Source organism: Luteibacter jiangsuensis (assembly GCF_030812295.1).
GTDB classification, from domain to species: Bacteria; Pseudomonadota; Gammaproteobacteria; order Xanthomonadales; family Rhodanobacteraceae; genus Luteibacter; species Luteibacter jiangsuensis_A.
This window is the reverse complement of record NZ_JAUSSK010000004.1, coordinates 283,840-341,510: the sequence shown is the minus strand read 5'-3', so window position 1 is coordinate 341,510 and position 57,671 is coordinate 283,840. Positions and strand designations below refer to the sequence as shown.

The following is a 57,671-nucleotide window of genomic DNA, read 5'->3' as shown; positions in this document are numbered from 1 at the left end:
GCCGCTACCGAAGAAAGATGAGTTGCTGGTCGCGCTGTTCCCGCGCGACCATCCGCATCCGCTGGCCATGGAAGAGGCCGCACAGGTGCTCCAGCTGGAACTGCGTAAGCTTGGCAGGGACATCTACACCGACATCGCCGCCCAAGTGTCCGGGCTGACACTTGGCAAAGGCAACGAACCTATTCAGGCGTTCCTGTCAAAGCACGAGCTAAGCGCAATCACGACCAATTACGACAAGCTACTCGAGCAGCTTGCGGGACTCCAAGCGTGTCACTCGCTCACGCCAGGCCTCCCGGTGCCCCGCTCCAAGGCGCGCATCACGGTGTACCACGTTCACGGCTCGGTAGATTCTCCAGACAACATGGTTGTGACCTCGGAAGACTACTTCCGCTTCATTAACGGGCAGAGCTACTTTTCGCGCAAGCTGAGCACCATCCTGCACGAGAACACAGTCGTCATCCTCGGATACTCCTTGGGTGACACGAACCTGAAAGCCATCTTGAGCGACTACAAGGGATTCTCCCGCGCACAGGTGCTCGGATCCAACATTTTCTTGGTCTCTCGTGAGGCAGTGAGCCCCCACATCAAGGACTACTACGCCCATTGTTTTGGCATCCGCGTGATCGACGAAATGGAGGTCGTGGACTTCTTCGCGGAGGTCAATGCGGACCTGCCCAGCGCAGAGAAGGTGGAACGCTCCGTCGAAAACATCCGGAATGTCATTCAAAACAAGCACGTCTCTTATGCATCGGCGTACTTGAAGCTTGAGCATTCGTTCTATGAGATTGTGGCGTCCATAGGCGCCACGGGCATGAGCATCAATGACTCGAAGGTCGTTGCAACCTTGGGACGCGTGCTGGACGACAAGACCAAACTCACGGGTGACGATGGCGCCTGGGAGCAATACGAGCATCTGGCCAAATGGCTTGTGTACCTGGCCAGCATCCTGGAACTCAGAGGCACCGCCATCGAAGCATCCTTCCTTGCCGCAAGCAAGCGGTCCATGGATACCATGGCCAGCAATTGGAAGCGGGGCTATTCATGGGGTGCCTACAAGGCGTGGGCACATCAGTGGCCGTCAATCCTGGTGTCCAACCGGATATTGATCAAGGCCTTCATTTTGGCCAATGAGCCAACGAGCGATGCCCTGGCCGTGGTGTCGCGAGACTGAGATAACGTCATGGGGCTCGTCGGTTATCCTCAGGCTATCAACACCGCGTGCGATGACCTAAACCATCCTAAGACCTCAACCCGCCGCAACAACCTCCGCCACAAACCCCCGATACGAATGAAGCGGCCGCCCCAGCAGCGCCACCAGCCGCTCGACATCGCCAGCCTCCGGAACCATCCCCTCCGTGACAAACCGCTCACCCATCAGGCGCATGTCGAAAGCCATCCAGCTGGGCATGTACTGGCGGAGGCTCTTCTCGAATCCATCCATGTCTTCACCCAGGTAGGCGACCGGCCGGCCAAGCACGTCCGTCCAGATCGCGGCGACATCCGCTCCGGTGAGCGTGTCAGGGCCGACGACATTGATCCGGTTGAGCGGCAGCGGTTCGGCCGCTTGCTCGCGGCGGAGCAGTTCGATGGCCACGATCTCGCCGACGTCCCGCGTATCGACCATCGCCAGGCCCTTGCTGCCGATGGGCATGGGGTAAACACCATACCCGGTGACCACATCCTTGATCGAAAGATCATTATTGATGAAGTAGGCCGGACGCAGGATCGTCGCGTGGAGGCCCATGTCCTCGATCATGCGCTCGACGCCGTACTTCCCGGCGAAGTGCGGAACGTTCACGTAGACGTCGCTGTGGATCACCGACAGGTAGACGATGCGTTCGATGCCTGACTCGCGGGCGATGTTTAGCGCGATGAGTGCCTGGGTGTACTCGTCGGCGGTCACGGCATTGAGCAGGAACAGCGTGGAGACGCCCGAGAAGGCCGCCCGCAGGGAGTCGACGTCGAGCAGGTCGCCTTGAGCGACGGCAACAGTTGCCGGGAAGTTCGCCTTCGAAGGATCGCGTACGAGTGCGCGGACGTCGGCGCCGCGCTTCGCGAGCTGCTCGACGACGTGGCGGCCGACATTGCCTGTGGCTCCGGTAACGAGGATGGTCATGATGATTACTCCGGTTATTTAAGCGAGTGGTGGGGAATACGGATTCAGAGGGAGAAATGGACGGCGACCGGTGAGGTACGAACCAAACGATAGAGGGTTCCACATTCGATACACAGACCATAGAATCGAGACACCTGGTACTAAATATGAGACACCATGGATCTCAATGCGCTCGATGATTTCCGTCTCGTGGCAACCCACGGAGGCTTTGGAAAGGCCGCTCGTGCCACGGGCCGATCCAAGGCGACGCTGTCGCGTCGGGTTGGCGATCTGGAAGAAGAGCTAGGGGCTCGTCTTATCGAGCGCGGCACGCAACGCCTGGAGCTGACGGACGCAGGCCAGTTGTTGGTGGGGCGCACGGAAGGGCCCATGCGCGAAGTTGCCGAAGCGTTCGCGGCCGTGCGCGATGGGCTTGCCATGCCACGCGGTCGTTTACGTATCGCGGCACCGCAGTTGTTCTCGCAACTCGCCTTGGGAGGGCTGGCCGCGAAATTCCTCGAGCGTTACCCGGAAGTACAGATCGAGACCGTGTCGGAGGATCGTTTCGTCGACCTGGTCGATGAACATTTCGATGTGGCTATCCGCATCAATCCGCAGAAGGACAGCGACCTCGTCGGGCGTTGCTTCGCCCGGGATCGGTTGGTCCTCATCGCGGCGCCATCCGTCCCGATGCCCAAGGGTCGCCGGGACGGACTTTTCAAAATGCCGGCCGTGGTCATGTCCACCTATCGCGATGGCGATGTGTGGACCGTTCGCAATGGCAAGCTCGCCATCGAGCCGCAACCCGTGCTGCGCCTGTCGTCGCTCCTGATGGTCCGCGATGCCGTTGCCTCGGGCGCGGGTGTTGCCTTGCTGCCGCAATCGATCGTGGGAAGCCTGCTCGAAAGCGGAGACCTCGTGACATGGGGGATCGCGGGTGATGACGTCGAGCTTTGGGTGTTGCATACGTCGCGACGTCTGCAAAGCCCGAAAGTACGGGCTTTCGTGGAATTCATGGCGCAGCAGTACCCCAGCGGATCGTTCACCGTACCGCTGAGGTAGATGGGGCTCGGCTCTTCCATGCTGTCGACCGGGCGATACCCGGAGACGTGTAGATCGACGATACCGCTCGTCCGGGTGGTTTCTTGGCCACCTATCTGGCGGTCGCGTTCCCAGTCAGCCACGGCTGCGGTTCGACCAATTCAAACACGCTGGACTCCACCGCGTCTTTACGCAAGTGCGGCCCATGGCCGGCGCCATAGACGACGAGCACGCGGTCCCCTGGCTTCGTCGCCAGCGCGCGGATATGCGTGAAGATGCGCAGGTTGCGCGCATACCATTGGCCGACCCATGCCGCGCCCGGATTGTTGGTGTCGTCGCCGAAGAGCGGTAGCTCGAAATAGCCTTTCTGATCCTGATTCATGCATTTGGGATCGTTCCACATGAGGTACCAGTCGGTCACGCTGTGGCCTTTCAGGTACTCGGTCTCCTTCGCCGCCGTGGCTTTCCACGGGGCGACGGTGTTTTCCAGCAGGTCCGCCTTGCCATGTGCCTTCGCCCATGCCATCCAGTCGTAGTCGGCATCCTTGCCTGGGGCATCTCCATTCCAGTCGACGGCATCGACACGCGGTAGTCCCAGCTGTTTGGCCAGCCGCAATCCGATCTGGTCGGTTTCGTCTGCCGTCAAGATGTAACGGCCGGCCCGATAGTCCGCGTAACGCTTATCGAGCTCGGCTTGCTTGGCATAGGGGTATTCGATCGCGATGTGCGTGGGCTTCCAGGCCGCGAGCCGCGCGACCATCTGCTCGATCTCGGCCTGGCGTGCCGGCGTCCGCACGTCCTCCACATGCGTATTGGCCACGTCGCGATTGTGGTTGGCCAGGTGGCCCGAGCCGAGGAACATCATTTTCGGCACCTCCTGCGCCGTGGCGGCGAGCGACGCCACGGCCAGGAGGGTGGCGGATATCCAGCGATGCATGTGATCCCCTGCGCTGATGAGTGAGCAGGTGGGATGCCTGGCCTGCCTGGATGGTTGGCATGACTGATGGCATGACCAGCGGACTCGGCTATGCCAGGCAAGGACGGCTAAGTCGCCACCACGTCGTACTCGTGAGCCGTACCGTGCGAAGCTATGGCCACGCGATACTCCATCAGCAACGGCGACGGCATCCGGCATGCCGGGTGCATCCGGGCCAACTGCAGGATCGATCCCGAGACCCCACTCATCAGGCCTGGGGTAAACGCATCGCGTGCCAGGCCACCGACGATGCCGTGCTCCTCGATGCTGGACAGCACGATGGCGGCGGCTGGCAGTCCCGTGTCCGGCACGAGGGACGGATCGAGCCGCGCCGCACGCGTCAGCAACTCCCAGGTGCTGAGATCACCGTGGCACAGGGTGTGACTGTGTCCCCAGCCACCTTCGGCGGCGGCGCGCACCGCGCGGCGCAGCGTGTCCAGGTGGCGTGGGTGCCGTGTGCGCTCGTAGAGGTCGCATGCCGCCAGTCCGATGCCGACGCTGCCGTGGCACCAGGTGTTCGCGAAGTCGTCGCTGTCCGGTTTGCGTACGTCGATCCAGTTGCCCGCCTTCGTATCGTATAGCGATTCCTCGAAATCGAAGGCCAACTCGGCGAGGTTGAGCCAGCGGTGGCGGTCGATGGCGTTTCCGGCATCGCTGAGGCCGAGGCGTGTGAGTGCCCAGCCGGTACCCGTCGCGCCATGGGCGAACCCCCCGATCGGTTCGCTGAAGATCGACGCGGGCCAACGCGCGCCACGCTCGTCGACGATGGCTGTCGCCTCGAGATGCCTGCCCGCCCGCTCCGCGAGGGCCAGCCAGCGCGGATCGCCGGTGGCGTCCGCGAGGTTGAGCAGGGGAACGATCGCGCCGCCCACGCCTTCCAGGATGTCGAGCACGCGTTCGTTCTCGATATCCCAGCGTTCCATGCGTGTCGCCTGCGCCACGGCGCGGGACAGGAATTCCTCGCCCGGGTGCAGGTAATCGAGGGTCAGCCACGTCTGTACCTGCGAACCCAGCCCGATGAAACCGCCGATCGCCTCGGCTTCGTCGGTGTCCTCGGCGGCACGCAGGATGCGGAGCACGCCATGCAATGCCTCGGTGACCCCGGCGACTTCGTCGACGCGGCCATGCCGCATTTCCTCGGCGTATCCGGCGAGTGCCAGCGCGATACCGCCCAGGCCGACGTAGACATTGGACTGCAGCGTGCGCATCGTCCAGCCGCCACGGCCGAGGATCGGGCTGATCCAGGTCATGGTGCCGTCGTCACCGCGCACGGACAGGCGAAGGAGTTGTTCGAGCGTCTCCCGGGCCATCGCCCGCCGCCGCCGATCGAGATCGCCGGCATGAGCGTTCCGGGCGGAAAGATCGTAGGGCGAACGCTTGTCGTCGTTGAGCCGCACATTGAGGTGGGCGGTAACGAGGGCGCCGCGAATGGTCAGTTCCTCCAGCTCGATACGCATGTCCAGCCAGGCCTGGAACACCTCGTCCCGCTGCGACTCATCCAGAACATTGGCGAAGACGGGAACGTCGCCATGGCGCATGTCGTCGATCTCACCGGCGATGATGGCCGGATCGGAAGGGGCGACGGGCGAGACGGCGGCATTCCGCGCCAGGAGATCGCGCGCCCGCTCGATGGCGGCCGGTTCGTCGTGAAGTGATGCCGGATGCCAGAGCATGCGCATCACCTCGACATACGCCTGGGTCGGCCGCCGGATGCGTCGTATACGGCAGCCGACGAAGGCTTCGAGCAAGGGCGTGAGCGCTCCATTGTGGTGCCGTTCGGCGAGCGCATCGCTCATCGTGCGGAAGCCCGTGACGATGTCTTCCCAGAAACGTGAGATGTCGGGGTTGGTGCAGGGATGGTTCTTGCCGGTCTCTATCTCGACGCTGACCAGTCCGACCCGGGCGTCGGTCGTCCCGGCATCGACGATCTCCGGAACGCGGACCTTCGGTTGCTCGCCCTGAAGCGCGCCGATGGCGGAGATGTCGACGCCGTCCAGGCCCAGCACTGGCGCACGGAAGGGGACGAGTCCCGTGCGCAGCACCGAGGAGCGGATGAGCGCCTGCGCGAGGTCGACGGCTTCGCCCTTCTGCGAGGGCGGAAGCGGAATCTCCGTGACGAACAGGCTTTCGACATCGACCACGTATGGGATGGTGGACGACGCGATCAGGTTCTCGTAGTGGATGTCGGTGCCGCCGAGCAATCGCATGACCGCGAGCCAATGCCCGATGTTGCGATAGAAGACGGCAAGCTGCGCGTCGTCGGTGCAATGAACATGGTCGACGTGGCGGCTCCATCCATAATCGCCCCGGTCGAGCACCGCGGGTACGCGTATGCGCGAAGGATCGTCGTGCAGCACCGTGTCGAGAAAACGATCCAGTACGGCGTCGACGCGTAGCGACCTCGGCTTGTACATGACCGTGCCGCCGGCGAAAGTCAGGCGTGCCACGGACTGTCCGCCCTCGTGGACATCGCCCTCGCCGAGGTAGAGCGAGCGCAGCTCACCAAGATCGGTCCCCACGAAGAGGGACAAGGCTTCGCGGTCGGCGGCCAGCCGCGAAAGCATGGAAGCGATGGCATGGCGTTGCTGGTTCAACACCCGCGCGAGGCGGGGGATCAGCACGGGATAGCGGCGATCGATCGCCGCGACGAAAGCGGGCGTCATGGCTTGCGCGACGAAGGCGGCGAAACGCTCGGCTTCGGTTCCCTCGGGCAGATCACCGGAGAGCTTTGCCGCGTGCAGTTCCAGCAGGAGTACGCGGTTGAGCTTTCGCTCCGCGTTGTCGAGCAAGGCGCGTTCCGCGACCTTTGCGACGAGGAGGCGTTCCATGTCATCGAGCCCGGATTGACGGGCGATGTCCTCGGCGAGTCGCCGGCGTGCGTCGTCCGCAAGGAAGGCGATGACTGGGGCGAAGGCGTTCTGCGACGCGGTTGCATCCATGGGCGGTCCCGACGATACCGTTGTGGTTTCTAGGATGGCGAAGGGATAGCCGTGGTGTTGGCCACGGCTATCGCGGCTACCGCGAGTTAGCAGCAGACGCCCGGCCGGGAGGCCGTACAGGAACTACAGTTGGAAATCAGTGCGATGTCCGTGCTGGTCATCGCCATCACCGTCTGGGCATGGCCCTCGGTGTAGAGCGAACCCGCCGGATTGTCATACCCACCTACGCTGTCGGCGCCACTCAACCATCCCGCCAGGATCTTGTCGGTCTGCATACGAGTACTCCTCAGGTGTTACGAATGTGCGCCCGGACGTTGAAGAAGCGCGTCGCGGCGGGCGCGTCCACGACGACGCCACCGGAGCATTCTGATGATTCCGGGACGAGGATTTGCGTTGTTTGCCGAATTTGCGCGCAACAGGCGACGCATGCCGGTGTCCGGTGTCTGGCACCATGCGATGACGTCGCCACGACGGGTGGAAGGACGCATCGATGATCCTCAAGCGCTTCATCCTTCGACACCGTGCCCTCGTACTCGGTGCCGTGGCCCTGTCCGCCGCGAGCGCCCTGTCCACCATGGCCCTGCTGTCGTATATCAACGAGCTGGCGGCCAACGGCGTGCATGCCGGCCGCGCCACGTCCCTGCTGGAGGGTGCGGGCTGGCTGGTCGCCGTGCTCGCGACAGGCGCGATGTCGCAGTTCATCCTGGCCCGTCTGGGTGGCGATCTCGTCGCGCAACTGCGGATCGACCTCTCGCGGCGTTTCATCGACCTGGAGTACGAGAAGCTGGCCAACGAGAAGCACGCGATCTTCGGTTCGCTCATCGAGGACGTGGCGAGCATCGCGCCGCTGGTGCTCGTCGCACCCTTGTTGGCGTACAACGGGCTGCTCGTCGTGCTCTATGCGAGTTACCTCGCCAGCGTTTCGCCGCCGCTCCTGGGTATCCTCGCCGCCTTTCTCTGCGTCACGGTCGTGGCGTCGCTGGTGCTGGAGCGGTTTCTACGCCGCCGCTTCGACGCCTTGCGCGAAGCGAACGAAAAGGTGTTCGAGTACTTTCGCTACCTCAGCGAAGGAAAGAAGGAACTGGCGCTCAATGCCGCGCGTGCCAGGCATGTCGCCGATGAGCTCATCCGCCCGGCCATCCACCGTTCCCGTCGCTTGATGATCCAGGTGCACACGGGTCTTGGTTTCAATGAGGCGTGGTCGTCGGCGGTGATCTACGCATCGGTCTTCGTCATCGTCTATGTCGGTTACGCGAGCCTGGCATTGCCTCAGGCGACGATCATGCGCTTCGTGATCGGCGCACTGTTCCTCAGTGGCCCGGTCGCGTTCATCGTGAGCGCGGCACGGCAGGTGGGCGTCGGCACCGCCAGCTTGCGACACCTCCAGCGTGTCGGCCTGGATCTTGGTGGTGAGGTCGATCCACCCGCACACGGGGCGGACCCGGGAATCGGCGACGAATGGCGCAGCATCGCGCTCAGGGGCGTCAGCTACGCCTATGCGGGCGATGAGGATGGACGAATAGCACTCGGCCCGGTCGACATGGAAATCCGGCGCGGCGAACTCCTCTTCATCGTCGGAGGCAATGGCAGCGGCAAATCGACCTTGTTGCTCCTGCTCGCCTCGCTGCTCACGCCACGCACAGGCGAACTCGTCGTCGACGGCGTGCCGTTAGAGCTGGACAGACAGCGGCATCGTGAGCGTTTCACGGGCGTGTTCGGCGATTTCTTCCTCTTTCCGCATGTCCTCGACGTGGCGGGACATCCCCTACCCGACGAACGTATCCGGGCGCTGCTGGTATCGCTGGGCCTGGGCTCGCAGGTCCAGGTGACGCAGGGGGAATTGTCGAAGCTCACCCTTTCCACCGGGCAGCGAAAGCGCCTGGCGCTCTTGCAGTGCTATGCGGAAGACCGCGATATCTTCTTCTTCGACGAGTGGGCCGCCGATCAGGACGCGCACTTCCGCGACTATTTCTATCGCATGCTACTGCCGGAACTGAAAGCACGGGGCAAGACAGTCGTGGCGATCACTCACGACGACCGTTATTTCTCGCTGGCCGATCGCGTGGTGAAGCTCGAAGCCGGGCGCATCGTTTCCGATACCCGCCGCAGAGATGGCGGCGCGGCGTATGCCGCGCGCGACCCCGCAGCGGGGCATCGCGTAAGCTAGAAACGACAGGGCCACCACGCAGATGCATGGTGGCCCTGCATGACCTTCGCCTTTACTTCCGCAGGTCGAACCGGTCGAGGTTCATCACCTTGGTCCAGGCGGCCACGAAGTCGCCGACGAACTTCTCCTGCGCGTCCGCGCTGCCGTAGACCTCGGCTAGCGCGCGCAGGATGGAGTTCGATCCGAAGACCAGGTCCACACGGCTGCCGATCCACTTCAACTTGCCCGTGCCGCGCTCGCTGCCTTCGAACGATTCCCTGGCGGGGGAGGTCGGCTTCCACACCGTGCTCATGTCGAGCAGGTTGCGGAAGAAATCGTTGGTCAGCGTACCCGGTCGGTCGGTGAAGACGCCTTGCTTGCTGCCCTCGACATTCGCGCCGAGCACACGCAGGCCGCCGACGAGCACCGTCATTTCCGGTGCGGTCAGGGTCAGCAACTGCGCCTTGTCGATCAGCAACGCTTCGGCTGGCACGCTGTAACGACTCTTGACGTAGTTGCGGAAACCATCGGCAACGGGCTCCAACGGCTCGAAGGAGGCAACGTCGGTCTGCTCCTGCGAAGCATCGGTGCGACCCGGCGCGAAGGGCACGGTGACGGCATGGCCGGCATCTTTCGCCGCTTTCTCGACGGCCGCGCTGCCCGCCAGCACGATCAGGTCGGCCAGGGAGATCTTCTTGCCGGCCTGCGCGCCATTGAATTCGGCACGGATGCCCTCCAGACGGTCGAGCACCTTCGCCAGCTGCGCAGGCTGGTTGACCTTCCAGTCCTTTTGCGGCGCGAGACGGATGCGTGCGCCGTTGGCTCCGCCGCGTTTGTCGCCACCACGGAACGTGGAGGCGGAGGCCCATGCGGTCGAGACCAGTTCCGACACGGTGAGGCCGGAGGCCAGCACCTTCTCCTTGAGTTGTTTGATGTCGTTCTCGTCGACCAACGGGTGGTCGACCTTCGGCACCGGGTCCTGCCAGATCAGTTCCTCGGCGGGCACCTCGGGACCGAGGTAGCGCGAGCGCGGCCCCATGTCGCGATGGGTCAGCTTGAACCAGGCGCGCGCGAACGCGTCCGCTAATGCTTCCGGATGCTCGAGGAAGTGGCGGGAGATCTTCTCGTAGGCGGGGTCGAGGCGGAGCGAAAGATCGGTCGTCAGCATCGTGGGCTTGCGGTTGGGGCCGCCATGCGCATCGGGGATGACATCGCCGCTGTCCTTCGCCACCCATTGGTGCGCGCCGGCCGGGCTCTTCGTCAGCTCCCACTCGTGCTTGAAGAGATTTTCGAAGAAGAGATTGCTCCACTTCGTCGGCGTCTGCGTCCAGGTCACTTCCAGGCCGCTGGTGATGGCGTCGCGACCGACGCCACTGCCATGGCTGTTCTTCCACCCCAGCCCCTGCTGTTCGAGGTCGCCCGCCTCGGGTTCGGCCGCGACGTTGGCGGCGTCGGCCGCGCCGTGGGTCTTGCCGAAGGAATGGCCGCCTGCGATCAGGGCGACGGTTTCTTCGTCGTTCATCGCCATGCGCGCGAAGGTCTCACGGATATCGTGCGCCGCGGCGATCGGGTCCGGCTTGCCTTCAGGGCCTTCCGGATTGACGTAGATGAGACCCATCTGGACAGCCGCGAGCGGGTTCTCCAGGTTGCGTCCGCCTTCGGTGCGGTCTTCTTCCTCGCCGTGCAGCTCGGGATCGGCGACCAGCACGCCTTCGCTCTTCGGCGTGACCTTGCCATAGCGGTTATCGCCACCGAGCCATTCGGTCTCGTTACCCCAATACACGTCCTGGTCGGGTTCCCACGTGTCCTCGCGTCCGCCGGCGAAACCGAACGTCTTGAAGCCCATGGTCTCCAGGGCGACGTTGCCGGTGAGAATCATGAGATCGGCCCAGGAGATGCTGCTGCCGTACTTCTGCTTGATCGGCCAGAGCAGGCGGCGCGCCTTGTCGAGGCTGACGTTATCGGGCCAGCTGTTCAGCGGAGCGAAGCGCTGCTGGCCCCGGCCACCGCCGCCACGTCCATCGCCGATGCGGTAGGTGCCCGCGCTGTGCCACGCCATGCGGATGAACAGCGGGCCGTAGTGGCCGAAATCGGCCGGCCACCAGTCCTGTGAGTCGGTCATGAGGTCGGCGAGGTCTTTCTTCAGCGCCGCGAGGTCGAGCTTCTTGAACGCCTCGGCATAGTCGAAGTCCGGCGCCAGGGGGTTCGAGCGGGACGAATGCTGGTTAAGGAGGTCGACCCTCAGGCGCTTCGGCCACCAGTCGTTATTGGTCGTGCCGCCGCCGGCGGTGTGATTGAAAGGGCATTTCGCTTCGCTCGACATCAGGAGGTCTCCTCTGGCTTGCCGGAACGAAGGATCGAGCGCCGGCGACTCGTGGTGTACCTAGTGCCTGGATCATGGCCCGATTGCGAGCATTGCAGAAATTGATTGATCTTATGATGACAAGAGGCTGCGCCTATCGAGAATTAGCGCAACTCCTGCAATCGGATCAGGTTTCCTGCCCTTTTTCCCAGAAGCTTACAAGCGTTGCGCACACCTTAAGCACTTCCCAAGAAGTTCATGAATGGTGCGGGTCCGCAGGCGCGGCCTGCGTTGCGCCGGGGTTGAATCTTATAACGGCGATAGCCCGCCCGCCGGGGAATAAACCGACATCGACCCGCGTCTACCCCCATGGATTCATTTGGGCAGACGCTGGAATGCAAGATATAGATGAGGCCGAATTGCGACCCTTGCTCTTGCGATTACGGAGCTTCGCCCTCGGATTGGCGCGAGACATGCACGTTGCCGACGACCTCGTGCAGTCGTGCATCGAGCAAGCGATCGTGAAGTGGTCGAGCCGTCGCGTGGATGGAAACCTTTACGGATGGCTGTGCGCGATTCTCTACCGCCAGTTCCTCGATGGGCGTCGCGCGAGCGCGCGATTCAACCGATGGATGGATATCCTTCGCGGCGACGATGTCGACATGGCGCCGTCCGCTGAAGAAACCTGGGAGCACCGTTCGTCTATCGAGCGACTCGACGACCTGTCGGCGGAACAACGGGCGGTGCTTCTGTTGGTCTCCGTCGAAGGCATGACCTACCAGGACATCGCCGAGTCGCTGGGCGTCCCCATCGGTACCGTCATGTCGCGTCTTTCCCGGGCACGCAAGGCATTCCGTCAGGCCATGGATGCAACCAAGAAACCTACCAAGTTCAGGATAGTACGATGAACCAGCGGATCCCTCCGAGTGAAGAAGAACTCCACGCCTATGTCGACGGTGAGCTGGATACGTCTCGCCACGCCGAGATCGAGGCCTATCTGCAGCGCCATCCGGCAGTTCTCGAGCGCGTGCTCGAGTGGCGCCATACCGCACACCTGCTTCGGTCGGATCTTTTACATACGGTGGCGAGTCGCCCCAATCCTCGACTGGATGTGAGCCAGGTGCGCCGGCGATTGATCCTTCGCGCGCGCGTACGCATGGTTGCCGCCGCGATCCTTGTGGTCGGTGTCGCTGGTGGCGTGGCCGGTGGGTGGCAGTTGGGACGCGAGAGGGCAGCGGTCGCGCCCATGGCGGATGCGGTGGAGGCATACCGCGTATTCGCCGCCGATGCGAATCGCCCCGTCGAAATCGGAGCCGACAACGAAGCCACGCTACAAAAGTGGCTATCCAAGCGACTGGGACGTTCGATCACGTTCCCGGATCTGCATGGAGAGGGTTTCAACCTCCTGGGTGGCCGTTTGCTCGCGACAGCGGAAGGACCGGCTGCGCTGATCTTCTATCAGGACAAGTCCGGGCAACGCGTGAGCCTGTACATCCGTCAGAGCAATCGTTTCGATCGCGGAACACGGGGAAGTCGCAACGAGGACGGGCTCCTTACGCACTACTGGTACGAAGGCGGGTATGGTTTCGCTGTCGTCAGCCGGGCCGATGATCCTCGTGCTGCCGCTATCAACGCCGCCATGCGTAGTGCTGGCTGACAAGACACGGATTCGTCGCCCTTAGGGGAGGCGAACCCGCAAGGAATAAAGCGGCGGACGACGCCGTCTATCTACGAGCGATAACGACGCAACACGGACCCGGCACGCCGCCGCGGTCGGCGTTCGTCGATTCCGCGCTCGCTGCTCACGCTAGATCCCTATCTCACTGTCGCTTGCATGTTGGGTCCGACCCGGCAGGGAGTCCTCTTGCCCGCTTTCGGCGAAGGGCTTCATCGAGGTTGTTCACACGACACCACTGGCGGAGCGCCAGCGGCGGCATGCACCTAACCTTTGGAATGGACATGAATCGAATCTGCTTCACTGTTTGGAACGCTTCACTCGATGCACGGGTTGTCGCAAATGAAATTGCGCCGTCGCCTGCGAAGAAGGCCCTCGGACTCGCGACATCACTTGCGGTGGCCGCGATGCTTCTCGCCTCCCCGCTCGCAGCCAGCGCACAATCCACGACACCATCCTCAGGCCTGCTCCAGACAAACGGCGCCAGCGACGGTAGTGACGGTGTCATCGTGACCGGTTTGACCGGCGTGGCGATCGGCGCGAAGGCCAGTGCGACCGGAGACAGTGGCGTCGCCATCGGTGGCCGCGCGGTCGACGCCAACGGAAATCCTCTCGTCACCGATGCCAACGGCGACCCCGCGCCGGGCGCCAGTGCTTCGGGAACGGGTGCGACGGCCATCGGTGCGAGTGCGAACGCGGTGGGCCAGTCTTCCACCGCGCTCGGCATAGGCAGTGCCGCGACAGGCGACGCGGCGACCGCTCTGGGTGGTGCCGCCACCGCCAACGGCGCCCGATCGCTGGCGGCGGGATTCCACGCCAGCGTTACCGCCGACGACGGCCTGGCGCTGGGTTCCGACGCGCAGACAGTCGCGACGAATGGCATCGCGATCGGCAGTGGCGCGCAAGCCGGTGTGCCCTTTTCGGGTGTCGATGCGACGAATGCCATCGCGCTTGGCTTTCGCAGCGCCGCGATGGGTGCGCAGTCGGTAGCGCTCGGCGCCGCAGCCATCGCCTCGGGCGAGCACTCGGTGGCACTGGGCACGGACAGCTTTGCGGACCGCGACGCCAGCGTCTCCGTGGGCAACGCTATCTTCGGTCTCAAGCGGCAGATCACCAACGTGGCCGATGGTACCGACGACACCGATGCGGCTACGGTGGGTCAGGTCAGGCAGGTGTTCGCCACCGGCGTTCAGCAGGCCGCGGGTTTTGCTTCGTTCCTCGGAGGTGGCTCCATCGTGGGTATGGATGGTGTCGTACAGCCGCCGTCTTACCTGATTCAGGGGAATACGTATCATGACGTCGGTTCGGCCCTGAGCACTTTGGATGGTGCGGTCTCGCATGCCCTCGACGGCGTCCGGACATTGCAAGGACAGGGTGGTAGCGGAGCCATCGCCGTCGATGGCGCGGCGGGTGGTCGCCAGGCATCGGTTCCGGTGGGATCCGGCGGCGTCGCGGTCGGCAGTGACAGCGTCGTGAGCGCCGCCAGCTCGGTCGCGCTGGGGCAGGGATCCGTTGCTGATCGCGCGAACACCGTTTCGGTGGGAACGGTCTCGAATACACGTCAGATCACCAGCGTGGGCGCCGGTGCGCTCGCCACCGATGCCGCCAATACGGGACAGGTGGACCAGGCCCTGGCGACGGCGCGCAGCTACGCGGACGCAGGGGACCAAAATACCCTGGACCAGGCACGCAGCTACACGGACAGCAAGCTGGGCAATCTGGTGAGCCGTGGAGACTTCGACAACTACCGTCGCCAGGTCTCCGACCAGTTCCAGCAAGTCAACAAGCGGCTTGATCAGGTGGGTGCGATGGGTACGGCCATGGCGCAAATGGCATTCAGCACGCAGGGAGTGGCCGACGAGAACCGGTTGGGTTTCGGAGCAGGTGCCTACGGTGGGCGATCCGCCTTCGCCGTGGGCTATTCGCGGCAGCTTACCCGTCATGCCAACGTGACCTTCGGAGGTGCCGTCAGCGGAAGCGAAACCTCCGCCGGCGTGGGTGTCGGCATGGGTTGGTAATGCACGCTCCCTGGAATAAGCAGCGATTTCTTCGCGTCTAGATGATGAGGCTGCGATGCCATGCGTCGCGTCGCCTCGCAGCCCCCCCCACCACTTATATTGGAGTCTCCATGTTCAGCACGAACATCCGGAAGGCCGTTCTCGGCCTCTCGCTGATCGCACTTTTCGTTTCCTCGGCTCAGGCGGTCGATGACTTGCCCACCGACCCCGCCGGTCGGGCCACGCTTCTTCGCCTGCTTGCCGACAGCAAAATGTCGATCGCAAGCAACGACCTCCCTCCCATCGTGCGCATCGTGTCTCCGCTTGCCGATTCCGCCGTAGCCGGCGGAATCTCGTCGACGCAGGCGGGTAGCTTCAGCGGCACGAATCTTCTGCTCAATCTCGAGGTGATCACGCGCGACAGCGTGCCTCTCGTGGTGCGTGAGGCCACGGAAGCGGCTCCCGTGTTCGGTATCCGTCACGTCGACCGGCTGCTCAAGGGCCAGTCCAATCCCGACGCGCCGGGCCTGTATGTGTTCTTCGATCAGCCCCTGATCATGCCCGATGGCACCGTCATGCCGGCATTCACCAATTTCGCGTCGGCATTCAACGTGGCGGGCACCGACGATACGCCGGGAGGCGGGCGCACCACGTGGCTTGGCTGGCACGTGCTCGAATCCCTGCCGGCGACGGCGCAGAACGTCACCATCACCGTCGCTGTCGTTGATGCGGCTGGCCGTGTCGCCACGGACCAGGTCCGCGTGCCGGTGACGCGGACCGCGCCCTCGGGACAGGATCTGACGCCTCCGGCCGAGTCGTTCCCCGGTCCGGCTGGCACGACGTCCGATGGCCAGGGGCCGGAGGTATCGATGATCGCGCCACGAGTGCCGACCTCGATCGCGGTGGGTCCAACCGACAATAGCCTCACGGCAAGCAATGGATCGCTATTCTTCATCCAGGTGTCCAGCCTCGATCGCAACCATAACGGTATCGCGATCAGCGAAACCGGGCAGACGTCGGCAGGACAGCCACTCAACGCGGCTATTCCGGTTGGCCTGATACTGGATCCGTCCGCCATTCCCACACCAGGCAAGGCGGGCGGTCCCAATCGCAACTTTCCGGGGTTGACGCTGACCTTCGACGTGCCGCTGCGTCAGCCGAATGGGAATATCGTGCCCGCCGGCACCAACCTGGCGGGACTTTTCGACGTCGCCGGTAGCGAAGTCGACGCGAGCGGAGCGGTTCGCGTCACGGCCGACTGGGTCGTGGGCGGTTCACTGATGCTTACGGACGGGAAGAAGAACGTCACGGTCACTGCAAGCGTCACCGACAACAAGGGCCACACTGGCAGCTCGACCAATGTGCTATCCGTGAGTTCCACGGTGAGTGGTCAGGCTCTTACGCTGGACCCGAAATAGGCGAAGCCAGGGAACGAAGAGCACCGCGCATGAGGTGCTCTTCGTTCTATCGAATTCAGTTCGGCCTGTTGACGCTGTCGCCGTGGCGCGCTTTCATCGAGATCTTTGCCCGAGGATGCCCTCCCGATGCCCCAGCGCATGCGCCGTCTCCTGGCCGGCATGGCCACCGTTCTTGTCACCGGCATGGCCATGGCCACTCCTCACGCGGGTTCGCCGTGGTGGAAACACTCGTTGATCCTCGAGATCTACCCACGCAGCTACGGTGACAGCAACGGCGACGGTGTCGGCGACCTCAACGGCATCACGGCCCATCTCGACGACGTCCGCGCGCTGGGCGCCGATGCGATCTGGATCGCGCCGATGTATCCCTCGCCCCAGGTCGATTTCGGCTACGACATCTCCGATTACCGGGCCGTGGATGCACAGTACGGCAACCTCGCGGATTTCGACCGGCTGCTGGCCGAGGCGAAGAAGCGCCACGTCCATGTGATCCTCGACATGGTGCTGAACCATACCTCCGACAAGCATGCCTGGTTCGTGGAGTCGGCCAGCTCGCGCCAGAACGCGAAGGCCGACTGGTATGTCTGGAACGATGGCATGGACGCGAACGCACCGGGCGTGACCGCGTTCCAGAAGCGTTTCGTCCATGACGGCAAGGTGCCGCCGAACAACTGGGAGTCCGTCTTCGGCGGTTCGGCGTGGGAGTGGGTGCCGGCACGCAGGCAGTTCTATTACCACCGCTTCTATCGGCAGCAGCCGGACCTGAACTGGCGTAATCCCGCCGTGGAAGCCGCGATGTTCGACGCGATGCGCTTCTGGCTCGATCGCGGCGTTGCCGGCTTTCGGCTCGATGCGATCTCCACCTTGTTCGAGGATACGCGGTTGCGTAACGACCCCGAGCGGGGCGGTACCAACGCGCAGGGCGATCCGAACCTGCACAACCAGTACAGCGACAACCTGCCGGAAGTGCACGACGTCATGCGGCGCATGCGAAAGATGGTGGATGGCTACGCGGGCGATCGCGTTCTCATCGGCGAAACCTATACACCCGAGACCAGCGATCTCCTGCCCTGGTACGGCGGTGAACACAAGGACGAACTGCACCTGCCGATGGACATGATCCCCGGCTTCGGCTGGCAGGCGAAGTTCGATGCGGGCTGGTTCCGCGAACACCTGCAGGCCGCGCAGACCGACTTGCTCGGCGAACCGCCGCTGCTGGTCTTCGACAACCATGACAATCCGCGTTCCATCGACCGGTTCGGCGATGGCCGCGACGACGTCGCACGCGCGCGGATCATCGCCGCCCTGCTGCTGACGAACCGGGGCGTGGCGCTCACGTACTATGGCGCCCCCATCGGCATGACCACGAGCACGCCCGCGCGCAAGGAAGACGTGCGCGATCCCATCGGGATCACCGGATGGCCGAAGGAAAAAGGGCGCGATGGCGAACGCACCCCGATGCAGTGGACGGCCGGGCCGCAAGCAGGCTTCTCCACGAACCCGACGACGTGGCTGCCGGTGGCCGCCAATTACCGCACCGTCAACGTCGCCAGCGAAATGGCCGATCCCTCGTCCCTCCTGCAGTGGTATCGCAAGCTGGCCGCCTTGCGCCGGGACAATCCCGCGTTGCGGGACGGCGCGATGACTTTCGTCGACACGAAGAACCCGGATGTGCTCGCCTATGTACGTGAAGGCAAGGAACCGGTGCTGGTCGCCATGAATTTCAGCGGTGAGCCAAGGCCGCTGACATCCGGTGTCAAGGGCCACGGCCTGCGTACGCTGGCCGCCAGCGACGCCTCCCTGGGCCGGTCGCACACGCTCGATGGAACGATCCTGCCGCCGTACTCCGTCTGGGTGATTTCTTTCGAGCGATAAGCACCTATAGTCGCGCGATCACTCCCCGGACGTCCCCATGAGCGCCATCATCGATACCGACATGACCGACCGCCGGCCGCTGGGCCGTGGCGATGCCAAGACGTTGATCCTGTCCGCGCTCGGTGGCGCGCTCGAGTTCTACGACTTCGTGATCTTCGCGTACTTCGCCAAGACGCTAGGGCATCTGTTCTTCCCGCCGGGAACCTCCGACTGGGTGGCACAGTTGCAGGCCTTCAGCATCTTCGCCGTGGGCTATCTCGCGCGGCCGCTCGGTGGCATGGTGATGGCGCATTTCGGCGACCGGGTCGGCCGCAAGCGTATGTTCACGCTCAGCGTGTTCCTGATGGCGGTGCCGACCTTGTGCATCGGTTTCCTGCCCACGTACGCGACGATCGGGGTACTGGCGCCCGTGCTGCTGACGCTGTTGCGCGTGGTGCAGGGCATCGCCATCGGCGGCGAGGTGCCGGGCGCCTGGGTCTTCGTTGCCGAGCACGTGCCGCGGCACCGGGTCGGCCTGGCGTGCGCGAGCCTGAGTTCCGGCCTCACCTTCGGCATCCTCATCGGTTCGCTGGTCGCCGCCGCCATGAGCGCCCGCATGTCCGAGGCGGCGATGCTCGACCATGGCTGGCGCATCGCGTTCCTTCTTGGCGGCGTGTTCGGGTTCTTCGCGGTGTACCTGCGACGCTGGCTCAGCGAGACGCCGGTGTTCGCGCGCATGCGCGAGCGCAAGGAACTGACGACGGAGTTGCCCGCGTGGGTCGTGCTGCGCGATCACCTGCCGGGCGTGGCCCTGTCGATGGTCGTCACCTGGGTGCTCACGGCGGCGATCGTCGTGGTGATCCTGATGACGCCGACGCTGATGCAGACGGCCTTCCATGTGGAGCCTGCCCGGGCCTTCACCGGGGGCAGCCTCGCGGCGTTTTCCCTGTGCGTCGGCTGCGTGCTCGGTGGCCTGCTGGTGGACTGGCAGGGCAAGGCGCGTGCGATGCTGGTGGCTTCGGTGGGGCTGGCCGCCAGCACCTATGCCTTGTACCTCGACCTGAGGAGCGGCGGCACCCACCTGCTTGCGCTGTATTCGCTGGCCGGGTTGTTCGCCGGCGTGGCGGGCATCGTGCCATCGGTGCTGGTCGCCGCCTTTCCGCCGGCCATTCGTTTTTCGGGTATCTCCCTGTCCTATAACGTGGCTTACGCCATTTGCGGCGCGGCCACCCCGGTACTGGTGGGCTACCTGGCGAAGACCGCGGGCGGACTGGGGCCTGCGCACTATGTCGGCCTCGTGGCCCTGGTCGGCGTCGCCAGCTCCCTGTACATGATGCGGAAAGGGCAGGGCGTGGCCTCGGGCTGAGCCGCCAGGCCGCTTCTGCGCTTCACGCATTTTTCATGCCCGTGACGAGGGCTGCCCATCGGCCGCCCGGTACAGTTGCGCCGGCATCGCACCTTCGGCATCCTTTTCCCATCGAGGCGTGCCGCCGCGAACATGGGTCGTTCCCCGCGACCCGCCGTCGTCCCCCCTACCCGTCGCTCCAGACCCCATGACTGACGTCATCACCCTAGGCTGGCGCGAACGGCTCGCACTTCCGTCGCTCGGCATCACCGTCCTCAAGGCCAAGCTGGATACGGGCGCGCGCTCGTCGTCGCTGCACGTCGAATGGCTGGAGGTGGACCAGCGGTCCGACGGTATCTGGCTGCGCTTCCAGGTGCGCACCACGCGCAAGGGTGGGGTGTCCGCGCCTTGCGAGGCGAAGGCGACGGGTCAGCGCTCGGTCACCGACTCGGGCGGTCACACCACCATGCGCTGGTTCATCCGCACGGAAGTGGAACTGGCCGACCACCGCTTCATGGCCGACGTCAACCTGACCGACCGGCGGCATATGCTGTTTCCCCTCCTGCTCGGCCGGACCGCCCTCGACGGGCGCTTCCTGGTCGATCCTTCGCTTTCCTACTCGCAGACGCCGCGCCGCGCCGTCCGGGACCCGTCATGAAGATCGCCATCCTGTCGCGCAACGCGCGGCTCTACTCCACCCAGCGGCTGGTGGAGGCTGCGCGCAAGCGCAAGCACACGGTGCGGGTGATCGACCCCCTGCGTTGCTACATGAGCATCGCGCCACAATCCTTCGCCATCCACTTCAAGGGCAAGCCGCTCGGCCCGGTGGACTGCGTCATCCCCCGGATAGGGGCCTCCAGCACGTTCTATGGCACGGCGGTGCTGCGCCAGCTGGAACTGATGGGGGTCTTCACCCCGAACCCGTCCGACGCCGTGCTGCGCGCCCGCGACAAGCTGCGCTGCCTGCAATTGCTGGCGGCACGCGGCGTGGACATGCCCTTGACCGCCTTCGGCGACAACCCCGACGACACCGCCGACCTCATGGCGATGCTTGGCGACCCGCCGCATGTCATCAAGCTCAACGAGGGAACCCAGGGCGCTGGCGTGGTCCTGGCCGAGAAGCGCTCGGCGTCGCAGAGCGTCATCGAGGCGTTCCGTGGCCTCTACGCCAATTTCCTGGTCCAGGAGTTCATCCGTGAAGCGAACGGCCAGGACCTGCGCTGCTTCGTGGTCGGCGACCAGGTGGTGGCTTCGATGCAGCGATCGTCGGCGCCGGGCGAGTTCCGCGCGAACCTCCATCGAGGCGGCAGCGCCGCCCAGGTCACGCTGACCGACGACGAGCGCCGGGTGGCGATCGAGGCCGCCTCGGCGCTGGGGTTGGAGGTGGCGGGCGTGGACCTGCTGCGCTCCTCGCGCGGGCCGCTGCTTCTGGAGGTCAATGCATCCCCGGGGCTGGAGGGCATCGAGGGCAGCACCGGTGTGGACGTCGCCGGCGCCATCGTGGCCCATTGCGAGACCCGGCTGGCCGGGCGTCCGGCGGTGCCGAAGGCCCGCCGGCCCAAGGCGCCGAAGGGGTTAACAGCGATTTAAAGGGCGCTCCCCTATAAAGGTCCCACTGTGATTCCGCGACGCGGGGTGACGGTATCGGGGCAGTAGTTCTTTCGGCCCGGGCGGGTTCCCCCGTCCGGGCCTCTCTTTTAGTTCTGTCCGCTTCACGGTTTCCCCGTTAAGCTTGCCGTCGCAATACTCATAAGACTCAAAGCGACCGCACAACGGAGTGCCGCATGCGCGTTCTGGTCATCGAAGACAATACCGACATCGCGACCAACATCGGGGACTACCTCGAGGATCGTGGTCACGTGGTCGATTTCGCCGGCGACGGCGTCACCGGCCTGCATCTGGCCGTGGTGCACGATTTCGACGTCATCGTGCTCGACCTGACCCTTCCGGGGATGGACGGGCTCGATGTCGCCAAGAAGCTGCGCCACGAAGCGCACAAGCAGACGCCCGTCCTCATGCTCACGGCGCGCGATTCGCTGGAGCACAAGCTCACGGGCTTCGAGTCCGGCGCCGACGACTACATGACCAAGCCGTTCGCCCTGCAGGAACTGGCGGCGCGCCTGGAAGTGCTGGCACGGCGCGGCAAGGGCCCGCAGAGCAGGGTGCTCAAGGTCGGCGGCCTCACCTACAACCTCGACACGCTCACGGTGACCCGCGAAGGCAAGTCGATCCAGCTGAACCCCATCGGCCTGAAGTTGTTGCAGGCGCTGATGGAGGCCAGCCCATCCGTGGTGACCCGCCAGGACCTCGAACAGCGCGTCTGGGGCGAGGAACTGCCGGATTCGGATTCGCTTCGCGTACATATCCACGGGCTGCGTGCGGCCATCGACAAACCCTTCGAGAAACCGCTGATCCACACGCGTCACGGTATCGGATACCGCATGGTCGATCCGGATGCGGTCCAGGCGTAAGCTTCGTTTCCGACTGATCGTCACATTCACGCTGTTCGGGTTCGGCCTGAGCGCGCTGTTCGCGTTCGCGGCGATCAACATCCGTGAGCGCGTCGAAGAGCAGCTGATCAACTCGGCCCTCCAGGACGAGGTCGATTCGCTGAACGAGCAGGTGCGCGCGAATCCCAATGAGCGTCCGCAGTTCAACATCGTCAAGGCGTCCACCTTCAGCGATCGCACGATCTACAAGGCGCCGCTGACCTGGCAGTCGCTCGATACCGGCGTGCACGATCTCTACGAGACGGACAAGGACGGCAAGAACCACCATTACAAGGTGGCGGTGCGGCGCGAAGGCGGGATCATCAATTTCCTGCAGTTCGACGTCTCGCGCGACGAACTGGGCAAGCGCCAGCTGATCACCAGCGTGGTCGCGGCCGTTTTCCTGTTCGGCCTGTTTTCGCTGGTGCTGGGCGTGTGGCTGTCGTCGCGCGTCTTGCGGCCGGTGACCGACCTGGCGCGTCGCCTGCGCGACTTCCGCCGCGTGGGCAAGGCCGAGGCCCTGGCCCCGCATTTCGCCGACGACGAGGTGGGCGAGCTCGCCGTGGCGCTCGACGAATACGCCATGCGGTTGACCTCGGTGGTCGAGCGCGACCGCGAATTCAATTCCGACGTGAGCCACGAATTGCGCACGCCGCTCGCGGTCATCGCCAGCACCACGGAACTGTTGCAGGGCTCGCCGGATCTCACCGACAAGCTGCGCGAGCGCCTGAAACGCATCGAGCGCGCCTCGCGCCAGGCCACCGAACTCATCGAAGCCTTGCTGCTGCTGTCGCGTGCGGAGCGCCGCGGGCCGACGCGTGGCGAGACCACGGACGTGGCCAGGGTCGCCGCCGACGTCATCGAAAGCCAGCGTCCGCAGATGGGTGGCAAGCCGATCGAGATCGAACTGATCGCGGACGGGTCGGTCACCGTGAACGCGCCCGCATCGGTGCTCTCCGTGGCCTTGACCAACCTGATCGGCAACGCGATCAAGTACACGATGGAAGGCAAGGTCACCGTGCGTGTCCTCGATGGCCACATCGATGTCATCGATACCGGTCCCGGGATCAAGCCGGAGGATGCCGAAAAGCTCTTCCAGCGTGGCATCCGCGGCGAAAGCGCCACCGGTGGCGGCGCGGGCCTCGGCCTCGCCATCGTTCGCCGCCTTTGCGAACTCTACGACTGGGACGTTTCCCTGCGTCCACGCCCCGAGATGGCCGGCGCGATCTCCACGATCGACTTCCGCTGAGCGCGGGAGCCCAAGCGGCTCCCCGTTGTCATCTCAGCTGTCATCAAGATTTCATTTGGACGCCCGACTATCCAACGCTTCCACGGCGTGTACCGGGCTGCCTCAGGGGAGGGGCTGCGGCGCGTCAGCGTGAGTAAGGATGCCGCTCTTGTTGAAGCAGACCGTTCTGGCCATCGCCCTGGGCATGGCTTTCGCTTCCGCCGTCCATGCGACGGATACCGATTCCACGGCCGATACCCCCGCCACCGCGGCCAAGCGCGACAAGGCGCAGGACCTGGACGCCGTCTCCGTCATCGGTACGGGTGAGACGCGTCAGGTACAGCGCCTGCGCACGTCCGACCAGAAGGTGCTTCCGCCGGGAACCAGCCTGCAGAAAGTGTTGAACGTGCTGCCTGGCGTCAATGCGCAGTCCGTCGATGCGCTGGGCACCAACGAGCAATCCATGACCCTGAGCCTGCGCGGCTTCAGCGGCACGCGGCTGGGCTACACGCTGGATGGCATGCCGCTCGGCGACAGCGCCTACAACAACTACAACGGCCTCTCGATCAATCGTGCGCTGATCTCCGAGAACTTCGCCGGCGCGGAACTTTCCGAAGGTATCGGCAATCTCGGCACGCCTTCCACCAGCAATCTCGGCGGCACCATCGCCTACAGTTCCAGCGATCCGCTCAAGACCATGGGTGGCCGCGTCGTGCAGGGCTTCGGCAGCGATCAGAACCGCCGTACCTTCGCCCGCTTCGATACCGGCGAGTACAACGGGTTCTCGATGTACCTGTCCGGTGCGCGCACCACCTCGGACCTGTGGAACAACCAGAGCGTCTACAACGGCTCGACCACGAAGCAGTTCAACGGCAAGGCCGTGTGGGACTTCGACTGGGGCCGCCTCACCGGCTTCGCGGACACCTCGCGTACCTCGCAGGCCGACTATTTCTATCTGTCCAAGAGTGAGCTGGCGCGCGGGCTCGGCTGGGACTGGGGCGGTTACGCGCCGGACTGGCAGCGGGCGATCGGCAAGGCGTACTGCAACACCGGTACGCTCAACGCGAAGCTCTGCGACAAGAGCGGCGCGGACACCGACGCGGACGGTGCCTTCACCGCGGGACAGATCCTGCGCGACGACGACCTCTATTACCTCGCCGGTGACTTCTTCCCCAGCGACTCGGTCACCATCCATGCCCAGGTCTATCACCACGAGGACGCCGGCGAGGGACATAACTGGAACAGCGGCACCTATTCGTATCCGGGTACGCCGCGACAGTTGCCGATCATCTTCCGCAACACCCTGTATACGATCAACCGCTCCGGAGCGATCCTCTCCGCCGCGTGGGACTTCGCCAACCAGCACATCGAAGGCGGCGTCTGGTACGAACACAATGTCTCCAGCGCCTCGCGCTACAGCAGCTATGTCAGCGGACCGCGCGACCTGAGCGCACCCATCGACGCCACGCCCGATCTCGGCGTTTTCGCACAGCGCACGGTATGGAACACGCGACAGGCCTTCCTGCAGGACACGATTCGTTTCCTGAACGATGCACTCACCGTCGATGTCGGCGTGAAAAGCCCGCACGTCACGTCCCAGGCCACGGCACTTCCCGGTGACGCGGTGCAGCCGATCAAGCCCACGTCGAACAACCAGTTCGCCAGTGGCAAGCTGAGTGCGAGCAAGGCCCTGCTGCCGCAGTTCGGCGCGCGCTACAAGATCGCCGACGGCCAGGAGGTGTTCGCCAGCTTCGCGAAGAACATCGCGATGTTCCAGGGCGGCTTCAAGCTCGGCCCGCAGGCGGTGAGCCAGGCCATCTGGGATACGCAGGGCGATCTCAAGCCCGAGAAGTCACGCAGCCTGGAAGCCGGCTATCGCATCGAGACCGGTCCGGTGGCCGCCTCGGTGGCCGCGTACAACGTGCGCTTCGACAACCGCCTGCTCCAGTACAACCCTTGTGACTCGCGCCAGCCGGTCGGTCCGTCGTGTGGCAACCGCTTCTACAACGTGGGCGGCGTGGACAGCCATGGCGTCGAAGTGACCTTCGTCTGGACGCCGACCGACCATCTGCGCTGGTACAACTCGGCCTCGTACAACCGCTCCACCTATGCCAGCGACTACGTGCAGGCCGGCGTCGTCCAGCACACCAAGGGCAAGATCCAGACCGACACGCCGGCCAAGCTCTTCGCGACACAGATCGACTGGACCCAGGGCGCCTGGTTCGCCTCGTTGCGCGGCAAGTACACGGGCGAGCGTTTCTACACGTACACGAACGACCGGGGCTTTGGCGGCTTCACCGTGTGGGACCTTTCCGGTGGCTACGACTTCGGGCCCGTTTCCTTCGCCAAGGACATCCGCCTGTCGATCAACGTGACGAACCTGGGTGACAAGCGCTACGCAAGCAACTTCGATTCGAGCGCCTTCGTGCCCAGCGATCCGAAGGGCACCGCGTACGTGTTCCATGCCTCGGCGCCGCGCCAGTACTTCGCCAACCTCGACGTGCGCTTCTGATGCTGCGCATGGTCGCCGGCCTGACCGTGGTGCTCTTGCTGGGCAGCGCCGCGGCACAGACGGGCGAGGTGCGGGTACCGGACATCGCCTCGACGCCGTTGCCACGCGCCATCCGGATGGGCGACACGACCTATGTCGACAAGGGCCTGGTCGCCGCGGGATCGCTGCCGGCGGGCACGCTGGATTTCCTCGGCGACACGCTTGGCTCGTTCTCGTCGCTGATGATCGAGCCGGGCAGTTGGAAGCGTGAAGGCGACACGTACACCGGCGTGCTATGGACGCTACCGGATCGCGGCCGCAACGATCCGGAGCACGACGTGTCCTTCGATTACCGGGGGCGGTTGCACCGGTTTCGTTTCAGCATGACGGTGGGGCGGGCGTCGTTCGCCGCTGAAGCGGCTCCCACAAAAGGCGCGGTGTCGCCGATGCACGGCGCTGCACCCACACAGGGCTCGGTGCCCACGCACGGTGCGGTGCCTGCGCCGGGGGCGCGTCTTGTGATGGTGCCCGACGGAGGGCGCGAGTTGCGCGACTTCGACGGGAAGCCGTTCACGGGAGCGGAGCCACGAGGTGGCCTGCGCACGGAGCGGGGCGTCATCCTGCCTTCGCCTGCGACAGGAGAGGGCGAAGGCAAGGTGTCGCTGGATGCGGAATCGTTGCAGTTCACCCGCGATGGTGGCTTCTACGTGGGCGACGAGTACGCGGCCAACGTCTATCGCTTCGATGCGAAAGGGCGGCTCGCGGGCGTTATCGTTCCGCCGAGGTCGGTGCAACCGCTCGACGCCGATGGCAAGCCCGACTTCACCTCCCTGCGTGCACCCGCCAGTGGCCGGCGCAATAACCAGGGTGTCGAAGGCATGGCGCTTTCGCCCGATGGCAAACACCTGTTCGTCGTGTTGCAGAGCGCGCTGGTTCAGGACAGTGCCCCCGGCGATGCCTCGGGCCGCACGCTCACCCGTGTACTCGTCTACGACGTGAGCCGGAATGCGGTGCCGAAGCGCCCCGTGGCGCATTACGTGGTTCGCCTTCCCGCATACGACGACAAGGGCGACGGTGGCGCACCGAACAAGACGGCGGCACAGAGCGAGATCCGCGTCATCGACGATCACCGTTTCCTCATGCTCGCCCGGGACGGCAACGGCTACGGTGCCGACAACGGCAAGCCCATCGTGTTCAAGAGCGTGTTGCTGGTGGACACGGACGGTGCCAGCAACCTCGCGGGAACCACGTACGAGACATCGACGACGTCGGTGCTGGGGCAGGATGACGGCCTGCGCGCCGGGATCCACCCGGCCAGCTGGAAACCGCTGGTCGATCTGCTGGACCCGACCGACCTCGCACGCTTCGGGCTTTCGATCGAACGCGACAAGGCGGGCTTGGCGATGCTGTCCGAAAAGTGGGAAGCGATGGACCTCGTTCCCGTGCTCGACCCGGCCTACCCGGACGACTGGTTCCTCCTGGTCGGCAACGACAACGACTTCATCGCGAAGCGCTGCGTCATGGAAGGCCGGCGCTGCGACTCCGCCATCGACAACGACAACCGCATCCTCGTGTACCGGCTGACCTTGCCGGGCATGCGTTCCACCGCCGCCTCCCACCACCACTGAAGGGTCATGCGCATGATGAAACGTACGGTTCTATCCTTGCTTTCCGCCACGCTGCTGCTTGGCGCCACGGCCAGCCATGCCAATACGCCGGCCTATGTCGACAGCAAGGAATACAAGGTGCTGCTCGATCCCACGCGCTTCGCCAGCAATCCCTCCAGCGCGGCCGCCACGCTCCTGCACGATGTCTCGGTGCGCCTGTCCGCGCTTGCCTTCGACAAGACGATCAGCGGCAGCTTCAGCGCGGGCGATCGCGACACGCTGGCCTATTACGACACGCCACACAGTTGCTCGCTGATGAATCGTGGCTACACCGTGCGTACGCGCGCCGGCGACCACAGCGACATCCAGTTCAAGTTCCGCCACGCCGATGAAGAACTGTCCTACTGGACGGACGTATCGGGTGCGGGCAAGAACAAGGAGACCAAGTTCGAGACCGACGTCACGCCGGGCAGCCTTGTGCTCGCGCATTCCACCAAACAGGATGCGACCACCACGCCCACGACCGTCTCGGCGCTCATCAAGCAGTTCCCGGGTGCGTCGGCGTTGTCCGATATCTCCACCGCGGGGCTTTCGCCGGTGGCGGGCGTCACGGTGACGCAGCAGGAATACGACGGTCCGGAGTCCGACATCGGGCAATCGGTGGCCGAGTTCACGCTGACCCTGTGGTACGTCAACGGCGCGTCCACTCCCTCGCTCGCCGAGTTGTCGTTCCGCGTCGAGGCCGATGCGGACAACTACTTCACCACGCCGGTGCTCACCCGCTCGCAGACCTTGAACAAGGCGATCGGCTCGATCGGCAACGGCTGGAACATCGCCAACGACGGTGGCAAGACCAGCTGGCTCTACGCCTATAAGTCGTCCACCTATCCGAACGGCTTCTGCAACTAAGGGATAGGGCCCGCTTTCCGGAACATGGCCCCGGGTGGAAAGTGGCCTCGGCTACGATCGGGTTGCACGATCGCGCGCCGACGCGCTTCCCACCCGAGGGTCACCCCCCCGGGCAAGGAAGCGCCAGATGGGTTACAGCGGTTCCAGCCAGCCCCAGCGGTCGGCGGTCTTGCCGGTGAACAGGCCGAAGTAGAGCTCCTGGAGGCGGCGGGTGATCGGGCCACCCTTGCCGCTGCCGACTTTCTTGCCATCCACGGAGCGGATCGGCGTGACTTCGGCCGCCGTGCCGCACATGAGGATTTCATCGGCGAGGTAGAGGTACTCGCGCGGCAGGTCGCGTTCGACCACTTCGATGCCTTCCTCGCGTGCCAGCGCCATCAGCGTGTGCCGGGTGATGCCGGTGAGGATCGAGGCGCTGGCCGGCGTGGTGTGCAGCACGCCGTCGAAGACCAGGAACAGGTTCTCGCCCGCGCCTTCGCTCAGCAGGCCCGTCGAGGCCAGCGCGATGCCTTCACCGAAGCCCAGGCGGCGCGCCTCGCGCGCGATCAGCTGGCCGGAAAGGTAGTTGCCACCGGCCTTGGCACCGGCGGGGATCGTGTTGGGCGCGAAGCGCTGCCAGCTCGACACGCAGGCATCGATGCCGTTCTCCAGCGCCTCTGGCCCGAGATAGGGGCCCATGGGCCACGTCGCCACGGCCACGTCGGTGGGGCATTCGGCCGAGAGGCCGAAGCCGCCCAGGCCGCGGAAGGCCACGGGGCGCAGGTAGGCGGCCTTGAGGTCGTTCTTCTTGATGACGTCGCGGCAGGCGTCGGCCAGTTCGTCCACCGAGTACGGGATCTCGATGTCGTAGATCTTCGCCGAGAGGAACAGGCGCTTCAGGTGGTCGGTCAGGCGGAAGATGGCGGCGCCGTCGGGTGTCTCGTAGCTGCGGATGCCTTCGAACACCGACGAGCCATAGTGCAGCGCGTGCGCCATCACGTGGACGGTGGCCTCGCGCCAGGGCTTGATCTGCCCGTTCTGCCAGATCCATTCGGGGTAGTTCTGCGACATGGGTACGCTCCGGAGGGGACCGCCCATGATAACGGGTACGGCCGCCGCCCACATGGCGCGTCGCGTCAGTGCGGCGGCGGATGGCGCTTCCGTCTCAGCCCGGCGGCCGCAGCCACAGGCAGCCGGAGTCCCTCACCACGCCAAAATGCGCGCGACGGGTCGATCCGTCGCCGCCCGGGCCCGCGGTCACCGCGTCGAGCCCCCCGCCTTCGCTGCCTTCGAGCGAGACCAGGGGTTGCCGTACCAACAGTTCCATGGAGCGCAGGCTGTCGACCGTGCCGCCGCTGCCGTAGCCGTTCCACAGGATCAACCCCCCGATGCGATTGGCGCTGCGGGAGGCGAAGGCTTGCGCCACGCCGTCGCGTAACTCGGTGAGATCCTTCGCGCAGAGCAGGCCGGCGGAGGGGCCATCCGCCGCGGCCGTCAACGTGGAGGACGCCGCCGCGGGCATGACGGACGTGGCACCGACGCTGGTGCATGGCTGGTCGCTGAAGACCGGGCGGCCATCGGGTCCGACACAGCGATGGATCGCGGTCTGCGCGGCGGCGGGCAGGGCGAGGAAGAGAAGCAGGAGCAGGGCGGTGGCGCGGATCACGGAGCGGAACACGGTGGCGAGCGGTGCGCCATCATCCCCGGGGGCGCCTCGGCAAAGGGTGATGAAGCGCACGTTTATCGCGCGGCGAGCCGCTCCAGCACGGAGGTCGTCGCCCGCGCGCGGTTGATCGTGTAGAAGTGCAACCCGGGTGCGCCGCCGTCGAGCAGGCGCTGGCACAGTTCCGCCACCACCTCGGCACCCAGGTCGCGCACCGCGGCCGCGTCGTCGCCGTGGGCTTGCATGCGCTTCACGATCCAGCGGGGGATTTCCGCGCCACACTGCTCGGAGAACCGGCGCAACTGGCTGAAATTGGCGATCGGCATGATGCCCGGCACGATCGGCACCTGCACGCCCAGCTTCGCCACGTCGTCCACGAAACGGAAGTAGGCGTCCGCGTTGAAGAAGTACTGGGTGATCGCGCCATTGGCGCCCGCATCGACCTTGGCCTTGAAGTGCCTGAGGTCGGTCAGCGCGTTCTCGGCCTGGGGATGGGTTTCCGGATAGGCCGCGACCTCGATGTGGAAATGGTCGCCGCTGTGCTCACGGATGAAGGCGACCAGTTCCGCCGCGTAGCGGAAGTCGCCAGGGGTGGCCATGCCGGAAGGGAGGTCACCGCGCAGGGCGACGATGCGGCGACAGCCGGTGGCCTTGTAGGTGTCCAGCAACGCGGCGATCTCGGCCTTCGTGCCACCCATGCAGGACAGGTGTGGCGCCACCGAAAGACCGTGTTCGGCACGCAGGCGCTTTACGGTGTCGTCCGTGTAGCTGAGCGTCGACCCGCCCGCGCCGAAGGTCACCGAGACATAGTCCGGCGCGTGCGCCTTGAGGCGGACGACCGCCGCATCGAGCTGCTCGCGCTGCTCGTCGGTCTTGGGCGGGAAGAATTCGAAGCTGATGGCGGGCATGGGCGATCTCGCGTGGATGCCCGCAGTATAAATATCTTTCCATCCAGATGGAAAGATGTCCGTATGCTTTTGACGAGACCTGCTGGCCAGACGGGGCCATCGCCTTCAGGCTCATCGTGACATTCGAGGGGTCACCGATTCAGTCCAGCGGCCTCACCCAGATGTTCCGGAAGCTGATGGGCTGGGAGTGGTCACCGTGCGCCTGTAGCTTGATTGGCGCATCGGTATAAGCCTTGTACCTGGGTTTGCCGATGTAGAAGGTCTCGCCGGAAAGCTCGGTGTGGTTTTGCACGAGCACGCCGTTATGGAACAGCGTGACGTACGCCGGCGATTTCACCGAGCCATCGGCGGCGAAGACCGGCGCCGTCCAGACGACGTCATAGCTCTGCCATTCGCCGGGGCGCCGCGCCGCGTTTACGAGGGGCGCCGTCTGCTTGTATACGCTCGCGGCCTGTCCGTTGACGTAGGTCTTGTTTTCCCACGAATCCATGATCTGGATTTCATAGCCCTCGTCGCCGGGGCCGGTGGAGGCGAGAAAGAGCCCGCTGTTACCGCGCGCCTGGCCTTCACCGGTGATGTCCTTCGGTATCCGCCATTCCAGGTGCAGCTGGTAATTGCGGAAACGTCGCCGCGTCTGGATGTTGCCGGTGGTCTTGTCGACGGTGACCACGCCGTCGTGCACTTTCCAGTGGGCGGGAGAGTGATCCTTCGACGTTTCCCAACCGGCAAGGTCACGACCATCGAAGAGCACGACCGCATCGGCAGGCGGCATGTCTTTCTTCGCCCCCGGGGTGACGAGCCTGGGCACCGGCTCCCATTGCTCCGTCGCCTTCGGATCGTCCTGCGCCCATGCGCACGGCGAGCCGATGAGCGCGAGGGTGAAGAGGGTGAGGGTTGTCGAGCCGAAGCGTTTCATGGGCATTCCCGGGAAAGATGTCATACCGCGCACGTCCTGAACGCCTCGGCGAACGAGTCGAAGGGGTCCGGGCGAGACGGCATGAATTCATGCGCGATGAAGCCCCGGTAGTTCAGGTCCGCGATGGCCATGGCGATCGCGCGGTAGTTGAGTTCCTGCGTGCCGTCGATGTCGTGGCGGCCGGGCACGCCGCCGGTATGGAAGTGACCGATCCACTGGATGTTGTCGCGGATGGTGCGGATCACGTCGCCTTCCATGATCTGCATGTGATAGATGTCGTAGAGCAGCTTGACGTTGGGTGAGTCGAGGCCTTTGACCACCGCCACGCCGAAGGCGGTGCTGTCGCCCTGGTACCCATGGTGGTCCACCTTGCTGTTCAGCAGCTCGAGGCAGAGCGTGATGCCATTCTCCGCCGCGTACGGTGCGACCTTCGACAGCCCGGCGATGCAGTTGTCGATGGCCCGCCGATCGTCGATGCCGTCCTTGCGGTTGCCGAACATGGTGATCAGGTTGGTCACGCCTGCGCGCTTGGCGAGCGGGATCGTGGTCTCGATTTCCTTGATCAGCGTGGCATGGTTCGCTGGATCGTTGAAGCCCATTTCAATGAAGTTGTCCCGCTTGGCGGGATAGCCCATCGACACCGCCATCCCGTTGCCCGTTACCACCGACCATTCGTCCGCATAGAGAAGATCGACGCCGGCGAAGCCGATGGCCTTCAGGCGCTTGCATAGCTCGGGAAGAGGCGCCTTGGATGTCCAGCGGCTCAGCGACTGCCTCAGTCGCCCGCCGGAGGCCGTCGGCGAACCGGCTTTTTCGGCGCCGGTGCTGGCGGAAGCGAGCAGGGGTCCCGCTCCCACGACCGCCGCGGCGGTGGCAAGGCGGCCCAATGCGGTACGGCGGCCGAGGTCGGTCGTGTCTTCAGGCTTGCTCATTCGAGCCCCAGGATCTGGCGGTTGAACGCAACGTCGCTGCCTGTCGAGGCGAAATCGTCAAAGGCGCGCTCGGTCACCTTGATGATGTGGTCGCGGATGAAGGGGGCACCTTCCTTCGCGCCCTGCTGCGCGTCCTTGATGCAGCACTCCCATTCGAGCACCGCCCAGCCCGGATAGTCGTATTGCGCGAGCTTGCTGAAGATCGCGCCGAAATCGATCTGCCCGTCGCCAAGCGAACGGAAACGCCCGGGGCGGTCGATCCAGTTCTGGTAGCCGCCATAGACGCCGGAGCGTCCGCTGGGCCGGAACTCGGCGTCCTTGACGTGGAAGGCGCGAATGCGCTCGTGGTAATGGTCGATGAACCGCAGATAGTCCATCTGCTGCAGGACCATGTGGCTTGGATCGAAGAGGATGTTGGCGCGCGGATGGTGGTCGACCGCGTCGAGGAATCGCTCGAAGGTGGCGCCGTCGTGCAAGTCCTCGCCGGGATGGAGTTCATAGCAGACGTCGACGCCGGCCTCGTCGAAGGCATCGAGAATCGGTTTCCAACGCTTGCCGAGTTCCGCGAAGGCTTCGTCGACGAGCCCTGCCGGGCGCTGCGGCCATGGATAGAACAGGTGCCAGGCCAGCGCGCCGGAGAAGGTCGCATGCGCCGTCAGGCCGAGGTTCCTGCTTGCCGTGGCCGCAAGCTTGAGTTGCCGCACCGCCCACTCCTGGCGCTGCCGCGGATGACCACGCAGTGCGGGGGGCGCGAAACCGTCGAACAGACGGTCGTACGCGGGATGCGACGCCACCAGTTGCCCTTGCAGGTGCGTGGACAGTTCGGTCACCGCCAGGCCGTGTTCGGCAAGCATGCCTGTGATGTCGTCGCAGTACGTCTTGCTCGCCGCCGCCTGCTCCAGGTCGAACAGGCGGCGGTCGTTGGATGGAATCTGGACCCCGATGAAAGAGAGCGACGACGCCCAGCGGGCGATGTCGGGCAGCGTGTTGAACGGCGCCTCGTCCGATGCGTACTGGGCGAGGAAGATGCCTGGACCCTTGAGTGTCTTCATGTCAGATCTTCAGTTCGGTCTCGACGGCCCAGGCCCTGCCGTTGCCCGCTTCGGCCAACGGGATATCGCCCTTCCACGCGCCGGGGACGGGGGCGTACTGGAGCACCTGGGTGCAACCCGGCTGCGACAGGAAGAAGCCCAGCATCGCGAGCTTCTTGCTCATCAGCACGAAATCGGCCGCCGGCGCCAGCTTACCGCCCCTGGGCACGGCCAACGCTTCGGTATGCAGCCTGGTCACCAATGCCTTGCGCTGGGCGTCGTCGAGCTGGAGGAAGGGCTTGCCGGCCGCTTTCTCGAAGGCGGCCATGGCGGTGAGGTAACGCGTCCGGTCGGCCTTGGTGTAGACGGCCACGAACATCTGGTCGATGAACAACGGCACGCCCACATCGACCGCTCCGGGAGTATCGGTACGCGGAATCACGATGTCCGACACGGCACCGACCAGGCTGTACCGCGCCGGATCGAGGAATTGCGGCTTCGCATCCGGCTTCCGCGATGTGGCGTGCGCGTCGAACACCGCCAGCAAGGACGGGCCCGCGATGGCGCCGACGGCCAGCGCGGACATACTTCTCAACCATTCGCGACGATTCATGACGAGATCCTCAGAGATTGCCGCGCTTGAGTTCTTCCACGGCGTGGTTGGCCGCGCGTGCGGTCAGCGCCATGTAAGTGAGGGACGGGTTCTGGCAGGCGGACGAGGTCATGGCCGAGCCGTCGGTCACGAAGACGTTCTTGCAGGCGTGCATCTGGTTCCAGCCATTGAGCACCGAGGTCTTCGGATCCCGGCCCATGCGTGCGGTGCCCATTTCATGGATGCCGGCGCCGACGTTGGCCTTCATCTTGAAGGAATTCACGTCGCGATAGCCCGCGGCGGTGAGCATCTCCATCGCGTCGTCGATGATCGCCTTGCCGAGCATGATTTCATTTTCCTGGTGCGCGGCATCGAAATTGAGGACGGGCAGGCCGTACTTGTCCTTGCGGTCGCGGTCGAGCGTCACGAAGTTCTTGTGGGAGGGCAGCATTTCGCCGAAGCCCATCATCGAGACGTACCAGGGGCCGGGGGATTGGGCGGCGCGCTTGAGCTCCTCACCCAGTGCCTGCTGGTCGACGAGGCGAGTCCAGTCCTGGCGGCCCGCACCACCCTGGAAGCCGAAACCGCGCAGGTACTTCTGCTTGTCCGTGCCGATGTTGCGATAACGGGGAATGTAGAAACCGTTGGGGCGTCGGCCGGAGTAATAGCGGTCCTCATGGCCGTCGACCATGGCGCGTGCGCCGGTGCCGAACAGGTGGTCCATGATGTTGTGGCCGAGTTCGCCGCTGTCGTTGCCGAAGCCGTTGGGGAAGCGGCTCGATCTCGAGTTCAACAGGATGTGCGAGGTGCCGAAGGTGGACGCGCACATGAAGATCACCCGGGCGAAGTATTCGGTCTGGTGGCCGGTCTCCGCATCCAGCACGCGCACGCCGGTGGCCTTGCCCTTGTCGTTGTCGTAGATCAACTCGTAGACGATGGCGTTGGTCACCATCGTCATGTTGCCCGTGCGTTCGGCGGAAGGCAGGGTAGACGAGTTGCTGCTGAAGTAGCCGCCGAACGGACATCCACGCATGCACAGGTTGCGATACTGGCAGGTCGCGCGTTGCGGGCTCTGGTTGTGTTTCAGCGGTGCGGAGAGATTGGCGGTGCGGCCGATGATGAGCTTGCGGTCGAGCTTGTCGTCCAGCTTGGCCTGGAAGTCCTTTTCGACGCAGTTGAGCTCCATGGGGGGCAGGAAATCGCCATCCGGCAGCTGGGCCAGGTGATCGGCATTGCCGCTGACCCCGATGAAATGCTCGACGTGGTCGTACCACGGAGCGAGATCTTCATAGCGGATCGGCCAATCCACGCCCACGCCTTCCTTGCCGTTCGCCTCGAAGTCCATCGGGCTGAAGCGATAGCTCTGCCGGCCCCACATCAGCGAACGTCCACCGACGTGGTAGCCGCGGAACCAGTCGAACGGCTTGGTTTCCTCGTACGGGTTGTCGATGTCGTCGGCGAACCAGTGCTTGGTGGACTGGGTGATGCCGTAGAACGATGGGCGCGTATGCTTGGGCCACCGGGCGAGGTCTTCCTGCGTCGGCTCGTCGCCGTAGGGCAGCTCCCACGGTGCCTTCATGGCCGTGGGGTAATCGCCGTGCTTGACCATCGGGCCGCGGTCGAGCACGAGCGTCTTGAGGCCCTTCTCGGTGAGTTCCTTGGCGGCCCAGCCGCCGCTTACGCCGGTGCCGACGACGATGGCGTCGAATGTGTTCGTTCCCATGCCTTTCCCTTCAGCGCAACGGGCGCAGGTAGTCGTAATCGACGCGCGCGGCGTCGAGCGGGCTCATGCGGGCGTACGGGCCCTCCTGTTCGACGAAGCAATGCTTCAGTCCGGATGTATCCGCTGCCGCCATGATCGGTTTGTAGTCGAGCTTGCCACGGCCGAGTTCGGCGCCCGGGTAATCCTTGTGATCGCCGCGCAGGAAATCCTTCGCATGCATCAGCGGGATGCGACCCGGGTTGGCTTTGAAGTAGTCGGCCGGATTCTTGCCGCCAGCGGCGACCCAGCCACAGTCGAGTTCGAACTGCACGAGTTTCTTGTCCGTTTCCTTCAGCAGTACGTCGTAGAACACCTGCCCACCGCCCACGTCGGTGAATTCGGCGTGGTGGTTGTGATATGCGTACTGGAGGCCGGCCTTGTTGGCCTTCTCACCCAGGCGGTTCGCATACTCCGCCGTGCGCTTGGCGTCGTCGAGCGAATAAGCCGGTTCGCCCGGCTTGTTCGCTTCCTTCTGCATGATCGAGGGCAACATGCTGCTGACGATGTACCGGGCACCGAGCGTATGCGCGGCTTCGATACCCGCCTCGAAACCGAGGCTGTCGAAGTGCATGCTCGGACAGCCCAGGCCGGCTTCCTTCAGTTGATCGCGCAGTGTCCCGGCCGTGCCGGTGACGATGGCTTCGATCTCCGTATAGCCGATCGACTTCAGGGTCTGGAGCGTACCGACGGGGTCGTTCTTGTAGGCGTCGAGCACCATGTAGAGCTGGATGCCCAGTCCTTTGCCCTTCGACGCGGCGGCAAGTAGCTTTCCCGGTGCGCCGAGGCCAAGCCCCAGCGCCGTGCCGCACAGCGCGGAATGCGCGAGGAACTGCCTGCGATTCATCATGAACGGTTCTCCCGAATCAGGGGGTGGCGGCGACGGCGGCGTCCGCGGTGGCCTTGCGATCTTTGAAGAGCACGACGAAGAGGGCGAAAACGAATGCGGCGAAGGCACCGGCGATGAGCCAGATGGCGTGCCAGTCGTGCGTCGCGTCGCTTCGCGTATAGGTTTGGACCGCCACGCCGGACAGCCATGAACCGACGAACATGCCCAGGCCGTAGGTCAGGAAGGTGATCAGCCCCTGGGTTGCCGCGCGCAGCGCGGGCGGGGCTTCACGGTCGATGTAGATCTGGCCCACCACGAAGAAGAAGTCGAAGCAGACGCCGTGCAGGATGATGCCCAGCCAGAGCATCCACATCAGCTCTCCGGTGCCGCCAAAGGCGAACATGGCATAACGCAGCACCCAGGCGAGCATGCCGACGGCGAGCATCCACTTCACGCCCAGGCGCCGGAAGAACCACGGAATGAGGAGCATGAAGAACAGCTCCGACATCTGCCCGCCGGTCATCTTGCCGGCGGCGTTGACCACGCCCACCTCGTTGAGGAACAGGTTGGTGAACGCGTAGTAGAACTGCAGCGGGATGCAGATGAGGAACGAGGCGAGGGCGAACACCGCCATCGAGCGCCCACGGAGCAGGTGCAGTGATTCGAGCGGCAGCGCATGGCGCATCTCGAAGCGCGTATGGCGCGCCAGCGGCGGCGTCGGAGGCAGGGTGAAACAGTAGCCCGCCATCACGACCGAAAGGCCGGCCGCCAGGAGAAGGGGAGATGCCGTGGCTTCCACGCCCCACGCACCGACGACCAGGCCCACCACGATCCAGCCGATGCTGCCGAACACCCGGATGGCGCCGAATTCTTCCTGCGGGTCCTTGATGTGCCGCATGGCGAGCGAGGCGGTGAGGGCCAGGGTCGGCATGTAACAGAGGCTGTAAGCCAGCAGGGGAGCGTATACCAGCGCGAACGTGGTCTGTTGCGCGGCGACCGCGAGCAGGACGGCGCCAAGGAGGTGCAACAGGGTGAGCACCCGGCGCGTGTCGAAGAGACGGTCGGCGAGCAGCCCCACGAACAGCGGCGAGATGATCGCGCCGATGGCGGTGGTGCCCGCGACGGCACCGATTTCCGTGCCGGTGAAATGCAGTGTCTTGCCGAGCCAGGTGCCGACGGTGACGTACCACGCGCCCCAGATCCCGAATTCGAACAGCATCATCACTCTAAGGCGCCATTTCATCCGCGTTTCCTCGTTGTACGTGTGGGTTCGAAAGGGTCGTCGATCGACTGCCATACGCCCCCGGCGGCATGGCTCTTGAGCATGGCGTCCACCAGGAGGCTATTGCGGTAGCCGTCGGCGAACGTGGGCAGCGCGACGGGTTTCGCTTCCGGCGCGGCACCCTGGCGGACCCACGCGTAGGCGTCGGAGATCACGTTGCGGAACGCGTCCGCCCAGGCCTCGGGATGACCGGCGGGCAGGTGCGCGTAACTCCGGGCGGAAGGGTCCAGGAGCGCGGGATCGCGCGTGAGCGTCGTATTCGCCTTCGCGTGATGCCCGATCCAGAGTTCGTTGGGTTGTTCCTGGCGCCACGCTACCGAGCCTTCGCGTCCGTTGACCTCCAGGCGGAGATCGTTCTTGTGGCCGGGGAGCACCTGGCCGACGGTGACGCAACCGCGCGCACCGTTGCCGAAACGAAGCAGCACGCTGGCCAGGTCTTCGCTGGTGATCCTGCGTGGTTTCCCGGCGGTCGCCGCCGCGCCCGCGAAGGCTTTCGCCGAGGCGTCCGGTGCTTCGCGCACGGGTACCACCGTGTGCAGGTCGGCCAGTACGGCGACGATGCGCGCGCCCGTCACGTGCTCGGCCAGGTCGCACCAGTGCGAGCCGATATCCCCGAGCGCGGAACTGGCACCACCCAGCTTGGGGTCCAGGCGCCACGTGTAAGCGCGCTCATCGGTGAGCCAGTCCTGCAGGTAGCAACCGTGCACGAACACGCTCTTGCCGATCTCGCCCTTGGCGATCATCGCGCGTGCCTGCTGCACGAGCGGGTAGCCTCGGTAGTTGAACGTGACGACATGAGCGAGATTCGCGTCGCGTGCGGCCTCGTAAAGTTCTCGCGCTTCCTGCATCGTGGCGGCGAGGGGCTTGTCGGAGATCACGTGCTTGCCGGCGCGCAGCGACGCCAGGGAGACTTCGCGGTGCAGGTGATTGGGCGTGGTGTTGTGCACCACGTGCACAGCGGGATCGGCCAGCAGTTCGCGGTAACTCGCATAAGCCTGGCCGGCATTCAACTCGCGCGCCCGCTTTTTCGCGGATTCGAAGCTGGAGCCGGCGATGCCGACCACCTCGACATCGCCCAGGCGCCGTACGGCATCGAGATGATGCGCGGCGATGAAGCCGGGGCCGACGAGTCCCATGCCGAGCCTCATCGGTCGGTGGTCCTGCCGCTGTTCGATATCGACTGGCTTGCCATGGGTTCCCCGGCGACCTCTTGCCGCCAAAATGTATTCGATTACATCCATGTGGCATATGGACCAGGAGGCCTTCGCCTGCTTGGAGTCCGTGATTTCCCCGGGCTATCCACTGTCGAGAGCCCTGAACATGCCAAGATATGTATCAGACGGGTGAAGAAGCCTGCAACGGTTTTATGTAATCCATTACATTGCAATGCAGCATATTGAACGCGCCGCCGGCTGCTATCGTGCGGAACGCCTCGGGCAGGCAAAGGGATGGAAAACGCGTGAGTACAGAGGAATCCAGGCGAAAGCGGAAAGGCGGCAAGGGCCAGCACACCGATGTTGCGCCGCAGCCCGTTCGCGTGCGAACGGTGAAGGAAATCGCCGCCATCGCAAAGGTTTCAGTGGCAACCGTTTCGCGCGCGTTGCAACGCCCTGAAATCGTGAGCGAGGAAACGCGTCAGCGTATCCATGAGGTCGTCAAACGCCTCGGCTATACGCCCAACGCGCTTGCGCGCAACCTGCGGACCGCGCGGACGCGGCTGATCGTCGCCCTGCTTCCCGACATCGCCAACCCGTTCTTCTCGGAAGTGATCCGAGGTATCGAGCAGGTCGCTTACGAGAATGGGTACTCCGTGCTTCTAGGCGAGACGCAGAGCAGTCTCGTGCGCGAACAGGCCTATGCCGACATGGTCGCGGCCCGGCAGGCCGACGGCATCATCACCATGTTCCATCGCGTGCCGGCGATCCCTATCGAGGGCCGTCTGCCGCTCGTCAACGCCTGCGAATACGTCAAGGACAGCGCCATATCGAGCGTGTACGTCGATAACGTCGCGGCGGCCGCGGCAGCCGTCGACTACCTCGTGACCCTGGGGCACCGCGAGATCGCCTTCATCGCCGGCCCCTCGTCGAGCCCGATCTGCGTCGATCGCGAGCAGGGTTACCACCTTGCGTTACAACGAGCGAACATCGCCGTCGACTCCGCCCTTACCGCCGCCGGGGATTTCTCCATCGAAGCCGGCGAACGCGCCGTCGAGTTGTTCCTTTCGCAGGGCCTGTTCTTCAGCGCGGTTTTCTGCTCCAACGACGAAATGGCCATCGGCGCGATGCGCGCCCTGATCTCCCGTGGCTTGCGCATCCCGGAAGACGTCTCCGTCGTCGGCTTCGACGACATCCGCTTCGCCCGTTACACCTCGCCACCGTTGACCACCGTTTCCCAGCCGAAGAACGCGCTGGGACGGGAAGCCATGATGATGCTGATCGAGATACTCAACGACCCGGAGGTGCCAACGCGCAAGCGGGTGTTGTCCGCCGAACTGGTACTGCGGGGATCGACCGGGCCTTGTCGGCGCACGCGGCCGGCTGGCGCCGACCAGCCCTAGAGGAACCAGCCCTCGCGGTACTCACGACGCAGGAATTCGTCGGCTCCCGGCAGATTGGCGATGCGCATGTTCTGCGCGTCGTATTCGATCCTGCCACCCGCCCGAAGAGATACGACGCCTAGCAGCATGACTTCCGTCAGCCGCGCGGCGTACGCGAATGGCGACGATGCCTGACCCTTCCCCTTGCAGGCATCCACCCAGTTCATCTCGTGCGAGGTCTCGATGCGTGCGAATGTCCGGGGAGGCGTACCCACCGAATCATGCAACGATTGCGGCAGCAGCCGCGGGTTCGCACCGTATGTCTCGTGGATCAGCTTGCCCTTGTCACCGATATAGAGCACGCCGCCGTCCTTGCTCATCTGCCCGGCTCCGAGCGCCTCCAGCCCGGGCGGAAGCAACGCGCCGTCGTACCAGGTGAGCCTCACCGGCGGCATGCCGCCGCGCGCCGGAAAGTCGTAGTAGGTCATCGTCGCCATGGGATAGGACGCCTTGTCGAACGGCGTCGACACGGTCTCCACGGACGTCGGTAAACCCAGGTCCAGCGACCAGAACGGCGAATCGATCAGATGGGCGCCCATGTCGCCGATGGCACCCACGCCCCAATCCACCCACCCGCGCCAGTTGAACGGGTGATAGAGAGGGTGGTATTCGACGACGGGGCCGGGACCGAGGAAGAGATCCCACGCGAGCCCCTGCGGCACCGGATAGTTGCCGGCCATGGCATTGGCGAGCCGATCCGTCACCGCGTGCATGTCCCAGTTCGCGTCCCCCGGGTCAGGTCTGGCTTGCGGGCGTGGAATGCCTTGCGGCCAGTAGGCAAGCGGGCGATTCGTCCATACGTGGACTTCGCGCACATCGCCGATCGCCCCGGCCGCGATGTACTCGTTGATCAACCGGGCATCGTCGGTCGAATGCCCCTGGTTTCCCATCTGCGTGACGATCCGGGGATTCTCCTTTGCCTTCCGGGCCAGTTCCCGGGCTTCGTGAATCGACCAGGTAAGGGGCTTCTGCACGTAGACGTGCTTGCCAAGGCCCATCGCCGCGCTGGCGATCGTCGCGTGCAGGTGGTCCGGCGTCGCGATGACCACCGCGTCGATGTCCTTTTGCTGCTCGAGCATCCTGCGGTAATCGGTATGGCGCTTGATCGAACCGAACTTGCGGGAAAGCAGCTTCGTATGCTCGATCTCATCCTGCAGATCCCGGCGCTCCACCGCGGTTCGCGCCTTGTCGAGGCGTGCCTGCGTGTTCCCCAGGTCGCCGAACATCCTGCGAAAGGACTCCTCCGTATAGCGCCAATCCACGTCGCACAGGGCGACGATGTTCTCGCCGGCCAGGGCGCGGATGTTGTGCGCGCCCATACCGCCGACGCCGATGCCGGCGATGTTCAACCGATCGCTGGGTGGCGTATGCCCGGGCCCGCCCAGGACATGGCGGGGCACGATCATCAACCCGGTCGCGGCGAGGGCCGTGCCCGCGATGAAGTTACGGCGTGAGATCTTGAGGTCGGCCTGCGCATCCTCGGGCGTCTCCCCCGCGCCGTGGATCAGCTCATCTTTCTCGATCTTCGATTCGTCCGTCATGCGCTGCGTAAACCCCAGTACGGTGCGACCGTCAATACTAAACCGTAGTCGACAACGCAAGAAGGCGCCCGAAGGCGCCTCCTCGTGACCGCGATGGATCGTTCGATCAGTAGCGGTAGTGGTCCGGCTTGTACGGGCCTTCCACCGGCACGCCGATGTAGTCGGCTTGCTCCTTGGTGAGCACGGTCAGCTTCACGCCGATCTGCTCCAGGTGCAGGCGGGCGACTTCCTCGTCGAGCTTCTTCGGAAGGCGGTACACCGTCTTCTCGTAGGTGTCCTTGTTCTTCCACAGGTCGATCTGCGCCAGCGTCTGGTTGGAGAAGCTGTTCGACATGACGAAGCTCGGATGGCCGTGGGCGCAGCCGAGGTTCACCAGGCGGCCTTCGGCGAGCATGTAGATGCTGTTGCCCTTGGCGAAGGTGTAGCGGTCGACCTGCGGCTTGATGGTTTCGCGGGTGACGTCCTTCGCCGTGTTCAGGCGGTCGATCTGGATCTCGTTGTCGAAGTGGCCGATGTTGCAGACCAGGGCGTTGTTCTTCATCGCCGCCATGTGCTCGAGCGTGATGATGTCCTTGTTGCCCGTGGTGGTGACGTAGATGTCGCCGAAGCCGAGGGTCTCTTCGATCGTCGTGACCTGGAAGCCTTCCATCGCGGCCTGCAGCGCATTGATCGGGTCGATTTCGGTGACGATGACGCGGGCACCGAAGCCCTTCAGCGAATGGGCGCAGCCCTTGCCCACGTCGCCGTAGCCGCAGACGACGGCGACCTTGCCGGCGACCATCAGATCGGTGGCGCGCTTGATGCCGTCGGCCAGCGATTCACGGCAGCCGTAGAGGTTGTCGAACTTGCTCTTGGTGACCGAATCGTTGACGTTGATCGCCGGGACCAGCAGCTTGCCGGCTTCGGCGAGCTGGTACAGGCGGTGCACGCCGGTGGTGGTCTCTTCGGAGACGCCGCGCCATTCGGCGGCGACCTTCTTCCAGAAGCCCGGGCGCTCCTTGGCGACGCGCTTGAGCAGGTCCTTGATGACCTGTTCCTCGTGGTTGGCGCCCGGCGAGTTCACCCAGTCGGAGCCTTCTTCCAGCTCCAGGCCCTTGTGGATGAGCAGGGTGGCGTCGCCGCCGTCGTCGACGATCAACTGCGGACCGAGCTCACCCGGGTGGGTCAGCATGTCGAGCGTGCAGTCCCAGTATTCCTCCAGCGACTCGCCCTTCCAGGCGAACACCGGCAACCCACCGGCGGCCAGCGCCGCGGCGACGTCGTCCTGGGTAGAGAAGATATTGCAGGAGGCCCAACGGACCGATGCGCCCAGCTCGCGCAGGGTCTCGGCCAGCACGGCGGTTTCCTTGGTGACGTGCAGGGAGCCGGAGAGGCGCACGCCCTGGAGCGGCTTCTCCTTGGCATAGCGGGCGCGGATCTGCATCAGGCCCGGCATTTCCTCTTCCGCCATGCGGATGCGGCGGCGGCCGAGGGCGGCCTGGGAGATATCGCGGACCTTGTAATCCTGGAAGGTGTCTTTGGTGACGGCGTTCATCTGGCGTAGCTCCGGAGATTCACGGGGGCGCCGTTTGGTGGGACGCCGCGCCGAGCCTGGCCTATGGGATGTTCCCATGGTCGCAGCGCCCCTCGGCGGGCAAAACGGTCCCGGGATTGTATCGCGGAATCCGGATGCAGGGATGAACACATTTTTTTCGGTACTCTCAGGGTTTCGACGCCAACCGAGAGTCCGATGGAAGCCGCACGCGATCCCGAGTTCCTGCCCCATGATGGCCCCCTGCGCGAGGACGTGCGCCGCCTCGGCGCCCTGGTCGGCCAGATGCTGGCGGAGCAAGGCGGCCATGCCTTCTTCGAGCGCGTGGAGCAGGTGCGCACGGCGGCGATCCACCGCCGGCGCAGCGGGGCGGCCGTGGATGCGCTGGCCGAGTCGCTCACGGGCCTGGACGCGGCGGATGCCGAGGCGCTGGCCCGCGCCTTCGCCACTTATTTCCAGGCGGTGAACACCGCCGAGCGGGTCCATCGCATCCGCCGCCGCCGCGACTACCAGCGTGAGGGCAGGGCACCGCAGCCGGAATCACTGGCGGCGGTGCTCGCCCTGCTGAGGAAAGACGGCGTTGGCCGGGACGAACTGGTCCGGCTGCTCGAACGGTTGGACGTGGAGCCGGTATTCACCGCCCACCCGACGGAAGCCGTGCGCCGTTCACTGCTTGAGAAAGAGCAGGAAATCGTCCGGGCGCTGGTCGACGAGTTCGATCCCACGCGCACGCCGCAGGAGTTGCGCGACGATGACGCGCGCATCCTCATGGCGCTTTCCGCCGGATGGCAGACCGCGGAAGCCTCGCCGGTGCGGCCCAGCGTGCAGGATGAATTCGACCATGTCGGCTTCTATATCTCCCGGCCGATCTATCGCGTGCTGCCCGCCCTCTATGAGTCGTTGCAGCAGGCCATCACGGAAACCTACGGCGAGGGCGTGACGATCCCGCGCCTGCTTCGCTTCGCCACCTGGGTGGGCGGCGACATGGACGGCAATCCCAACGTCAATGCGGACACCATCGCCGCCACCCTCGCGGCGCAACGGACGCTGGTGCTCGAGCGTTACATGGAGGAGGTCGCGGGCCTCGGCCGCCTGCTCAGCCAGACCGAAGACCGCGTGACGCTGGACGACACCTTGCAGCGGCGCATCGAGAACTACGGCGAGCGCCTTCCGGATGCCGCGGAGCGTATCCGGCCACGACATGCGGACATGCCCTACCGGCGCTTCCTCACCTTCGTCGCCGCGCGCCTCGACGCCACGTTACATGAAGGCCCCGAGGCCTATGCGTCGGCGGACGAGTTCATCGGTGACATCGCGCTGGTCGAGAAGAGTCTTGTCGAGCACGGTGGCGCGCATGCCGGTGCGTATGCGGTGAACCGCCTCCTGTGGCGCGCGCGTACGTTCGGATTCCATCTCGCGCGCCTGGACGTGCGCCAGGACGCGCGCGTCCATGACGAGGCTCTGGCCGCGTTGCTCGGGGACGGCGACTGGGCCAACCGCGACACGGCGGCGCGCGTGAAGACGCTGCGGCCCTATGCGGCGGGCGAGCGCAGTTTCGTCGCGGGCGACGATCACGAGGCCGCCGGGATGCTGCGCGCGGTATTTGCCACCTTGGCCGATTCGCGCAAGCGCTATGGCCCGGAAGCCACCGGGCTCTACATCATCAGCATGGCCGAGACCGCCGCGGACGTGCTCGCCGTGCTGGCGCTCGCGCGGCGGGGCGGCCTGCTGGAGGACGGCCGCGTGCCACTCGATGTCGCGCCGCTGTTCGAGACCATCGACGACCTCGCCGGCGGTGCGGAAACGCTCCAGGCGTTGCTCGACGACCCTGTCTATCGTGCCCACCTCAAGGCGCGTGGCGACCGGCAGTGGGTGATGCTGGGTTATTCCGATAGCGGCAAGGACGGCGGAACCGTCGCCTCCAAGTGGAGCCTGCAGCGCGCGCAGGTGGAATTGCTCGACGTGGCCTCGAAGGCGGGTGTCCGCGTGGCCTTCTTCCACGGCCGCGGTGGCTCGGCGAGCCGCGGTGGATCGCGCATCACGCCGGCCTTGATGGCCTCCCCGCGCGGCTCCGTCGGCGGCGTGCTGCGCGTCACCGAGCAGGGCGAGGTGATCCATCGCAAGTACGGCATCCGCGCCCTCGCCGTGCGCAACCTCGAACAGACATTGGGCGCGGTGATGCGCGCCTCGCTGCGGCCGCGCGAGGTCGAGTCCCGCGAGGTGGCGTGGAAGGAGACCATGGCGCGGCTTTCCGAAGAAAGCCGCAAGGCCTATCGCGCGTTCGTCGACACCGAGGGCTTCGTGGAGTACTTCCGCGGCGCCACGCCCATCGACGTGATCGAGCGCATGACGCTCGGTTCGCGCCCTGCGCGCCGGCGCAGCATGAAAGGCGTGGAGGACCTGCGCGCGATTCCATGGGTGTTTTCCTGGACCCAATGCCGCGCGGTGCTCACCGGCTGGTATGGGCTTGGCGCCGCGCTGGACACGGTGGCGCGGGAATGCGGCGAGGCATCGCTGGTGCGCATGGCACGCGACTGGCCCTTCTTTTCCACGATGCTGGACGACGTGGAAATGGTGCTGGCCAAGGCGGATATCGACATCGCCGAGGCCTTCTCCCGTCTGGCGGGGCCCTTGCACGAGCGCTTCTTCCCGATGATCCGCGAGGAGTTCGAGCGAACCGTCGCCTGGCTGCTGAAACTCAAGGGCGCGAAGGAACTGCTGGCCGCCGAACCACGGCTGGCCACCTCGATCCGCCTGCGCAATCCGTACGTGGACCCGATGAGCCTGCTCCAGGTCGACCTCCTGCGGCGCTGGCGCGCCACCGGTGGGCAAGACGACGCCCTTCTCAAAGCCCTGGTCGCTTGTGTGAACGGCGTCTCACAAGGGCTTCAGAATACGGGTTGAGGGCTAAAGGCCTGCCCGGGCCTGCCGACATAACGGCCATGGGCACCCGTTCGGGGTGCTCCACCACTTCGGTAGGACTCCATGAACCAGAACAGCGACCGCGCCGGCCGGCGCGGGATGAGTGTCGGTGCGCGATTGACCCTGCTCGTCGTCGGCATCGTCGCCCTCGGCATCGCCTTGCTCACCGTCGTCGTCACGACCATGGCCTCGCGGGAGCTGGAGGCCAGGGCCCGCGAGGACCTCGCCCGTGGCAACCGGGCGATCATCGGCACGGTAAACACGTTCAGCGGTGCGCTGCTGGCCGAGTCCGACCGCTTCCTCGACGTGTACAGGAGTTACTTCCCCGGAAAGTTCACCGTCGACGACAAGCACCGCGTGATGATGGCCGGGCACACGGTGCCCTTGCTGCTGCATGACGGCAAGCCGTTGAACAACGATTTTTCGCTGACCGACGAATTCTCCGCGCGGGCGCATGTGGTGGCGACGCTGTTCGTCCGCGACGGACCCGATTTCGTCCGCGTTACGACATCGCTCAAGAAGGAAGACGGCTCGCGTGCCGTCGGAACCTCCATCGATCATGCCCATCCGGCGTTTCCCTTGCTGCTCACGGGCAAGTCGTACGGCGGCCCGGCCGTGTTGTTCGATCGCCCGTACATCACGCGCTACGAGCCGATCAAGGACGACGCGGGTAACGTGCTAGGCGTCTTTTTCGTGGGGGTGGAGATCGGCAAGGAGATGAAGTCGCTGCAGGACGAGATCGCCGCGATCCACATGGGACAGAGTGGCTATTACTCCGTCGTCGATGCCAGCGCGGGAAAGCGCTATGGCACCCTCATCGTCGATCCGGCGATGAAGAGCGAGGCCGCGAAGGCACCTGGCGCGGCGCTCAAGATGCTCGACGTGGATGGCCAGCCGATCTTCGGCCGCATGTTGTCGGGCGGTAAGGGCGAGTTGCGCTATCGCGTCGACGTGGACGGCCGATCGGTGGACCGGCTGGCCGTCTATGCGACCGATCCGGCGTGGAACTGGCTCGTCGCGGGCACGGTGGACATGGACGAGCTTTTCGGTCCGGTCCGGCACATGCGCCTCATCGCGGCGGCGACCAGCATCGCACTGGTCGCCGCGTTGTGCGTGTTCCTGTTCCTCGCGATACGCATGCGTATCACCCGGCCGCTTGCCGACGCCGTCGAGGCGGCGCGGCGTCTCGCCGAGGGCGACCTCACGGCGCGGCTCGCTTCCGCGCGCGGCGACGAGATCGGCCAGTTGATGCGTTCCATCGACGGCATCGGCGACGGTCTTGGCGACATCGCGCGCTCCGTGCGCAAGGCCGCGGCCAGCATGGCGGGCAGCACCTCGGAGATCGCGGCGGGCAATACCGATCTGTCTTCGCGTACGGAAACCCAGGCGCACGAGCTTCAGCTGACGGCATCCAGTCTCGACCTGCTCACGCGCACGGTCCGCGACAACGCGGGCCACTCGGCGAGGGCGAGCGCGCTGGCGGCCGACGCGAGCGTGGCGGTGCAACAGGAGGCCGGCGCGATGCAGGAGGCGGTGGAAGCGATGAACGGCATCCAGGCCTCGGCGCAGCGTATCGCCGACGTCATCGGCATCATCAACGGCATCGCCTTCCAGACGAATATCCTCGCACTCAATGCCGCGGTGGAGGCGGCGCGGGCGGGTGAGCAGGGCAAGGGCTTCGCCGTGGTGGCGGAAGAGGTGCGTCATCTCGCCCAACGCAGCGCGTCGGCGGCGAAGGAAATCGAATCGCTGATCACCGAATCGGTGGCCCAGGTCGACGCGGGGCATGGCCTGGTCACGGACGCGGGGCGCAACATGGAGACGGTGCTGGGCCGCATCCGCGCCGTGGCGGACCTGATGGGCAACATCAGCCAGGCCTCGAGCGAACAGTCCGAACAGATCGGCCGGATCAACCACGCCGTCTCGCGGATGGATGACTCGACCCAGCAGAACTCGGCCCTGGTCGAGGAAGCGGCGGCCGCCGCGAAGAGCCTGGAAGACCAGGCCGCCGAACTGGCCCGCGTGGTCGAGGTGTTCCGGCTGTGAACGCCGACCCCGAGCCTCTGGTGGGAGCCGACCTTGTCGGCGATGGGTGCTTGCTGCAGCCTGGCTCGCTGCCACGGGATCGCCGACAAGGTCGGCTCCCACCAGGATGAGGGGCCCTTCCCGGTCCGCACTCATGGGGTGCTTGCCGGTGGGGGCGGACTCAGCCTTCCAGCTCTTCCCAGCGCGCGAACGCCACGTCCAGTTCCGCCTGCAACCTGGCGAGTTCCTCGTTGCCGCGCGTGATCGTCGCGGCATCCTGCTGGAAGTACTTCGGGTCGTTCATCGCAGCGGTACGGCGGGCGATCTCGGCCTCGAGTTCCTCCAGCTTCGCCGGCAGCGATTCAAGTTCGCGCTGCTCTTTGAAGGAGAGCTTTTTCTTTGGCGTAACTGCGACGGGCGCGGCCACGGCCGCCGGTGCCGACGCAGAAGTGGAGGCTTGCGCCGACCCCGACGCGGACGATGCTTCGGCCGTCGAAGAAGACCAGGCGGCCTTCGACCCGGCAGGTTTCGCGGCCGGGGCGGGCCTCTGCCGCAACCAGTCGCTGTAGCCACCGATGTATTCGCCGACCACGCCATCGCCTTCGAGCACCAGGGTACTGGTCACCACGTTGTCGATGAAGTCGCGGTCGTGCGACACCAGCAACAGCGTGCCGGTGTATTCGTTGAGCAGTTCCTCGAGCAGTTCGAGTGTCTCGACGTCGAGGTCGTTGGTCGGTTCGTCCATCACCAGCAGGTTCGATGGCTGGGCGAACAGCTTCGCGAGGAGCAGGCGATTGCGTTCGCCGCCCGATAGCCGCGTGATCGGCGCGCGCGATCGTTCGGGCGAAAACAGGAAGTCCTGCAGGTAGCCCACGATGTGCTTGCGCTGGCCGTTGAGCTCGATGTATTCGCGGCCCTGGGCCACGTTGTCGAGGGCATTCAACCGGTCGTCGAGCGTGGAGCGGTGCTGGTCGAAGTACGCCACCTCCAGCCCCGTGCCCAGCGTGACCTCGCCTTCCTGCGGCTTGAGTTCGCCCAGCAGGATCTTCAGCAAGGTGGACTTGCCCGCGCCGTTCGGCCCCATGATGCCGACGCGGTCGCCTCGCATGATCGTGGTGGAGATGTCGCGCAGCAGGGTACGGCCGCCATAAGCCTGGGTGACGTGCTTGGCGTCGATCACCTTGCGTCCCGAGGATTGGGCGGTGGCGAGGGTGATCCTGGCGTTACCGGCTTGCTCGCGGCGCTGGGCGCGCTCGTTGCGCATCGCTTTCAGTGCGCGCACGCGGCCTTCGTTTCGCGTGCGCCGCGCCTTGATACCCTGGCGGATCCAGACTTCTTCCTGGGCCAGCTTACGGTCGAAATGTGCCTGGGCCTGGGCTTCGGCATGCAGGCGTTCCTCGCGGCGGCGCAGGTAGTTGTCGTAGTCGCCGGGCCAGCTGGTGACCTGGCCGCGGTCGATCTCGACGATGCGCGTGGCCAGGGCACGCAGGAAGCTGCGGTCATGGGTGATGAAGACGATGCTGCCGGCGAAGCCCTTGAGGAAGGTTTCGAGCCAGGCGATGGCCTCGATGTCGAGGTGGTTGGTCGGCTCGTCGAGCAGGAGCAGGTTGGGATCGCGCACAAGCGCCTGGCCAAGCAGGACGCGGCGCTTCATGCCGCCGGACAACTCGGAGAAATCGGTGTCCGCTGGCAATTCCAGGCGTTCGATCACTTGCTGTACGCGTGAATCGAGATCCCATGCGTTGTGGGCCTCGATCTGCGACTGCACCTCGCCGAGCGCGTCCATGTCGCCCGTCTCGAGCAGGTGATGGTAGCGCGCGAGCAGGTGGCCCAGTTCGCCCAGGCCGTCGGCCACCACATCGAAGACGCTGCCCGAGGTGTCCTGCGGCACTTCCTGCGTGAGGCGCGCGATGCGCGTGCCGCCTTGCAGGCGGATCTCGCCGTCGTCCGGGTGCAGTTCCCCGGCAATGAGCTTCATCAGCGTCGATTTGCCGGCGCCATTGCGCCCGACGACGCAGACACGTTCGCCGGCATCGAGGGAAAGGTCGACCTGTTCGAGCAGGAGCGGGCCGCCGACGCTGAAGTCGACGTTGAGGAGTTGGATAAGGGACATCCGGATAGTGTACCCGGTGGCGCCTCGTCACCTCATGACATCGCCCGTCTGGTGGGCTGGCCCACTCAGGCGGCAGGCCGAGATGGCAGGCTCCGGTGGGAGGCCCTGCTGGGAGGCTTTGGTGGGAGCCGACCTTGTCGGCGATCCCGCGGCAGCGGGCCAGGTCGAGGCAAACACCCATCGCCGACAAGGTCGGTTCCCACCAGGGCGTGTCTGGCGGCACACCGCGCTACAGCGTATCCACCCGGTAGCGCGTGTGCTGGCGCCATACCACGCCGGGGCGAAGGATCGCGCCTTCCGCCTCGGGGCCATTGACCTGATCGGGAAAGGCCTGGGTCTCCAGCGCGAAGCCGGCGAAGGGTCCGTAGGCGTCGCCATGTCGCGACGGTTGCCCGGTGAGTTTCTGCCCGCTGTAGAACTGCAGGCCGGGGCGGTCGCTCTCGACGGTGAGACGGCGTCCGCTCGAGGGTTCCACGACTTCCGCGACCACGCGTGGCGCCTGGGCCGCCGGTTGGCGCGGGATATAGCAATGGTCGAAGCCGCCCACCAGCTGCAATTGCGGATCGGGCCAGTGCAGGCGCGAACCGATCGGCGCCGCTTCGCGGAAATCGAAGGCGGAGCCAGCCACCTGCTGGCGCCCCACCGGTATCGCCCCCGCATCGATGGCCAGGAATTCGTCCGCGTCGATCCGGATCACGTGATCGCGGATATCCGGCCGCCGGTCGTTGAGGTTGAAGTACGGATGCGCGGTCAGGCTGAGCGGCGTGGGCGCGTCGCTCGTGGCGGTATAGCGCAGGTCCAGCGTGCCGTCGTCGTCGAGCCGCACACGCAACTCGACGCTCACCTCGCCAGGAAACCCGCCATCGCCCTCGGGCGACACCAGCCGCAGCACAAGGTCGTCGCCATCCGTTTCCACGTCCCAGCGCTGCAGGTGAAACCCGTAGTTGCCGCCATGCAGGTGGTTGCCGCCGTCGTTGCGGTCGACCTTGTAGTCGATGCCATCGAGCCGGAAGCGCCCGCCGCGGATGCGATTCGCCCAACGGCCGACGATCGCGCCCATGTACGCATTGGAATCGATGTATTGCCCCGCGTCGGCGTGACCGAGCAAGACCTCGCCCACGCGACCCTGGCGGTCCGGGGTCTGCCAGGAGAGCAGGGTGCCACCGAGGTTGGATATCTCGACCTGGGTGTCTCGCGCGTTGCGCAGGGTCCAGCGGTGGAGCGGGCGGCCGTCGGGGAGTTGGCCCCAGGCGGTGGCGTTGGATACGGGCATGGGTGAAGCGTTTCCCTGGGGAAGGCGATCAGGTCGCCGCCGTCTTGCGATGGAGGTCGAGGTATTGGCGCGGCGTGCAATCGTATTCGCGACGGAACACCGCATACATGTACTGGAGCGAGGTGAAACCACAGCGCAGCGCGATGTCGGCGAGCGGCGTGTCGGAATTCGTCATGAGCTCGCAAGCGGTGTCGAGCTTATGCTTCAGGATCACCTGGTGCACGGTCTGCTTCAATTCGCGCTTGAAGTGTTCTTCCAGCACCGTGCGCGACACCCCCACGTAGTCGGCCACCTGTTCGGTCTTGATGCCCAGGCAACCGTACTGACGAATGTAGTGACTCGCCCGCATCACATGCGGGCTGCGCATCGGCTGGTACTTGCTCGACACCTGCACGTTGATGCCGACCGGCGGCACCAGCACGCGCGTGCCCGAACAATCCATGCCGCGCAGCATCTGGTGCAGCAGGTGGGCGGCTGTGCGGCCCATTTCCTCCGCGCCCTGGATCACGGAGGTGAGCGGGATGCGGGTGAGCAACTGCGCCATCGGGTCGTTGTCGATGCCGACGATGGCGATCTGCTCGGGTACCGCGAACCCGCCGATCACACAGGCCTGCAGCAACTGCCGGGCACGAGCGTCGGTCACGGCGATGATGCCGATCGGCTTGGGCAGTTCGGCCAACCAGGTGACCAGTTCCTCCACCGCCGTCCCCCAGCCGCCCGCGCTGGTCGGCGAGCCCTGGTAGACCACGCCCTCGACCGATTCCTCGTCCACGATCGCTTGGAAGGCATGCTCGCGTTCCTGCGCCCAGCGGCTGCCGGGGTGGGGCGGTATGCCGTAGAACGCGAAGCGGCCGAGGCCTTGTTCGATCAGGTGGTCGTACGCGAGCCGGATGAGCCGGGCGTTGTCCGTGGCGATATAAGGCACACCGGGGGGGTAAGCGGCGGGATCGTGATACGAGCCGCCTATCGCGACAACCGGGATAGGCAGGTCGCGCAGCGCATCGGGTGCTTCCGGATCGTCGAAGTCGGCGATGACGCCGTCGCCGCGAAACTGGTGGATGTCGCGCATGCGGCTGCGGAAATCCTCCTCCATGAAGAGATCCCATTCCACGCGCGTACTGTTGAGGTAATGCCCGATGCCGGCGATGACCTGGCGGTCGTACACCTTGTTGGCATTGAACAGCAGAGCGATTCTGTGGGGAGACATGGGCCCGTCGAAAACTATCAGGGTTTGCGTTATCTGACCATGACGCAGCGCGGCATCGAAAAAGAGCCGGGCCCCGTCGGAAATCGCAATTGCGCGCCATGGGCACCGCTCGTCAGGATCGTCGGGATTCGTCCCCACGTTTGTCAAGGAATTGTTATGTCGTACTTTTCCAGCGTCCCCAAAATCAGCTACGAAGGCACCGGCAGCGACAATCCGCTGGCGTTCCACCACTACGACCCGAACAAGCAGGTGCTCGGCAAGAGCATGGCCGAGCACCTCCGTCTCGCCACCTGCTACTGGCATACCTTCGTCTGGCCGGGTTCCGATGTATTCGGCGCGGGCACCTTCGAGCGCCCCTGGCAGGCGGCGGGTGAGCCGATGGCCAAGGCCCGTGAGAAGGCCGACGCGGCGTTCGACTTCTTCTCCCGCCTGGGCACGCCTTACTACACCTTCCACGATACCGACGTGGCCCCGGAAGGCGACAGCCTCGCCGAATACAAGAAAAACTTCGCGGCCATGGTCGACGTGCTCGAGAAGAAGCAGGCCGAGACCGGCGTGAAGCTCCTGTGGGGCACCGCCAACGTGTTCAGCAACCCGCGCTACGCTGCCGGCGCCGCGACCAATCCGCAGCCGGAAGTGTTCGCCTATGCGGCCACGCAGGTGCGCCACGCGATGGAAGCCACGCACCGCCTGGGCGGCGCCAACTACGTGCTGTGGGGCGGCCGCGAAGGCTACGACACCCTGCTCAACACCGACCTGAAGCGTGAGCGCGAACAGCTCGGCCGCTTCTTCCAGATGGTGATCGAACACAAGCACAAGATCGGTTTCAAGGGGACGATCCTGATCGAGCCCAAGCCGCAAGAGCCGACCAAGCACCAGTACGACTACGACACCGCCACGGTCTACGGCTTCCTGAAGGAGTTCGGCCTGGAGAACGAGGTCAAGACCAATCTCGAAGCCAACCACGCCACCCTGGCCGGCCACTCGTTCCATCACGAGGTCGCGACCTCGATCGCGCTGGGCGTGTTCGGTTCGATCGACGCCAATCGCGGCGACCCGCAGAACGGCTGGGATACGGACCAGTTCCCGAACAGCGTGGAAGAGTTGACCCTGGTCACCTACGAGATCCTGAAGGCCGGCGGTTTCACCACGGGTGGCTTCAACTTCGACACCAAGGTGCGCCGCCAGAGCAACGCGCCGGAAGATCTCTTCCACGGCCACATCGGCGCGATCGACGCATTGGCCCTCAGCCTGGAACGCGCGGCGAAGATGATCGAGCGCGACGCGCTGGCCGACTTCAAGGCGAAGCGCTACGCCGGCTGGGATGCCGATTTCGGCAAGAAGATCCTGCAGGGCGGCTTCACGCTGGCCTCGCTGGCGGACGAGGCGATGGCCCGCGACATCCATCCCAAGCACGTCTCGGGTGGACAGGAGTTGCTCGAAAACATCGTCAACCGCTATATCTATGGGTGATATGACCCCCGACATGGACGCTTCGGCACGCATGTACCTCGGTATCGACCTGGGCACGTCCTCGGTGAAGGCTGTCCTCGTGGATGAGGCCGGCGAGGTACGTGCCAGCGCGACCAGCCCGCTGGAAGTCTCCCATCCGAAGCCGCGCTGGTCGGAGCAGGACCCGGCCACGTGGTGGAGCGCCACGGAGGCGGCCGTTGCGGATGTCCTGAAGGGAGCCGATGCCCGCCGCGTGGCGGCCATCGGCCTTTCCGGGCAGATGCATGGCGCCACGCTGCTGGACAAGTCCGACGCTATCCTGCGGCCTGCCATTCTCTGGAACGACGGCCGCTCGGATATCGAATGCGCGGAACTGGAGCGGGTGCCGGGGTTTCGCTCGATCACGGGCAACCTCGCCATGCCCGGGTTCACGGCGCCGAAACTCGCCTGGGTGCGTAAGCATGAGCGCGAGGTGTTCGATCGCATCGCCAAGGTGCTCCTGCCGAAGGACTACCTGCGCCTGCGCCTCACCGGCGAATACATGACCGATGCTTCCGACGCGGCCGGCACCCTCTGGCTCGACGTCGAGAAGCGCCGGTGGAGCGACGCCATGCTCGCCGCGACGGGCCTCGACCGGTCGCACATGCCGCAGGTGTTCGAGGGAAGCCAGCCCGCGGGGCGCCTGCGCAAGGAACTGGCCGAACGCTGGGGCATGGATACCGTTCCGGTAGCGGCCGGTGGCGGCGACAACGCGGCCGGCGCGGTGGGCGTGGGTATCGTGCGCCATGGGCAGGCCATGCTTTCTCTGGGCACGTCGGGTGTCTATTTCGCCGTGTCCGACGGCTTCCGCTCGAGTCCCGAGCAGGCGGTGCACAGTTTCTGCCATGCCTTGCCCGATACCTGGCACCTGATGTCGGTGATGTTGAACGCAGCGAGCTGCCTCGATTTCACCGCGAAGCTCACCGGCCAGAAGGATGTGCCTGCCCTGCTTGCCGAGGCCGAGGCCAAGGGCCTTCGGGAAAATGGTTCGCTGTTCCTGCCCTACCTCACGGGCGAGCGCACGCCGCACAACGACGCGCACGCGCGCGGCTCGTTCACGAACCTGGGTCCCGGCACGGATCGCGCCGATCTCGCCAATGCCACGCTGGAAGGTGTCGGGCTGGGTCTGCTCGACGGCTTGCTGGCGGTGGAGTCGACGGGCCTCGTGGCCGATGAAATCACCGTGATCGGTGGTGGCTCGCGCAGTGCCTATTGGACCCAGATGCTCGCCGATATCCTTGGCAAGCGGCTGGTCCTGCGCAGTGGCGGCGAAGTGGGACCCGCGCTCGGGGCGGCACGCCTCGCGCGGCTGGCCATCGAGCCGGGCGCTTCCCTCGATGCCGTTTGCCCGATGCCGGCGGTCACCGCCGTGCGCGAGCCCGATGCAGCGCGTCATGCTTATTTCCTGCAAACGCGCCACCCTTTGTTCCGCCGCTCTTACGAGCAGTTGAAGCCGCTGTATTCCGACGCCGCTCGCGGCGACGATTTCCGCCCCTCCTGAAGGGCGATCCCATAAGCATGGAGATGAGCATGAAGCAGAAGGCCCTATATACGTTGCTGGCCGTATCGATGATCGGTGCCGGCCTGTTCGCGGCACCGCAGGCGCACGCCAGCAAGGAAAAGCCGGTGATCGGCTTCTCCATCGACGACCTACGCGTGGAGCGCTGGACGCGCGACCGCGACTACTTCAAGGCCGCGGCGGAAGCCAAGGGCGCCACCGTGTCGGTGCAGTCCGCCGACGCCAACGAGCAGAAGCAGATCCAGCAGATCGAGAACCTGATCTCGCGCAAGGTCGATGTCATCGTCATCGTGCCGTTCAATGCCAAGACGCTGACCACGGTCGTCGCCGAGGCGAAGAAGGCGGGTATCAAGGTGATTTCCTACGACCGACTCATCCTGAATGCCGACGTCGACGCCTACATCTCGTTCGATAACGACAAGGTCGGCCAGATGCAAGCGCAGGGCGTCGTCGACGCGGCACCGAAGGGCAATTACTTCCTGCTCGGCGGCGCTCCGACCGACAACAACGCGAAGATCCTTCGCGAAGGCCAGATGAAGGTCCTGAAGCCGCTGGTCGACAAGGGCGACATCAAGATCGTCGGCCAGCAGTGGACCAACGAATGGCTGGCCTCGAACGCGCAGTCGATCATCGAGAACGCGCTGACCGCCAACAAGAACAACATCCAGGGCATCGTCGCCTCCAACGACGGCACGGCCGGTGGCGCCATCGCCGCCCTGAATGGCCAGAAGCTGGCAGGCAAGGTGGCCGTGTCGGGCCAGGATGCCGACCTCGCCGCGATCAAGCGGATCAAGGCCGGCACGCAGACCATGACGGTCTACAAGCCGATCAAGGAAATCGCCACGGAAGCGGCGAACCTGGCGGTGAGCCTGGTCCAGGGCACCGCGCCGAAGTTCACCTCGACGATGAACAACGGCAAGAAGGATGTGGATACCATCCTGCTCACCCCGACCATGCTGACCAAGAAGAACGTGGATCTCGTGGTGAAGGACGGCTTCTACACCCAGGCCCAGGTCGGCCCGTAAGCGTAAGATCGGCGATGCCCCGCCC

43 protein-coding genes and 1 riboswitch (1 of these 44 running past the window's edge) are annotated in these 57,671 nt (G+C 65.1%); of the genes, 22 read left to right on the top strand and 21 right to left on the bottom strand.

Annotation, left to right across the window (positions count from 1 at the left end):
* Nucleotides 1-1,171: the 3' portion of an SIR2 family NAD-dependent protein deacylase gene (locus J2T07_RS15335; protein ID WP_306850980.1), read on the top strand. 143 nt of this gene lie to the left of the window's left edge; only the last 1,171 of its 1,314 coding nucleotides appear in the window; its start codon lies off the left edge, out of view; it ends in the stop codon at nucleotides 1,169-1,171.
* Nucleotides 1,172-1,246: 75 nt separating this feature from the next.
* On the opposite strand, the gene J2T07_RS15330 is transcribed toward J2T07_RS15335, so the two are convergent.
* Complete coding sequence (locus J2T07_RS15330) at nucleotides 1,247-2,116, bottom strand: SDR family oxidoreductase (protein ID WP_306850979.1); 870 nt, start codon at nucleotides 2,114-2,116, stop codon at nucleotides 1,247-1,249.
* 156 nt (nucleotides 2,117-2,272) lie between these two features.
* On the opposite strand from J2T07_RS15330, the gene J2T07_RS15325 reads away from it, so the two are divergent.
* Nucleotides 2,273-3,157, top strand: coding sequence for a LysR family transcriptional regulator (locus J2T07_RS15325; RefSeq protein WP_306850978.1), 885 nt, complete (start codon nucleotides 2,273-2,275; stop codon nucleotides 3,155-3,157).
* A 91-nt stretch (nucleotides 3,158-3,248) separates the two neighbouring features.
* On the opposite strand, the gene J2T07_RS15320 is transcribed toward J2T07_RS15325, so the two are convergent.
* The 3 genes from J2T07_RS15320 to J2T07_RS15310 form a co-directional block, all read right to left on the bottom strand.
* A complete protein-coding gene (locus J2T07_RS15320; RefSeq protein WP_306850977.1) occupies nucleotides 3,249-4,073 on the bottom strand; it encodes a DUF5694 domain-containing protein in 825 nt (274 codons plus the stop codon).
* Between the two features lie 107 nt (nucleotides 4,074-4,180).
* Nucleotides 4,181-7,051, bottom strand: a complete 2,871-nt coding sequence (locus J2T07_RS15315; protein WP_306850976.1) for a type 2 lanthipeptide synthetase LanM family protein — start codon at nucleotides 7,049-7,051, stop codon at nucleotides 4,181-4,183.
* An 86-nt stretch (nucleotides 7,052-7,137) separates the two neighbouring features.
* The gene (locus J2T07_RS15310) at nucleotides 7,138-7,326 is read right to left on the bottom strand and encodes a DUF6229 family protein (RefSeq protein WP_306850975.1); all 189 of its coding nucleotides are present in this window, start codon (nucleotides 7,324-7,326) and stop codon (nucleotides 7,138-7,140) included.
* A 215-nt stretch (nucleotides 7,327-7,541) separates the two neighbouring features.
* Here J2T07_RS15310 and J2T07_RS15305 point away from each other — a divergent pair, with 215 nt between their 5' ends.
* The gene (locus J2T07_RS15305; protein WP_306850974.1) at nucleotides 7,542-9,218 is read left to right on the top strand and encodes a cyclic peptide export ABC transporter; all 1,677 of its coding nucleotides are present in this window, start codon (nucleotides 7,542-7,544) and stop codon (nucleotides 9,216-9,218) included.
* A gap of 52 nt (nucleotides 9,219-9,270) precedes the next feature.
* Here the strand turns inward: J2T07_RS15305 and katG are convergent, their stop codons facing one another.
* Entirely contained in the window at nucleotides 9,271-11,520 is a 2,250-nt protein-coding gene (gene katG / locus J2T07_RS15300; protein ID WP_306850973.1) for a catalase/peroxidase HPI, read from the bottom strand.
* A 74-nt stretch (nucleotides 11,521-11,594) separates the two neighbouring features.
* On the opposite strand from katG, the gene J2T07_RS19175 reads away from it, so the two are divergent.
* From J2T07_RS19175 to J2T07_RS15235, 13 genes are all read left to right on the top strand, one after another.
* Nucleotides 11,595-12,407, top strand: coding sequence for an RNA polymerase sigma factor (locus J2T07_RS19175; RefSeq protein ID WP_430539367.1), 813 nt, complete (start codon nucleotides 11,595-11,597; stop codon nucleotides 12,405-12,407).
* Nucleotides 12,404-13,156 carry an anti-sigma factor family protein gene (locus tag J2T07_RS15290; RefSeq protein ID WP_306850971.1) on the top strand — a complete coding sequence of 251 codons (753 nt, stop codon included), beginning with the start codon at nucleotides 12,404-12,406 and terminating at the stop codon, nucleotides 13,154-13,156. The genes J2T07_RS19175 and J2T07_RS15290 overlap by 4 nt, the downstream gene beginning before the upstream one ends.
* Before the next feature lie 527 nt (nucleotides 13,157-13,683).
* Nucleotides 13,684-15,192 (top strand): YadA-like family protein, encoded by a 1,509-nt coding sequence (locus tag J2T07_RS15285; protein WP_306850970.1) that lies wholly within the window; start codon nucleotides 13,684-13,686, stop codon nucleotides 15,190-15,192.
* A 110-nt stretch (nucleotides 15,193-15,302) separates the two neighbouring features.
* Nucleotides 15,303-16,589 (top strand): hypothetical protein, encoded by a 1,287-nt coding sequence (locus tag J2T07_RS15280; RefSeq protein ID WP_306850969.1) that lies wholly within the window; start codon nucleotides 15,303-15,305, stop codon nucleotides 16,587-16,589.
* Between the two features lie 126 nt (nucleotides 16,590-16,715).
* Nucleotides 16,716-18,464, top strand: a complete 1,749-nt coding sequence (locus J2T07_RS15275) for a glycoside hydrolase family 13 protein (protein ID WP_306850968.1) — start codon at nucleotides 16,716-16,718, stop codon at nucleotides 18,462-18,464.
* A gap of 37 nt (nucleotides 18,465-18,501) precedes the next feature.
* Nucleotides 18,502-19,809 (top strand): MFS transporter, encoded by a 1,308-nt coding sequence (locus tag J2T07_RS15270; RefSeq protein ID WP_306850967.1) that lies wholly within the window; start codon nucleotides 18,502-18,504, stop codon nucleotides 19,807-19,809.
* A gap of 187 nt (nucleotides 19,810-19,996) precedes the next feature.
* Entirely contained in the window at nucleotides 19,997-20,446 is a 450-nt protein-coding gene (locus J2T07_RS15265) for an ATP-dependent zinc protease family protein (protein ID WP_306850966.1), read from the top strand.
* A complete protein-coding gene (gene rimK / locus J2T07_RS15260) occupies nucleotides 20,443-21,378 on the top strand; it encodes a 30S ribosomal protein S6--L-glutamate ligase (protein ID WP_306850965.1) in 936 nt (311 codons plus the stop codon). Before J2T07_RS15265 ends, rimK begins: the two co-directional genes overlap by 4 nt.
* Before the next feature lie 194 nt (nucleotides 21,379-21,572).
* On the top strand, nucleotides 21,573-22,259 hold the full coding sequence (locus J2T07_RS15255) for a response regulator transcription factor (RefSeq protein ID WP_166699672.1): 687 nt from the start codon (nucleotides 21,573-21,575) through the stop codon (nucleotides 22,257-22,259).
* Nucleotides 22,243-23,526 (top strand): sensor histidine kinase, encoded by a 1,284-nt coding sequence (locus tag J2T07_RS15250; RefSeq protein WP_306850964.1) that lies wholly within the window; start codon nucleotides 22,243-22,245, stop codon nucleotides 23,524-23,526. Before J2T07_RS15255 ends, J2T07_RS15250 begins: the two co-directional genes overlap by 17 nt.
* Before the next feature lie 139 nt (nucleotides 23,527-23,665).
* Nucleotides 23,666-26,017: a TonB-dependent receptor gene (locus tag J2T07_RS15245; protein WP_306850963.1), complete on the top strand. Its 2,352-nt coding sequence runs from the start codon at nucleotides 23,666-23,668 to the stop codon at nucleotides 26,015-26,017.
* The gene (locus J2T07_RS15240) at nucleotides 26,017-27,624 is read left to right on the top strand and encodes an esterase-like activity of phytase family protein (protein WP_306850962.1); all 1,608 of its coding nucleotides are present in this window, start codon (nucleotides 26,017-26,019) and stop codon (nucleotides 27,622-27,624) included. Before J2T07_RS15245 ends, J2T07_RS15240 begins: the two co-directional genes overlap by 1 nt.
* Before the next feature lie 12 nt (nucleotides 27,625-27,636).
* Nucleotides 27,637-28,512, top strand: a complete 876-nt coding sequence (locus tag J2T07_RS15235; protein WP_306850961.1) for a hypothetical protein — start codon at nucleotides 27,637-27,639, stop codon at nucleotides 28,510-28,512.
* Nucleotides 28,513-28,644: 132 nt separating this feature from the next.
* On the opposite strand, the gene J2T07_RS15230 is transcribed toward J2T07_RS15235, so the two are convergent.
* The 11 genes from J2T07_RS15230 to J2T07_RS15180 all read right to left on the bottom strand — a co-directional run bounded on the left by J2T07_RS15230 (nucleotide 28,645) and on the right by J2T07_RS15180 (nucleotide 39,551).
* Nucleotides 28,645-29,562, bottom strand: coding sequence for a branched-chain amino acid transaminase (locus J2T07_RS15230; RefSeq protein WP_306850960.1), 918 nt, complete (start codon nucleotides 29,560-29,562; stop codon nucleotides 28,645-28,647).
* 94 nt (nucleotides 29,563-29,656) lie between these two features.
* Nucleotides 29,657-30,229 carry a DUF4124 domain-containing protein gene (locus tag J2T07_RS15225; RefSeq protein ID WP_306850959.1) on the bottom strand — a complete coding sequence of 191 codons (573 nt, stop codon included), beginning with the start codon at nucleotides 30,227-30,229 and terminating at the stop codon, nucleotides 29,657-29,659.
* Between the two features lie 2 nt (nucleotides 30,230-30,231).
* Nucleotides 30,232-31,062: a methylenetetrahydrofolate reductase [NAD(P)H] gene (gene metF, locus J2T07_RS15220; protein ID WP_306850958.1), complete on the bottom strand. Its 831-nt coding sequence runs from the start codon at nucleotides 31,060-31,062 to the stop codon at nucleotides 30,232-30,234.
* Nucleotides 31,063-31,201: 139 nt separating this feature from the next.
* On the bottom strand, nucleotides 31,202-31,978 hold the full coding sequence (locus J2T07_RS15215; RefSeq protein ID WP_306850957.1) for a 3-keto-disaccharide hydrolase: 777 nt from the start codon (nucleotides 31,976-31,978) through the stop codon (nucleotides 31,202-31,204).
* Nucleotides 31,979-31,998: 20 nt separating this feature from the next.
* Nucleotides 31,999-32,910, bottom strand: coding sequence for a hydroxypyruvate isomerase family protein (locus J2T07_RS15210; protein WP_306850956.1), 912 nt, complete (start codon nucleotides 32,908-32,910; stop codon nucleotides 31,999-32,001).
* Nucleotides 32,907-33,962 (bottom strand): sugar phosphate isomerase/epimerase family protein, encoded by a 1,056-nt coding sequence (locus J2T07_RS15205; RefSeq protein WP_306850955.1) that lies wholly within the window; start codon nucleotides 33,960-33,962, stop codon nucleotides 32,907-32,909. The genes J2T07_RS15210 and J2T07_RS15205 overlap by 4 nt, the downstream gene beginning before the upstream one ends.
* Nucleotide 33,963: 1 nt before the next feature.
* The gene (locus J2T07_RS15200) at nucleotides 33,964-34,554 is read right to left on the bottom strand and encodes a gluconate 2-dehydrogenase subunit 3 family protein (RefSeq protein WP_306850954.1); all 591 of its coding nucleotides are present in this window, start codon (nucleotides 34,552-34,554) and stop codon (nucleotides 33,964-33,966) included.
* Between the two features lie 10 nt (nucleotides 34,555-34,564).
* Nucleotides 34,565-36,256: a GMC oxidoreductase gene (locus J2T07_RS15195; RefSeq protein ID WP_306850953.1), complete on the bottom strand. Its 1,692-nt coding sequence runs from the start codon at nucleotides 36,254-36,256 to the stop codon at nucleotides 34,565-34,567.
* Nucleotides 36,257-36,266: 10 nt separating this feature from the next.
* Nucleotides 36,267-37,142 carry a sugar phosphate isomerase/epimerase family protein gene (locus tag J2T07_RS15190; RefSeq protein WP_306850952.1) on the bottom strand — a complete coding sequence of 292 codons (876 nt, stop codon included), beginning with the start codon at nucleotides 37,140-37,142 and terminating at the stop codon, nucleotides 36,267-36,269.
* A gap of 16 nt (nucleotides 37,143-37,158) precedes the next feature.
* Nucleotides 37,159-38,364 carry a nucleoside permease gene (locus J2T07_RS15185; protein WP_306850951.1) on the bottom strand — a complete coding sequence of 402 codons (1,206 nt, stop codon included), beginning with the start codon at nucleotides 38,362-38,364 and terminating at the stop codon, nucleotides 37,159-37,161.
* Nucleotides 38,361-39,551 (bottom strand): Gfo/Idh/MocA family protein, encoded by a 1,191-nt coding sequence (locus J2T07_RS15180; RefSeq protein WP_306850950.1) that lies wholly within the window; start codon nucleotides 39,549-39,551, stop codon nucleotides 38,361-38,363. The genes J2T07_RS15185 and J2T07_RS15180 overlap by 4 nt, the downstream gene beginning before the upstream one ends.
* A 311-nt stretch (nucleotides 39,552-39,862) precedes the next feature.
* On the opposite strand from J2T07_RS15180, the gene J2T07_RS15175 reads away from it, so the two are divergent.
* Nucleotides 39,863-40,960, top strand: a complete 1,098-nt coding sequence (locus tag J2T07_RS15175) for a LacI family DNA-binding transcriptional regulator (RefSeq protein ID WP_306850949.1) — start codon at nucleotides 39,863-39,865, stop codon at nucleotides 40,958-40,960.
* On the opposite strand, the gene J2T07_RS15170 is transcribed toward J2T07_RS15175, so the two are convergent.
* Both J2T07_RS15170 and ahcY read right to left on the bottom strand, forming a co-directional pair.
* Nucleotides 40,957-42,540 carry a Gfo/Idh/MocA family protein gene (locus J2T07_RS15170; protein WP_306850948.1) on the bottom strand — a complete coding sequence of 528 codons (1,584 nt, stop codon included), beginning with the start codon at nucleotides 42,538-42,540 and terminating at the stop codon, nucleotides 40,957-40,959. The two genes, J2T07_RS15175 and J2T07_RS15170, sit on opposite strands and share 4 nt — an antisense overlap.
* Nucleotides 42,541-42,646: 106 nt before the next feature.
* Nucleotides 42,647-44,074, bottom strand: coding sequence for an adenosylhomocysteinase (ahcY, locus tag J2T07_RS15165; protein ID WP_306850947.1), 1,428 nt, complete (start codon nucleotides 44,072-44,074; stop codon nucleotides 42,647-42,649).
* 18 nt (nucleotides 44,075-44,092) lie between these two features.
* A riboswitch (S-adenosyl-L-homocysteine riboswitch) is annotated at nucleotides 44,093-44,174 on the bottom strand.
* A 95-nt stretch (nucleotides 44,175-44,269) separates the two neighbouring features.
* Between ahcY and ppc the strand changes: the two genes are divergently transcribed.
* Both ppc and J2T07_RS15155 read left to right on the top strand, forming a co-directional pair.
* Nucleotides 44,270-46,975: a phosphoenolpyruvate carboxylase gene (gene ppc, locus J2T07_RS15160; RefSeq protein WP_306850946.1), complete on the top strand. Its 2,706-nt coding sequence runs from the start codon at nucleotides 44,270-44,272 to the stop codon at nucleotides 46,973-46,975.
* A gap of 81 nt (nucleotides 46,976-47,056) precedes the next feature.
* Nucleotides 47,057-49,039: a methyl-accepting chemotaxis protein gene (locus tag J2T07_RS15155; RefSeq protein ID WP_306850945.1), complete on the top strand. Its 1,983-nt coding sequence runs from the start codon at nucleotides 47,057-47,059 to the stop codon at nucleotides 49,037-49,039.
* Between the two features lie 160 nt (nucleotides 49,040-49,199).
* Here J2T07_RS15155 and J2T07_RS15150 read toward each other — a convergent pair whose 3' ends face one another.
* From J2T07_RS15150 to J2T07_RS15140, 3 genes are all read right to left on the bottom strand, one after another.
* Nucleotides 49,200-51,131, bottom strand: coding sequence for an ATP-binding cassette domain-containing protein (locus J2T07_RS15150; RefSeq protein ID WP_306850944.1), 1,932 nt, complete (start codon nucleotides 51,129-51,131; stop codon nucleotides 49,200-49,202).
* Between the two features lie 229 nt (nucleotides 51,132-51,360).
* Complete coding sequence (locus tag J2T07_RS15145; protein ID WP_306850943.1) at nucleotides 51,361-52,404, bottom strand: aldose epimerase family protein; 1,044 nt, start codon at nucleotides 52,402-52,404, stop codon at nucleotides 51,361-51,363.
* A gap of 28 nt (nucleotides 52,405-52,432) precedes the next feature.
* Complete coding sequence (locus J2T07_RS15140; RefSeq protein WP_306850942.1) at nucleotides 52,433-53,611, bottom strand: XylR family transcriptional regulator; 1,179 nt, start codon at nucleotides 53,609-53,611, stop codon at nucleotides 52,433-52,435.
* A gap of 156 nt (nucleotides 53,612-53,767) precedes the next feature.
* Here J2T07_RS15140 and xylA point away from each other — a divergent pair, with 156 nt between their 5' ends.
* The 3 genes from xylA to xylF are packed head-to-tail and all read left to right on the top strand — an operon-like array spanning nucleotide 53,768 to nucleotide 57,646.
* Nucleotides 53,768-55,084 (top strand): xylose isomerase, encoded by a 1,317-nt coding sequence (xylA, locus tag J2T07_RS15135; RefSeq protein ID WP_306850941.1) that lies wholly within the window; start codon nucleotides 53,768-53,770, stop codon nucleotides 55,082-55,084.
* The gene (gene xylB / locus J2T07_RS15130; protein WP_345783960.1) at nucleotides 55,077-56,603 is read left to right on the top strand and encodes a xylulokinase; all 1,527 of its coding nucleotides are present in this window, start codon (nucleotides 55,077-55,079) and stop codon (nucleotides 56,601-56,603) included. Before xylA ends, xylB begins: the two co-directional genes overlap by 8 nt.
* Before the next feature lie 29 nt (nucleotides 56,604-56,632).
* The gene (gene xylF / locus J2T07_RS15125) at nucleotides 56,633-57,646 is read left to right on the top strand and encodes a D-xylose ABC transporter substrate-binding protein (protein WP_306850940.1); all 1,014 of its coding nucleotides are present in this window, start codon (nucleotides 56,633-56,635) and stop codon (nucleotides 57,644-57,646) included.
* The last annotated feature ends 25 nt before the right edge of the window (nucleotides 57,647-57,671 follow it).

Coding starts and splice junctions, on each gene's coding strand:
- J2T07_RS15180 (WP_306850950.1), bottom strand. CDS start 39,551: ATGAGGCTCGGCATGGGACTCGTCGGCCCCGGCTTCATCGCCGCGCAT.
- xylA (WP_306850941.1), top strand. CDS start 53,768: ATGTCGTACTTTTCCAGCGTCCCCAAAATCAGCTACGAAGGCACCGGC.
- metF (WP_306850958.1), bottom strand. CDS start 31,062: ATGCCCGCCATCAGCTTCGAATTCTTCCCGCCCAAGACCGACGAGCAG.
- J2T07_RS15230 (WP_306850960.1), bottom strand. CDS start 29,562: ATGTCGCAGAACTACCCCGAATGGATCTGGCAGAACGGGCAGATCAAG.
- J2T07_RS15325 (WP_306850978.1), top strand. CDS start 2,273: ATGGATCTCAATGCGCTCGATGATTTCCGTCTCGTGGCAACCCACGGA.
- J2T07_RS15245 (WP_306850963.1), top strand. CDS start 23,666: ATGCCGCTCTTGTTGAAGCAGACCGTTCTGGCCATCGCCCTGGGCATG.
- ahcY (WP_306850947.1), bottom strand. CDS start 44,074: ATGAACGCCGTCACCAAAGACACCTTCCAGGATTACAAGGTCCGCGAT.
- J2T07_RS15170 (WP_306850948.1), bottom strand. CDS start 42,540: ATGACGGACGAATCGAAGATCGAGAAAGATGAGCTGATCCACGGCGCG.
- J2T07_RS15250 (WP_306850964.1), top strand. CDS start 22,243: ATGCGGTCCAGGCGTAAGCTTCGTTTCCGACTGATCGTCACATTCACG.
- J2T07_RS15320 (WP_306850977.1), bottom strand. CDS start 4,073: ATGCATCGCTGGATATCCGCCACCCTCCTGGCCGTGGCGTCGCTCGCC.
- J2T07_RS15210 (WP_306850956.1), bottom strand. CDS start 32,910: ATGAGCAAGCCTGAAGACACGACCGACCTCGGCCGCCGTACCGCATTG.
- J2T07_RS15315 (WP_306850976.1), bottom strand. CDS start 7,051: ATGGATGCAACCGCGTCGCAGAACGCCTTCGCCCCAGTCATCGCCTTC.
- J2T07_RS15215 (WP_306850957.1), bottom strand. CDS start 31,978: ATGAAACGCTTCGGCTCGACAACCCTCACCCTCTTCACCCTCGCGCTC.
- J2T07_RS15145 (WP_306850943.1), bottom strand. CDS start 52,404: ATGCCCGTATCCAACGCCACCGCCTGGGGCCAACTCCCCGACGGCCGC.
- J2T07_RS15155 (WP_306850945.1), top strand. CDS start 47,057: ATGAACCAGAACAGCGACCGCGCCGGCCGGCGCGGGATGAGTGTCGGT.
- xylF (WP_306850940.1), top strand. CDS start 56,633: ATGAAGCAGAAGGCCCTATATACGTTGCTGGCCGTATCGATGATCGGT.
- J2T07_RS15185 (WP_306850951.1), bottom strand. CDS start 38,364: ATGAAATGGCGCCTTAGAGTGATGATGCTGTTCGAATTCGGGATCTGG.
- J2T07_RS15270 (WP_306850967.1), top strand. CDS start 18,502: ATGAGCGCCATCATCGATACCGACATGACCGACCGCCGGCCGCTGGGC.
- J2T07_RS15140 (WP_306850942.1), bottom strand. CDS start 53,611: ATGTCTCCCCACAGAATCGCTCTGCTGTTCAATGCCAACAAGGTGTAC.
- J2T07_RS15310 (WP_306850975.1), bottom strand. CDS start 7,326: ATGCAGACCGACAAGATCCTGGCGGGATGGTTGAGTGGCGCCGACAGC.
- J2T07_RS19175 (WP_430539367.1), top strand. CDS start 11,595: ATGGCCCGATTGCGAGCATTGCAGAAATTGATTGATCTTATGATGACA.
- J2T07_RS15275 (WP_306850968.1), top strand. CDS start 16,716: ATGCCCCAGCGCATGCGCCGTCTCCTGGCCGGCATGGCCACCGTTCTT.
- J2T07_RS15265 (WP_306850966.1), top strand. CDS start 19,997: ATGACTGACGTCATCACCCTAGGCTGGCGCGAACGGCTCGCACTTCCG.
- J2T07_RS15330 (WP_306850979.1), bottom strand. CDS start 2,116: ATGACCATCCTCGTTACCGGAGCCACAGGCAATGTCGGCCGCCACGTC.
- J2T07_RS15240 (WP_306850962.1), top strand. CDS start 26,017: ATGCTGCGCATGGTCGCCGGCCTGACCGTGGTGCTCTTGCTGGGCAGC.
- J2T07_RS15205 (WP_306850955.1), bottom strand. CDS start 33,962: ATGAAGACACTCAAGGGTCCAGGCATCTTCCTCGCCCAGTACGCATCG.
- katG (WP_306850973.1), bottom strand. CDS start 11,520: ATGTCGAGCGAAGCGAAATGCCCTTTCAATCACACCGCCGGCGGCGGC.
- ppc (WP_306850946.1), top strand. CDS start 44,270: ATGGAAGCCGCACGCGATCCCGAGTTCCTGCCCCATGATGGCCCCCTG.
- J2T07_RS15200 (WP_306850954.1), bottom strand. CDS start 34,554: ATGAATCGTCGCGAATGGTTGAGAAGTATGTCCGCGCTGGCCGTCGGC.
- J2T07_RS15195 (WP_306850953.1), bottom strand. CDS start 36,256: ATGGGAACGAACACATTCGACGCCATCGTCGTCGGCACCGGCGTAAGC.
- J2T07_RS15190 (WP_306850952.1), bottom strand. CDS start 37,142: ATGATGAATCGCAGGCAGTTCCTCGCGCATTCCGCGCTGTGCGGCACG.
- rimK (WP_306850965.1), top strand. CDS start 20,443: ATGAAGATCGCCATCCTGTCGCGCAACGCGCGGCTCTACTCCACCCAG.
- J2T07_RS15235 (WP_306850961.1), top strand. CDS start 27,637: ATGATGAAACGTACGGTTCTATCCTTGCTTTCCGCCACGCTGCTGCTT.
- J2T07_RS15305 (WP_306850974.1), top strand. CDS start 7,542: ATGATCCTCAAGCGCTTCATCCTTCGACACCGTGCCCTCGTACTCGGT.
- J2T07_RS15150 (WP_306850944.1), bottom strand. CDS start 51,131: ATGTCCCTTATCCAACTCCTCAACGTCGACTTCAGCGTCGGCGGCCCG.
- J2T07_RS15255 (WP_166699672.1), top strand. CDS start 21,573: ATGCGCGTTCTGGTCATCGAAGACAATACCGACATCGCGACCAACATC.
- J2T07_RS15290 (WP_306850971.1), top strand. CDS start 12,404: ATGAACCAGCGGATCCCTCCGAGTGAAGAAGAACTCCACGCCTATGTC.
- J2T07_RS15280 (WP_306850969.1), top strand. CDS start 15,303: ATGTTCAGCACGAACATCCGGAAGGCCGTTCTCGGCCTCTCGCTGATC.
- xylB (WP_345783960.1), top strand. CDS start 55,077: ATGGGTGATATGACCCCCGACATGGACGCTTCGGCACGCATGTACCTC.